This window comes from Streptomyces lichenis, from assembly GCF_023218175.1.
GTDB classification, from domain to species: domain Bacteria; phylum Actinomycetota; class Actinomycetes; order Streptomycetales; family Streptomycetaceae; genus Streptomyces; species Streptomyces lichenis.
Window position 1 is genome coordinate 1 of sequence record NZ_JALPTH010000021.1, and the last position, 57671, is coordinate 57671.

Sequence of the window (57671 nt, forward strand, 5' to 3'; positions counted from 1 at the left end):
CTCGCCGCGGTGCTCGGGCTGTCGGCCTCATCCCGCCACTCCCGCCGCCCTTGGTCCCATCCCCGCCATCCCCGCCGTCCATCGCTCGCGCTCCGCGCCCAGGTGTGCCCGCCATGGCAGCCAGTGTCGTCCCCCACCCCCCTCCCGTCCCTGACCCACACGCCCTCCGCCCGTGATCCACCGGCCACCGCCCTTACGATGGGAGGCATGACTGCAACGCCTGCCGGCCCGTCGAACGACAAGCGCGTCCTTCTCGCCGCACCGCGCGGCTACTGCGCGGGTGTGGACCGCGCCGTGATCGCCGTCGAGAAGGCTCTGGAGCAGTACGGCGCGCCGATCTACGTCCGGCACGAGATCGTCCACAACAAGTACGTCGTGCAGACCCTGGAGAAGAAGGGCGCCATCTTCGTCGACGCGACGGCCGAGGTGCCCGAGGGCTCCATCGTGATGTTCTCCGCCCACGGTGTGGCACCCACCGTCCACACCGAGGCGGCCGAGCGGAAGCTCGCCACCATCGACGCCACCTGCCCCCTGGTGACCAAGGTCCACAAGGAAGCCGTCCGGTTCGCCAAGGAGGACTACGACATCCTCCTGATCGGCCACGAGGGCCACGAGGAGGTCATCGGCACCTCCGGCGAGGCCCCCGAGCACATCACCCTGGTTGACGGGCCCGAGGACGTCGCCAACGTCACCGTCCGGGATGACTCCAAGGTCGTCTGGCTCTCCCAGACCACCCTGTCCGTGGACGAGACCATGGAGACGGTGGACGCGCTGAAGGAGAAGTTCCCCCAGCTCATCTCGCCGCCCAGCGACGACATCTGCTACGCCACCCAGAACCGCCAGATCGCGGTCAAGCAGATGGGCGCGGACGCGGACCTGGTCATCGTGGTCGGCTCCAGGAACTCCTCCAACTCCGTGCGCCTGGTCGAGGTCGCCCTCGGCGCCGGCGCCCGCGACGCCCATCTGGTGGACTTCGCCGAGGAGATCGACGAGGCCTGGCTGGAGGGCGTCTCCACGGTCGGCGTCACCTCCGGTGCTTCCGTCCCCGAAGTCCTGGTCGAGGGCGTCCTGGAGTGGCTCTCCCAGCGCGGCTTCGAGGACGTGGAGCTGGTGAAGGCCGCCGAGGAGTCCATCACCTTCTCCCTCCCCAAGGAGCTCCGCCGGGACCTGCGCGCCGAGGCCGCCGCCCTGGCCGCCGGAGCCCGCCCCACTCCCTGATCCGCCGCGGACCGCCCACCCCGCCCCGTAACGTTGTGTCCATGAACGTCTTCGGAGTGGACATCGGCGGCTCGGGCATCAAGGGTGCTCCCGTGGACCTGGAGCGCGGCGATCTCGCCGAGCCGCGGCACAAGGTACTGACCCCGCATCCGGCGGCGCCCGACGGCGTCGCCGACTGCGTCGCGGAGGTCGTCAACCATTTCGGCTGGTCCGGGCCGATCGGCGTCACCTTCCCGGGTGTCGTCACCGGCTCCACCATCCGTACCGCCGCCAACGTCGACAAGAGCTGGATCGGCGTGGACGCCGCCGCCCTGATCGGCGAGCGCCTCGGCGGGCAGCGGGTGACGGTCCTCAACGACGCCGACGCCGCCGGGGTGGCCGAGGTGAAGTTCGGCGCCGGCCGGGACCGCAAGGGCCTGGTCGCCGTGCTCACCTTCGGCACCGGTATCGGCAGCGCCCTGTTCACCGACGGCAAGCTGGTCCCCAACACCGAGCTGGGCCATCTGGAGCTGCACGGCCACGAGGCCGAGAAGCGCGCCTCCACCAAGGCCAAGGACGACAAGGAGCTCAGCTGGGAGGAGTGGGCGCACCGGGTGCAGAAGTACCTGGCCCATCTGGAGATGCTGTTCTCACCCGAGCTGTTCGTGATCGGCGGCGGGGTGAGCCGCAAGGCCGACAAGTTCGTCCCGCTGCTGAAGGGCATCCGCGCCGAGATCGTCCCGGCCCAGCTCCAGAACAACGCCGGCATCGTCGGCGCCGCGATGACCGCGGCGGCGGCAGGCCAGGTCTAGGCCCACTGTCAGCGCTGAGCGGCGCGAGTGGCGGTCCCGGTGGCCGTAGGGCCCGTGGTGGCCGCCCCGCGCTGCCGCCTGCCCATCTGCCGCACCTTCCGTACGGAGGTGATGACGCCCGCCACCAGCGTCCCCCCGTACAGCCACCCCGCGTGCACCGCCAGCGCGGTGATCACCGCCATCGCCCGCCCCCCGAAGCCCCCGCCACCGGCGATCGGCACCACCCCGACCACAAAGGCGATCGGTACCGCGATCGGGGCGGTGACCAGGTCCGCCGAGCGCACCCAGAGCGCGGTCAGCGCGCTCACCGGCAGGAACAGCAACCCGTACGCCACCGGGGAGCCGCCCAGCAGCAGCTGGTCCAGGCAGCCGAGCACGAACATCGCGCAGCAGGCGAAGAGCCCGGCGCCCAGTCCGGTCAGCCGGGGCGAGGGCAGCCGGCGCAGCGCGAGCAGCACCGGCGGTACGGACCGCCGTCCCGGTCGCCCGCCGGGCCGCCGCGGTCCGCCGCCCGGCTTGCCCACCGGCCCCGCGCCACCGGGCCGCCCACCTCCCGCCGCGGGCCGGGCGACGGGCTGCCGGGGCCGTGCGGGCCCGGCCGGGCGTACGGCCGTGCCGAGCGGCGCCCCGGACGGCTGCCGGCGGCGCTGGGGAGGGCGGTTCCTGGGCTGCTCCACCCGCACAACGTAGGTCGCCGAGGGCCGCCATACCGGGCTGGGACACGCCTTTGAGCCGACCTTGGTACTGCGTTCGAGCACCGGGCCCCGCCACCACCGCCGCCCCACACCGTCCAGGGCCACCGCGACACGCCCGTAAACTGGGCAGTCGTTCCACCGCCCGCACCGCTTCACTCCGAGGGAAGTCGCCACCGTGTCGCTCACGATCGGAATCGTCGGCCTGCCGAATGTCGGCAAGTCGACCCTGTTCAACGCCCTGACCAAGAACGACGTGCTGGCGGCCAACTACCCGTTCGCCACGATCGAGCCCAACGTCGGCGTCGTCGGCGTCCCCGACCCCCGCCTCACCACCCTGGCCGGAATCTTCTCCTCCCAGCGGGTGCTCCCCGCCACCGTCGACTTCGTGGACATCGCCGGCATCGTCCGCGGCGCCTCCGAGGGCGAGGGCCTCGGCAACAAGTTCCTGGCGAACATCCGCGAGTCGGACGCGATCTGCCAGGTCATCCGCGCCTTCCAGGACGAGAACGTCGTACACGTCGACGGCAAGGTCTCGCCCAAGGACGACATCGAGACGATCAACACCGAGCTGATCCTCGCCGACCTCCAGACCATCGAGAAGGTCCTGCCCCGCCTCCAGAAGGAGTCGCGGATCAAGAAGGACGTCGTCCCCAAGGTCGCCGCCGTCGAAGCCGCCAAGGAAATCCTGGAGCGGGGCGACACCCTCTTCTCCCAGGGCTACCTCCAGGGCACCGACAAGACCGAGCTCCTGCACGACCTCCACCTCCTCACCACCAAGCCCTTCCTCTACGTCTTCAACGTCGACGAGGACGAGCTGACCGACGAGGCCTTCAAGGACGCCCAGCGCGCCCTGGTCGCCCCGGCCGAGGCGATCTTCCTCAACGCCAAGCTGGAGGCCGACCTCGCCGAGCTGGACGAGGAGGACGCCATGGAGCTCCTCCAGTCCGTCGGCGCCGAGGAGCCCGGCCTCGCCACCCTGGCCCGCGTCGGCTTCGACACCCTCGGCCTGCAGACCTACCTCACGGCCGGCCCCAAGGAGTCCCGCGCCTGGACCATCAAGAAGGGCGCCACCGCCCCCGAGGCCGCCGGTGTCATCCACACCGACTTCCAGAAGGGCTTCATCAAGGCCGAGGTCATCTCCTTCGACGACCTCGTCACCACCGGCTCCGTAGCCGACGCCCGCGCCGCCGGCAAGGCCCGCATGGAGGGCAAGGAGTACGTGATGCAGGACGGCGACGTGGTGGAGTTCAGGTTCAACGTGTAGTGGGTCACGTGGCGCCACATCGTTGATCTGGCAGACATGCAAGTCAGGAGGGGCTCGACTTTTCGGAGTGGGGCCCCTTCGTGTCCCTGTGCCGGGATGCTGAGGAAAGGGCACCGCGCTGCCGCCGGGCAGACCACCGGCGGAGTGGCCGGTGTTCCACGGGTCGCGGACCGGCTGCCCGTCCCCGGCTCGGGCTCCTCGATGCGCACCTGGACGGCGTTCGGCCGCGCCTCGACGGCCCGTACGCGCTCGGCCGCGGCCCGGGCGGCCTCGGCGGCGATTCGCGTCACGCCGGGTGGGCGCCGGTGAGGGCCGCTCCGGCGGTGTGGCCGCCGCGCTCGGTGATCTCGCCCGCGACCCAGGCCTCGACGCCCCGGTCCGCCAGCGTGGTCAGCGCGACGCCGACCGATTCGGCCGGCACCACCGCGATCATGCCGACCCCCGTGTTCAGGGTCTTCTCCAGCTCCGGTCGCTCCACCCGCCCGGCCGTGCCGACCAGGTCGAACACCGCACCGGGCGCCCACGTCGTACGGTCCACCCGCGCGTGCAGCCCGTCCGGGACCACCCGGGCCAGGTTCGCCACCAGACCACCACCGGTGATGTGGCTGAACGCGTGCACCTCGACCGTCCGCGTCAGCGCCAGGCAGCCCGGCGAGTAGATCTTCGTCGGCTCCAGCAGCTCCTCGCCCAGCGTCCGCCCGAACTCCTCCACCCGCTGCTCCAGACGCCTCCCCGCCCGCTCCAGCAGCACGTGCCGCACCAGCGAGTATCCGTGGGAGTGCAGACCGGTGGCCGCCATCGCGATCAGCGCGTCCCCCGTACGGATGCGATCGGCGCCCAGCAGCCGGTCCGCCTCCACCACACCCGTGCCCGCACCGGCGACGTCGAAGCCGTCCGGCCCCAGCAGCCCCGGGTGCTCGGCTGTCTCCCCGCCCACCAGCGCGCAGCCGGCCGGCACACAGCCCTCCGCGATCTCACCCACTCCTTCATCAGTTCGACGGCGCGGTCGCCCGCTTCGATGTCGACGCCCGCGGCTGCGTAGCTCGCACCGGTGCCAGAGGTCACGGTCTTGCCTTTCGGAGGAGTGCGGGACGGCGGGTCACCACGCGCCGGCGCCATCGAAGGAGGTGGGCGCCGGGTCGAAGCCGAGGTCCCGGCGCGCGGCGACCAGGGCGAGGGTGCGTTCCACCGCGAGGTGGCTGATCGCGTAGCGGGTGAGCCGGGGCGGGCGGGGCCGCCGGGCGAGCCGCCACGCGGTCTCGGCTGCCACGGCGGCGGCGTCCGCGGCTCGGGCGGGCAGGCACCGCAGGCGTACCCGGACGCCGCGCGCGGCCAGCAGCTCGCGCAGCGCCTCCCCCACGGGTACCGGCTCGGCGTCGGCGACGTTGTAGGTGCCGGGCGGGGCAGCGGGGTCGCAGGCACGCAGCGCGGCGGCGGTGAGGTTGCCGATGTGCGTCAGGGACTGCGCGGCCGTGCCGTCGCCGGGCAGGAACAGGGAGCCGCCGCGCACGGCGCCGAGCACCCGGGGCAGCAGGGTCCGGTCGCCGGGGCCGTACACGGCGTGCGGGCGCAGCATCACGGTGTCGGGGCGCCCGTCGAGGGCGCGTTCGGCGGCGGCTTTGGACGCGGCGTACGGGGTGAGGTAGCGGCGTACGGGGGCCTCGGACTCGTCGGCGTGGACGGTCGGACGGAAGGGGTCGTACACGCTTGCGGTGGAGATGTGGACCAGCCGGGTGCCGGGGAAGGACGCGGCGACGTGCCGGGTGCCGGCGAGGTTGGCCATCCACACCGGGCCGGGGGCGCCCCAGTCGCTCACGGCAGCCGCCGCGTGCACCACCGCGTCGACCCGGGGGGCGCCGGCCCACCGGCCGGCGGTGAGGTCCCAGTCGGCGCGGGTGAGGGCGTGGACGGTCCAGCCGCGCTCGGCCGCCGCGCGGCAGACCGCGCCGCCGACGAAGCCGCGAGCGCCGGTGACGGCGATCCTCATCGCACCGGCTCCGTCCCCCGGGCGGCGCCGCCGCGCAGCCGGTCCCGGAGCGCGTCGCGGTCCGGTTTGCGGGAGCGGCCGGCGACGGGGACGCGGTCCAGGACCACCACGTCGTCGGGGAGCACGGCGGCGTCGAGCAGCGCGGGGAGCCGGCTGCGGACCCGGTCGGCGAGCGACTCCGGTGCGGTGCCCGGCCGTTCGGGGACGAGGACGAGGACGACGCGTTCGTCGCCGTAGTCGTCGGGGACACCGACGATGACCGCCTCGGCCACCCCGGGCAGGGCGGTGATGGCGGGTTCGTACAGGCCGGGGTAGATGTTGGTGCGGCCCCGGATGAGCATGTCCTTCTTGCGGCCGTGCAGGACCAGTCGGCCGTCCTCCAGCCGGGCGAGGTCACCGGTGGCGTGCCGGTCCATGGGGGGACGGCCAAGGTAGCCGCGGCACAGGTTCGGTCCGGACACCAGCAGTTCGCCGTCCGGGGCGGTGCGGACGGTCACCGAGGACAGCGGGGTGCCGAGCAGGTCACCGGGGCCGTCGTGGGCGAGCTTCTCCGCACCGGTGGCGACGGCGACGGGCAGGATCTCGGTCATCCCGTACACGGCGAGGACGGTGACGTCCGGCAGGGTGCGGGCGGCGCGGCGGAGCAGCCCGGGAAGGACCGGGGCGCCGCCGAGGACCAGGTACCGGAGGGTCGTGGGCACGGTCGCCTCGCCCCGCTCGACGGCGTCGAGGACGGTGGGCAGGTCGGCCGGTACGCAGAAGGTGTGGGTGGCGCCGCGCAGCCCGGCGGCGTACCGCACGGGGTCGGCGGCGGGCGCGAAGCCGTACGGGGGCATGGTCCAGTGGGCTCCGGTGATGAGGGCGGGGATGCCCAGCATCAGCTGGTCGGTGTGCACGGTGTCGCCGTCGCCCATCCGCAGGGCGTGTCCGCAGCCGGCCAGGCCGGCGCCGAGGGAACCGCGGGTGTGCACCACGGCCTTGGGGGCGCTGGTGGTGCCCGAGGTGAAGACGACCAGCGCCTCCTGGCCGGGCGCGGGTCGCGGCCGGAAGGACCCGGCCGGTCCGGTGGCGAGCCGCCGCGCGGAGAGCGCTCCGGCGGGCACGCCGGGCAGCCTGCGGCCGGCGTGGATGTGGCGCAGGCCGAGCCGGTGGTAGTCCGGCAGCAGCAGTCCCCGGCGGCGGGCCAGTGGGCGGCCGTAGCGGGCGGCGGCGTACAGCAGTGACTCGGCGGCGGCCCAGCGGGGGGCGGCCAGCTCCTTGCGGGCGGCGAACAGTTCGGGCCCGGCGCCCGGGTCGATGAAGACGACGGTGGCGCCCGCCGCGATGATGCCCAGGGCGAGGACGACGCCATCGGGACCGGGGCGTACGGAGAACAGCACCCGCTCTCCCGGTGCCATGCCCGCCTCGCGCAGCCCGTGCGCGGTGGCCAGCACGGCGTCGGCGAGCCGGCGGTGGCTGAGCGTGGGCCCGCCGGAGCCGGTGAGCGCCGGGGCGTCGCCGCGCCGGCGGGCGGTGTCCATCAACGCGGTGAGCACGTCGGTGGTGCCGGGTCCGGTGGCGTGCGGGGTGTCGGTCACGGCGCGCTCCGTCGGGTCAGGGTGAGCCGGGCGTATCCGGGGATCAGCACCCGGCGGGCGGTGCGGCGGCCGGCGACCACGACCGGCCCGGCGGCGAGGACCGCGTCCAGTACCGCGCGGATCTGCGCCATGGCCAGCGGCATGCCGATGCAGAAGTGGGGTCCGGCGCCGAACCACAGCCGGCGCAGCTCCGGCGGGTGGGGCCGGCCGGGGTCGAACCCGCCGTACGCGGCGGCGCACAGCAGAGTCGCGACGACGACCCGGTCGCCGGGGGCCACGGGCACTTCGCCGACCTCGGTGGCCCGGGCGACGCTGCGGAGCATCACAGGCGAGGGGACGGTGACCCGGAGGGCCTCCTCGATCACGGTGCCGGTGTCGGCCGTGCCGTCGCGGAGCCGGTCGAGGAGGCCGGTGTCATGGCAGATCGCGATGAGCCGGGGGATGAAGGACACCAGGGTCTCGGTGCCGGTGAGCAGGAACGCGCCGACCGCGCCGCGCGCCTCCTCCTCGGTGAGGCCGAGGCCGCGCAGCCGGCCGGGCAGGGTGTCGTCGCCCCCGCGCCGGTAGGCGTCCACGGCGGAGGCGGTGAGGCGCCCCAGCACCTCGCGGGCGTGCCGGATCCGCCGCGGGGGCAGGGAGTGCCGCCAGAGCCGTACCGCCTTGGTGACCTCCGAGGCGTCCGCGTGGGCGGCGGCGAACCGCTCCGGCTCGGCCGGCATGCCGGTGATCTCGCAGATGGCGGCGCCCGCGCAGGACTGGGCGACGGCGACGAGGTCGGCCTCCCCGCCCGCCGCGAGCCGCCGGGTGAGGCCGGCGAGCGGCTGGGCCAGCACCCGGTCGCAGAGCCCGGTGACGTACCCGGGGGTGAAGAGGCCCGAGAGGCGGCGGCGCAGCGCGGTGTGGTCGGGACCCTCCATGTTGAGCAGCACGGCGGGCCCGAGGACCGGGGTCCACAGGTCGGACGGGGAGCCGGGCCCGGTCTTGGTGAAGTGCGCGGTGTCGCAGAGGACGTCGCGCGCCAGGGCCGCGTCGCTGACGACGACGCCGACGCGCGGGACGCGCACCACCGGGCCGCGGGCCGCGATGGAGCGGAGCAGGCGGTAGGCGACCGGGTGGGCGGAGGTCTGCACCCGGTGCTCCCACCGCTGCCAGCCGGCGTCGGGGAGGGCGGCGGGCGTGGTCATCGGATGTCCACCACCTCGGGGCGGTAGCGGTGGTCCGCGTACCAGCCCAGGGTCCGGCGCAGGCCCCATTCGCGCACCCGGCGGGCGGAGCCCCGGACCCGTACGTCCCTGCGCAGGCCGTACGCCGTCGTCAGCAGCCGTACCGCGTTGACCAGGGCCCGGTCCTCGTGGACCTCCTCGATGGCGGTGCGGGGGAAGCCTCCGGCGCGGACGTACAGCCGGGCGGTGATCGCCATGTTGCAGCCGGGGGCCATGATGTACGGGCCGAGGTAGCGGGCGCCCCGGTTCCCGGGCCGGAACCGGCCGAACAGGGCGGCGACCTCGGTGGCGGCGACGAGCGCGGTGCGGCGCAGCGGGGGCAGTGGCGACTCGTCGGTGCGGGGCCTCAACCGCCCTGCGATCAGCTGCATTCCGGTGCCGAAGGCGACCCGGATGCGGGCGGTCCAGTCGGGCGCCGGGAGGCAGTCGGCGTCGGTGCGGGCGAGGTGAGTGGCGCCGTGGGCGATGGCGTACCGCATGCCGGTGTCGGCCGCGGCGCCGGTGCCTTTCCGGGTCTCGTGGACGACGTGCACGTCGCCGGGGAACGGGAAGGACCGGACGACATCGGCGGTGCCGTCCGTGGAGTCGTTGTCCACGACGACGAGGGAGAAGTCCTTGTCGGTCTGGGACGCGAGCGCGCGGAGCGTCGCCGTGATGCCGTGGGCCTCGTTGTACGCGGGGACCACCACCCAGAGATTCACAGCCGGATCACGCTCATTCCCATGCTGATGCCGCCGGCCAGACCCACCAGGGCGACCAGGTCGCCGGGGGCGGCCCGGCCGCTCTCGCGCGCCCGCAGCAGCTGGAGGGGCAGGCTCGCGGAGGCGGCGTTGCCGTGCTCGGTGATGGTGACGGGGACCTTGTCGAGGGGCAGGCCGAACCGGTCGGCGAGCTGTACGAGGTACGGCTCGGACACCTGGTGGACGCAGATGGCGGCCATGTCGTGCCAGCCGAGACCGAGCCGCTCCAGGGTGTCGTCGAGAACCTGGGAGCCGAGCCGTTCGAAGGCGCGGCGCAGGCCCACGCCGTCGAGGCGGAAGTAGGTGTGCTCCTCGCCGCGCGGGTGGGCGGAGCCCCCGCAGGGCAGGGTGCCGACGCTCCAGGAGGCGGAGTCGGCGGCGAACCCGCTGCCGATGATGCCCGGTTCGGAGGACGCCTCGACGAGGAGGGCGGCGCCCGCGTCGGACAGGGTGTAGCCCGGTATCGAGGTGAGGTAGGTGCGCAGGTCGGGCACCGACCAGCGCACCGCCCGGGAGGGGGACTCGCCGCAGGCGATGAGGATGCGGCGGTAGCGGCCCTGGGCGATGAGCGCGTGCGCGGTCTCCAGGGCGTTGAGCACACTGTTGCAGGCGTTCTTGACGTCGAAGGCGGGGCAGCGCAAGCCGAGGCGGTCGGCGGTCATGTGCGAGGTGGCGGGCTCGATCATGTCCTGGCTGGCCGCGGCGAACAGGAGCAGGTCGATGTCGCCGGGGTCGGTGCCGGTGTCGGCGAACAGCTTGCGCGCGGCGGCGGCGGCGACGTCGGACGCCTGCCAGTCGTCGGGCATGACATGGGTCTGCCGTACGCCGGTCAGCCGGGTGACGAGGCCGGGCGGCGGGCGGAAGCCGGTGGAGGCGGCGGCGACGAGGCTCTCGGTGCCGGCCGCGGTGCGCAGGGTCTCCGGCAGGTGTACGGCGACTCCGGCGAGCCGGGCGTGGGGTGCGGGCATGGACTGGTCTCCCGTCAGACGAGTGTCACGGTGAGCCGCTCGTACGTGGGGATGACCACGCGGCGGCTGTAGCGTCGCTCGACGATCCGCCAGGGACGGCCGACGCCGGCGAGGGTCTCCAGCGTCCGGCCGATCTCCGCCTGGGCGATCGCGGAGCCGAGGCAGCGGTGCCGTCCGGCGCCGAACCACAGCTCCCGGTTGGCCGGCTCCGGTGGCCGGCCGAGCCGGAAGCCTCCGGTGAGGCTGTTGGCGGTGTAGTTGAGCAGGGTGATGCGTTCTCCGGCCCGGAGCGTGCGGCCGGCGAGGCGGACGTCGCCGCGTACGGTTCTGCCGATGACGGGAGCGGGGGCCGTCACGCGCAGTCCTTCGCGGACCGCGTCGGGGACGAGTTCGGGTGAGGCGAGCAGACGGTGCTGGTCGCCGGTGTCGTGCAGCAGGGCGACGGTGCGGGTGATGGCGCTGGCCGCCGTCTCGGTCGCGGCGACCCCGACGAGGGCGGCCATCCCGGCGGTCTGGTGGGCGTCCAGGCCGGCTTCGCGGCAGCGGCCGACGAGGTGCTCGGTGGAGCCTGTGCGCCACTCGTCCTCGATGTGCCCGGTGAGGCGGGCGACGACGCGGCGGCCCCGGGCGACGGTCCCGTCGGTGAGGCCGGCACCGCCGGCGGCCTCCAGGGAGATGGCGGCGAGTTCGCGGGCGGTGGCGAAGACCTCCTCGTACGCGGCGTCGTCGGTGCCGACCACGGGGACCCGCAGCAGCTCGGTGACGATGCGGCCGACGAGCGTACGGCCCAGGGCGGCGACGTCGACCGGGCGGCCGGAGGCGAGCCGGACGCGGGTCTCGGCGAGCCTGGCTCCGATGACGCGGTCCACCAGGGCGCGGGCGGTCGTCTCGCCGAAGAGGTCGCGGGTGGCGGTGCGCAGGGCACGGTGCCCTTCGCCGTCGAAGAGGTCGTCGACCCAGTCGCCGAGGAGCTGGGCCCACAGCCGGCCGACGCCGCCGCGGTCCAGGACGGTGAAGTGCTCGGGGTCGGTGAGGACGGACCGCGCCGTCGCCGCGTCGGCGGTCACCCAGCCGATGCGCGGGATGTGCTTCAGGGGGCGGGCCATTCGGCCGGCGTGCAGCAGCAGGGGCAGTGCGGGACGGCTGGCTGCCAGCACGCGCAGTTCGTGGAATTCGGCGCGGTTCATGGTGATCCATCTCGTCGTTGCGCGGGGCGGCGGACACGGCGAAGGGCCTGCCGGCCTCCTCCGGGGCCCGGGGGAGGGGCGCGTGGAGGAGGTCCGGCAGGAGATCGGGCCCCCGGGGCCGGGGAGTCCTGGCGGTACGGGGAGGTCGGGCGGCCCGGGTGGAGGGCCGGGTGAAGACCGGGTGGGCCGGGCGCGGCGGTCCGGGTGGTCGGGCGTGCCGGGCGCGGCGGCTCGGGCGCGGCGGCTCCGGTGCGGCCGGGCGGCGCGGGGGCGCGTGGGCGGGTCCCCCGGGCCCGGCCCCGGGGCGGGGGCGTGGCGCGTGGGCGCCCGCCCCGGGGCGGGTGTGCGGCCTGGTTCAGCCGGTCTGCGGCGGGAAGAGCGCGGCCATGCCGTCGATGGACTCCGGTCCGTACCCGACCGAACCGATCGGGATCCGGGACTTGGTGGCCTCGATGACCTTGGCCGTCCACACCGGCCCGAAGCCACCGCACAGCTCGATGAGCTGAATGCCCTCGTCCACCAGCGCGGCCGCGACCTCGGGCCCCTGTGCCGGGTCGGCCATACCGACGATCACGGCACGGAACCCGTCCCGCTCGATCACCGTGCGGTCGCGGTCCGGGTCGAGCCCGCGTCCGGTGAAGAGGAACCCGAATGCGTCGAGTGCCATGGTGTCAATTCCTTTCGGGAAGCGGTCGCAGCAGGGCCACGACCTCGTCTGCCACTTCGGTCAGGGTCAGGCTGCCCAGTGCGCCGGCGCTCTCCAACTGTGCGCCGCACCACTTCTCCACGCCGGAGACGAGGACGGAGCTGGTCATGGAGTCGATGCCGAAGGCGCTCAGAGGCACCTCGTCGTCGAGGTCCGAGGGCTCCATCTCCAGCAGTTCGCCCAGCAGTTGCCTCAGCCGCTCCGTCACGGCCTCCCGGGTGAAGTCCTCCCGCGCGGTGCTCTCCACGGCGCTCACGCGGCACCGCCCGTGCGCCGGCTGGACCACTGGGCCAGGGGCTGGAGGCGGCCGGACGCCACCTGCTCGGCGCAGGCCCGCCGGCGGATCTTGCCGCTGGTGGTGCGGGGCACCTTGTTGCGCGGTACGGCGTAGACGCTGACCGCGGTGGGCAGGACCTTCGCCACGGCGATGCCGGCCGCTCGTACGGCGACGGCCAGGGCCTCCGGGTCGCGCTCGACGGTCTCCACGACCACCGCCACGCCCTTGTCGTCCTCGCTCAACGGCCAGGCGGCGGCCCGCTGCTGGGCGAAGGCGGGGTGCGCGTCCAGCGCGACGGCCTCGGCGTCCTGCGGGAAGTAGTTCTCGCCGCCGATGATCAGCACGTCCTTGATCCGGCCGGTGATGAACAGCTCGCCGCCGTCGAGGAACCCGAGGTCGCCGGTGCGGACGTAGGTCCGGCCGGGCTCTTCACCGTCCGTACCGGCGAGGCGGGCGGCGAAGATGCCCGCCGACTCCTCCTCGCGGCGCCAGTAGCCGCCGCAGTTGCCCGGGGAGTCCACCCAGATCTCGCCGACGACCCGGTCGGCCAGCGGCCGGTGCGTCTCCGGGTCCGCGATGGCGACGCGCACGTCGTCCACCACCGTCCCGCAGCCGACGAGCTCGATGCCCTCGTCCGCGACGGTGGTCACCACCGCCTTGCCCTCGGCCAGCGCCTCGCGGTCGTAGAGGCCCACGACGGTCGGGACCAGCGAGGGCGTCAGGCTCACCGCGAGAGTGCACTCGGCGAGGCCGAAGCCGGGCGAGAAGACCTCCTCGCGGAAGAAGCTCGGCCGGAACGCCTCGGCGAACCGGCGCTGGGTGGCGGCGCGCACGGGCTCGGAGCCGTTGACGGCGACCCGCCAGGTCGACAGATCGATCGCGGCGCGCTCCTCCGCCGGTATCCGGTTGACGCAGATGTCGTACGCGAAGTCGGGCGCGGCGGTGAAGACGTCGTCCTCGGCGGAGATGGCGCGCAGCCACACCCGGGGGTCGCGCACGAAGGTGGCCGGCTCCATGGTGACGGTGGCGGCACCGGACACCAGCGGCAGGACGACCGCCGTGCACAGGCCCATATCGTGGAAGAACGGCAGCCAGCTGACGATGGTGGTGGTGGGCTCCACCTCGCAGCGGTCGCGCATGGCGGCCTGGTTCGCCACCAGGTTGCCGTGACCGACGACGACACCGCGCGGGTCGCCGGTGGATCCGGAGGTGTACTGGAGGAGCGCGGTGGCCGCCGGGTCGAGCGCCGGCGGGTCGGGCAGGGCGGCGGTGTCACCCGGCTCGCCCTCCGGGCGGCGCACGGCGACCCACTCCACGCCGGGCGCCAGATCGCCGCCGGCGTCCTCGGCGTCCTGCTGGGTGGAGACGAGCACCGCGCACGGAGTGCAGTCGCCGCAGATCGCGGAGAGCCGCTCGGCGCGGGAGGTGGTGCCGGTCCGGGCCGCGGCGCGGAAGGCGGGCACCGGTACGGCGATCATGCCGGCGTACAGGCAGCCCAGGAAGCCGATATGGAAGTCGAGCCCCGGCAGGGCGGGGACGATCACCCGGTCGCCGGGGCGGCCGGTCCGGCGCAGTGCGGCGGCGAGCGCGCGGGCGTGCCGGTCGAGTTCGACGGGGGTCAGGGTCTCGATCACCTCGCCGGCCGCGTCCAGGGCGGTGACCAGGGCGCGGTCGGCGTCCGGGCCCTGGGCGCGGGCGATGAGGGCTTCGACGATGGTGCGGGCATCCCGGCCGGTGTGCGCCTCGGCCGGCGCGCGAGTGGCGGTCGCCTCGGTGGGCGTGTTCACTGCTGGGGTTCTCCTCATTCGGCGGTGCCTTGGGACGCAAGGGCGGTGGCGCAGGCCGGCGCGGGGAAGGCCCCGGCGGGGGTGGCGGTCGGGTAGCGGCCGGTCAGGCAGGCGGTGCAGTAGCCGGAGCGGTCGCCCCCGGCGGCTTCGAGCAACCGGTCCAGCGACAGGAACGCCACGCTGTCGCAGTCCAGTTGTCCGGCCAGCTCCGTCATCGACAGCCGGGCGGCGAGCAGTTCCTCCGGGCGCCCGGTGTCGATGCCGTAGAAGCAGGGCCAGCGGTACGGCGGCGAGGCGACGCGCAGATGGACCTCCAGCGCCCCGGCGTCGCGGAGCATCCGCGCCACGGTGCGCATGGTGGTGCCGCGCACCAGTGAGTCGTCCACCAGGACCACCCGGCGGCCGGCGACCGCCGCCGGGACAGGGCTGAGCTTCCGCCGTACGGCGTGGTGGCGGGCCTCCTGGTCCCGGGCGAGGAAGCTGCGCCCGCCCTGGCCGGGCCGTAACAGCCCCTGGACGACGGTCAGTCCGGCGCGCTCGGCGTACCCGTCGGCCGCGACGCGCGCGGTCTCCGGGGTGGCCACGACCACCGGCCGCGGCGAGCCGTCCACCGGGGCGTGGTCCGCGAGCGCCTGGCCGGCCCGGAAGCGCGCCTGGTAGACGCTGCGCCCGGACAGGTGGGAGTCGGCGCGGGCGAAGTACACGTACTCGAAGAGGCAGGCGGCGGTCTTGGCGTCGGGCACCTCGAGCCGGCTGCTCGCCGTGCCCTGCGGGCCGATCGACAGCACCTCGCCGGGCTCCAGTTCCCGCACCACGTCGCCGCCGACGGCGGTGATCGCGGCGGTCTCCGAGGCCAGCAGCCAGGTGTCGCCCCGCCGGCCCACCGCGAGCGGCCGGAAGCCGTGCGGGTCGCGGACGCCGTACAGCCGGTGCCCGTCGGACACCACCAGGGCGTAGGCGCCCTTCAGCCCGGGGAGCACCGCGTGGAGCGCGGCCGCGGTGTCGAGGCCCTTCTCCGCGCGGGCGGCCAGCAGCAGGCGGGTCAGCAGCTCGCTGTCGGTGAACCACTCGCCCGGCTCGACGGCGTCCGCCCCCGGCGCGGTGTGCGGGTCGACGAGCGTGCCGTTGTGGGCGAGGGCCAGCGGCGGCCGGTCGAGCACGACCGGCTGCGCCCCGGCCAGCGCGTCGCGCGTGCCGTGGGTGGCGTACCGGACGTGGCCGACCGCCACCGGGCCGAGGGGCAGCCCCTCCAGGTCCGGCAGGGCCTCGGCGACGGTCCCGGCGCCGTGCCGGGCGACCAGGGCGTCCCCGGTGCCGACGGCGATGCCCGCGCTCTCCTGCCCGCGATGCTGGAGCGCGACGAGCATCTCCCGCACCACGGCGGCGTGGTGGCCCGCGGGGCCCCAGACGCCCGCGACACCGCAGGCTTCCCTGGGCTTGTCCGCGTCCACCGGGTCGCCGTTCACGACGTGTCCCCGCCCGTGTCGAGCCAGTCGGTGAAGGCGTCCAGATCCGGCAGGATGACCGTCGAGCAGGAGAGCACCGCCAGGTTCTGGCGCATGTCGGTGATCGAGACGACCGTGCGCCCGGCGCGGTAGGCCGACAGCATCTCGGCCGCGGTGCCCATGCTGGCCTCGTGGCCCGGCAGCCACGCCACGCACACGTCGCTGGCGGCGGCCAGCTCGGTGAGCCGGTGGAACAGCACGGTCAGCTCGCGCAGTTCGGGGGCGAGCCGGTCGTGGTGCAGCACCGCGCGGTCCGCGAGCGCCGCGTGTGCGGGGCGGGCGCCGGGGTGGGCGGCCAGCCACTCGGCCATCACCACACCCGGGTCGTTGACGACGGCTCCGGGCCGGCGGGCCAGCAGGGCCGCGGTCAGCCGCTCGCGGTAGGTCTGGTCGACGAGGTCCGATCCGGTGCGGGCGCCCTGCATGGTGCCCGCGAGGAAGTACGAGCGGGTCAGCGGGGGTGCGCCCGGCGCTTCGAGGGCGGTCACTCGTCCTCCAGGGAGTACGGGGCCAGGGCGAGCCCGGCGGGGGCGGCGGCGCGGTGGATGGCCGCCGCCTCCAGCAGGAAGGCGACCACGTCGTCGGTGGAGGCCGCGACGGCGTCCGCGACGACCTCCAGGTCGCGCTGGAAGCGGGCGTCGCCGTGGATGGCGACGGCACCCTGGTTGTCCTTGGTCAGCATCAGGCCGCTGGACTCGGCGACGCCCTCGGGGCGTCCCGCCAGCGGGAGGATCAGCTCGGCCATCCCGCGGGTGACCGGGTGCAGGACCCGGATGGAGACGCTGTGCTGCTCCGGGTGGACCAGCAGCCGCCGTACGAAGTCGGCCGCCGGCGGCACCGTGTCGAGCCGGGACTCGGGGCGCAGCAGGAAGGACCGGGAGGCCGTGTTGTGGCCGCGGCTCGGGCTGTACCGCAGGTAGTCGAGGCGGATGGAGTCGTCGGCCAGGTCCCAGGTGGCCCGCACCCGGCTCGGCGCGGGGGTGCCGTCCGCCTTCACCCGGAAGGGGTAGGCGTCGACCGTGGTCCGTACGCTGCCGTCGACGGCCGCGCCCCGGTCGAGCCGCAGCGGTTCGCCGTGCAGCAGGTAGGGGTCGAGGATGACCAGGCCGTCCGGCGTGCGGTAGACGGCGGCCACATGGCGGCCGTCGATCAGGTACTCGGCGGTGATGCCGGAGCGCTCCATGACCATGCGTCCGGCCATGAAGGACTGCCAGGCGCAGGACAGGCCGAAGCGCGGCGGGGCGGCCTTGGTGCCGAAGTACTCGTGGAACTGGGAGGCGCTGTTGTAGGGGACGCCCACGAGGACCTCGTCGAGGACCTCCTTCTGCACGTCGCTCAGCAGCGCCGCACCGACGGTGTTCACTTGCGACCTCCCTGGAGGAGCCCGGCCGCCTGCTGGAGGAGCGAGGGCCGCCGTGCGTACGTGGTGTCCTGGCCACCCAGCACCGCCAGGTGGTCGCGCAGGATGCGCAGATACGTGGTGAGTTCGAACTGGGTGAGGTTGCGCCGGGAGTCGAGGAAGTTGATGCCGCCGGTGATGTCCACGCTCCGGCTGCGCTTCAGGTCGTCGAACCGGCGGGCCGCCTCGGGGTCCCGCCTCCGTGCCGCCAGATATCCGGCGATCACGCGCGACTGAAGTTCCACGGTGGGGAAATGACCTCCCGTACCGTCGGTCATACCGGCGATGAACAGGTCGTCGTAGCGCGGGGAGAAGGCCAGGAGGTAGAAGTCCGGACGCCCCTTGACCCAGTCGAGGTGTTCCTCGCCGACGAACGGAATGTGAATCCGGAAACCGGTGGCGAGAATGACGGTGTCATATTCCTCCGAGGTCCCGTCGGAGAATTCGACGAACTTCCCGTCGAAACGCACGGGCGCCTTGCGGACCTTCACCCGGCCGTGCGCGCAGTAGTACGGCAGCAGCGAGTTGACGATCGGCGGCGATTCCAGCGGCTCGTGGTCGGGCTTCGGCAGCCCGAACTGCTCCGGGCGCCCGATGCTCAGCTTGAGCATGGTGCGGTACGCCGCGCGCGCCACCGGGGGCGGCAGGCGCAGGTGCTGGCTCGACTCGGAGACCTGGTCCGCCGGCTTTCCGAAGATGAACTTGGGGAAGAAGTGGTAGCCGCGACGCATGCTGATGGCGACGTGGTCCGCGACCCCGGCGGCCTCGACGGCGATGTCGCAACCGGAGTTGCCGGCGCCGACGACCAGCACGCGCTTGCCGGTGAGCGCCGCCGCGTTGGTGTAGTCGCGGCTGTGCAGGAGCTCCCCGTCGAACTTCCCCGGGAAGGCGGGGAGATAGGGGTGCCAGTTGTGGCCGTTGGCGATGATCAGCGCGCTGTGCTCGTGCTCCTCGCCGTCGCCGGTCGTGACCCGCCAGCCGTCGGTGAGCCGCTCGACGCCGGTGACGTCGGAGTTGAACCGGATCAGCTTCAGCAGGTCGAACCGCTCCGCGTACCGGCGGAGGTACCCGAGCACCTGATCGTGGCGCGGATACGCCGGGAGCGCCCGGTCCATCGGGAGGTCCGCGTACCCGGTCACCTCCCGGGACGTGATGGTGTGCGTGTTCTGGTACACGGAGCTTCGCGCGTTGCCGATGTCCCAGATGCCGCCGACACCGGAGTGGGACTCGTAGGCCACGCAGGAAATGCCGAGATCGGTGAGGCTCTTCAGCGAGGCCAGACCGGAAGGCCCTGCTCCGATCACTGCGACCGGACGCGGATCGTTCTGTGGTTCCGCCATGTGCGTCAATTCCCCCATTGATTTCATGACCTACGCCACGCACACCGTGCGACGTCGGATGCGTGAAGCGTGCCGCACGGCTCCGGCCCGACTCCAGTGACTTTCAAGGACTTTGAAGCGAGGGGCGAGTATCCGGCAGAAGCTTGACTTCCCGGCGCCGGCCTCCGTCCAATGGCTACCTCCAGGCCTCGGTGAAGAGTGAATCGCATCACTTTCCCTCTTCCGAATGAACCTGCTGAAGACCCTCGCGTTAGGAGTGCCAGTGGCACGCGTCGTAGTCGACGTCATGCTCAAGCCGGAGATCCTCGACCCGCAGGGACAGGCGGTGCAGCGTGCGCTGCCCCGTCTCGGTTTCGACGGGATCGCCGATGTCCGCCAGGGGAAGCGCTTCGAACTGGATGTGGAGGGGCCGGTCGACGAGGCCGCCCTCGCCCGCATCCACGAGATGGCCGAGACCTTCCTTGCCAACACCGTCATCGAGGACTTCGTCGTGAAGGTGGAGTCGTGACCTCGCGTATCGGCGTCGTCACGTTCCCCGGCACCCTGGACGACCGGGACGCGCTGCGGGCCGCCCGGCTCGCGGGCGCCGAGCCCGTACCGCTGTGGCACCGCGACAAGGACCTGCACCAGGTCGACGCGGTGGTGCTGGCGGGTGGCTTCTCCTACGGCGACTATGTGCGGGCCGGCGCGATCTCCAGGTTCTCGCCGGTGATGGAGACGGTCATCACGCAGGCGCGGGCCGACCTGGGATGGTGCCCTCGTGTGCGGTGCGCAGCTCGGTCAGAGTGACGGCGAACTGGCCCTGCACATCCAGCTCTTCGCCGTCCACCACACCGATCCGGACGGCCGGCAGGCCGCGGGCGCCGCGGTCACAGCCCGGGCACCGCTCAGGGGATGAGGACCCTGCGTCCTACCAGGCGGTGTCCGTGCCGGGCGAGGCGTCCGACGGCATCGACCAGCAGTGCGCGTTCGACTTCCTTGATCCGCTCGTGCAGGAGGGCCTCGTCGTCCTCGTCCCGGACGTCGACCACACCCTGGGCGATGACGGGGCCGGTGTCGACGCCCTCGTCCACGAAGTGGACAGTGCAGCCGGTGACCTTGACGCCGTACGCGAGCGCGTCGCGCACTCCATGGGCGCCCGGGAAGCTCGGCAGCAGGGTGGGATGGGTGTTGACGACCCGGCCGCCGAACCGGGTCAGGAACTCCTTTCCGAGGATCTTCATAAAGCCGGCCGACACGACGAGATGGGGCTCGTACGCGGCGACTCGGTCGGCGAGCGCGGCGTCCCACGCCTCCCGGGAGGTGTGGTCCCGCACCTGGCACACGAAGGTCGGTACTCCGGCCCGTTCGGCACGCTCCAAGCCGGCGACACCGGGCCGGTCGGCGCCGACGGCGACGACGGTCGCGCCGAACTCCTTCGGGTCGCGGGCCGAGGCGTCGAGGAGGGCTTGCAGATTCGTACCGCCGCCGGAGACGAGGACGACCAGGCGGGTGGCATGGTGAGGCGTCATGACAGGGCGTCCACCAGTGCGTCTCCGCGCAGGGTGCGGCAGATCCGCACCTCGCGTCCCTGCCGCTCGCGACAGAGCAGCCCGGCCTGCTCCAGCTGCCGGCAGTGGTACGTCACCGTGCCGGCGGTGCAGTGCAGCAGGTCGGCGAGCGTCCCCATGGACATGGACTGGGTGCCCTTGCGGAGGATGACGGCTCGTAGTTCACCGAGCGTCAGGGCCAGCGGGTCGGACGGGGTGCGCTCCTCGTCGCCGGTCCCCCGGAGCAGCCTGGCCAGACCGGCCAGCGGGTATCCGATATGGGCGTGGCCGTCCGCGTCGACACGGGCGACGCAGGCGCGGGTACCCGAGACGACGGGCGTGAGCGTCAGGCGCCGGAGTGCGACGGGCGCGGCCAACGGCGTATTGGCGGGGAGGACGAGGTTCCCGTCCACGAAGGAGATCCTGGGGCTGAGATCGCCCAGAACGGATGCCATGGCTCCGGTGACGGATGCCACACCGATGCGCCCGATCTCTCTTTCGAGGAGTGGTCTGCTCCGTTGCCAGGTCCCGGACAGCTGCTCCCACACCGCGCGGGCCATGGCGGCGTAAGCGAGGAGGAATGTGGAGGGACTGTCGACGACCTTTCGCCAGACAAGTGGCACCTTTCCGCCGTACATTCCGCCGATGTCGGCCAACAGCGCCTGCGGCGCCGTTTCTGCGATTCGCTGCGTTTCCTGGCGAATGCTTTCGCCGCCCGCGTCCCCACGCATCCAGAGCAGGGACGGGATGTGGAAGGGACCCGTCGAAGTGAGGGTTCCCGCCGCGTCGGACAGGTAGCCCGGGCTCACCGCCCTGAGCGACCTGCGCAGGCTCACCGGCACACCCTGGGGCATCCCGAAGGCGTCTGCCAGCACTGAGATGACAGACATGCCCGGCTGCACGGAAACCGATACTGGTATGTCCACATTTGTTCCTACCTGAAGTCGGACGATATCGCCCACTTCGCTCCCCCGTTGTTCAGATTTCAGCGGCGAACCGCATACGAGCCGCCCGCCGGGGAAGCGCCCCGGCGTGCCATCTGTCGAAGATCGGCGGCCGGTTGCGGCGGCCACCCGCGGGTGCGCTCCCGCTGTCAGGGCGATCCGGCGACCGGTACGTCAACACGGCGCCAGGTGTGGCCGGAAGAAGATGTGCGCATGGAGCCACCTGCCCTGCCGAGGTGAACGTGAATCGGTGCACAAATCAGGCGAGGGTATGGCAAGACGACCCCGTCCCCCCGCACGGCGATCCTCGGTCCCCATCCTTACCCGACCGCCATGTGCAAGGCTATCGAGAGCAGTTGCCTGATGTTACATTTCACATCTGTGAAGCGGCATCAAAAATGCGAGACAGCCCCTACCTGCGGCGAAGTCAATCCTCAGGCGCCCTGCGATTGGGCCAGGGAGCTGTACCGGCAAGCGGTAGTTGAAAAGGATAACTTCATTGACGCCGTACCCGATTGCCTGCGAAAGCTTCACCTGCTCATAACGTCGGGGCAGGAGGGCGGCCCGGCGTACGCGGTTCCGCCGCCGGTCGCCGCCGAGGCGGCCCTCCGGCCGGTGGAGGAGGAGATGTCCCGGCTGCGGCGCGAGGCGGCACGCATCCGCGCGGCCATGGTGTCCTGCGACGCGGTCTACTCCGAGGCCCGGAGCCGGGGCGAGGAGACCCTCACCGTCATCTACGGCGAACGCGCCATTCACCACGCGCTCCAGGCCGCCGTGAAGACCTGCGCCGAGGAGCTGCTCGTCTCCCAGCCGGGCGGCGGCCTGCCGGTCCGGCTGCTGCACAGGGGCCTCGGGCTGAGCCTGCCGCTGCTCGACCGGGGCGTGCGTCAGCGCACGCTGTACCAGCACTCGGCGCGGAGCCACAAACCGACGCTGGCCCACATCGAACGGCTCCTCGGCCACGGCGCAGAGGTCCGCACCCTGGCGGAGACGCCCGACCAGCTGCTCGTCTGCGACCGGGACGTGGCGTTCCTCCCGGCCGGGGAGGACGGGGGGCACGCGATGATGATCGCCAAACACCCGGACCTGGTGCGGTACCTCAGGGCGATGTTCGAACGCTCCTGGGCGCGGGCCGAACCGGTGGTGCCGCCGGCATCCCGCCAGGAGGACCGCCCGTTCCTCGACGACCTCCAGCGGACGATCCTGCGGGCCATGGTGGAGGGGGAGACCGACGAGCGCATCGCCCGCCGGATCGGTCTGAGCCGCCGTACGGTCGTGTCCTACATCCGCAAGGTGGCGGAGCGGTTCGGCAGCAACAGCCGTGCGCAGCTGGGCTACTTACTCGCCGGCTCGGGCCTGCTCGCCGAGGAGGGCGGCGACGCGCGGGGCCCCGGGGCCCCGCCGTCCCGGGAGAGTCCGCCCCCGGCGCCGTAACCCCCGGGGCCCCGGGGGCCGTTCCCGTCCGGCTGACACCAGGCACGCCCGGGCCCGCCTCCAGTCGGGCGGACCCGCCTCCCTCGTCCGCTCGACGATCCGTGGCCGACCGGGGCGGCCGGACCGGCTTCGGCGAGGCCCCTCCGGGCCGGTCACCCGTAGTTACTTGGTGACGTACAGAGAGGCCATCATCCTCGCGGCTCGACATCACTACTGACCGCCTGAGCTGGGAGTGTACGGGGAGGAGCGCATCCGACGGACCCTTCGGCCCTTTCCGTGCCGGGACGGCGACACGATGAACCCCAGCTCCCCCGGCGGCCGGAAAGGCACCCGGCAGGCCCCCTTCGTACCTCCCTCCCCGTTTCTCTTCCTCCCTGCCCCCTCCCGCCCGAATTCCGGGCGCGCATTCCGGACGTCCGGTGCGGAAAAGCCGAGTTGGCCGATTCGGGCGGTGCGCGGGGCCTCGCCGACCGGGCTGAATGGACAGCGTCCATGAGAAACCCGCACAGGAGCGAGGAGGATCATGACGGAGAACTCCGGAGAACCCGGAAAGGAACAGGTCCAGGCGAGAGCCGAGAAGATCCGGGAGGTCTTCGCCCGCAAACAGGCGGAGAGCAGGGGACTGGAGGCCGACCTCGATCTGGAGGCGTCGGTGCGCCGGGCCCTGGAGGCGAGGGCACTTCCGGCCGTCGTCCCGGACGAGGCGATACAGGCCGGGCTGCGTGCGGCTGACCCGCAGATCCTCGACGACAGCGGTCCGAACGTCTGGTGCGAGCTCTACGGGTTCCTGGACCTGGGATACAAGATCCACCTGAACCCCTATGCCGTCGCGATGGTCACGAGCGCGGCCTCGGCTCTGGAAAAGGTTCTGGGAGACGCCGTCGAGGACTTCCCGGAACTGGAGGCGATGTTCGTCCCGCTGCTCGCCGCCATTTACGCCGAGGGTTCGGCCATCGGCACCGTCAGCCAGATCAACGGCTCGGTCGTGCTGATCGGGGTCATCCCCGATCCGCTCCCCGTCCCCTTCCCCGACGACTGACTCCACCCGGTGATTCTTTCCGGGCCGGCTCGACCCGGCGGCCGGCCCGGAACGTCCGCCATGCGGCTCGAACATCTTCCCCAAGCGCGACCTGCCGCCCTCGGAGGCGGACAACCGACGGCTCCTCGCGATGCCGGCGTACCTGGGGTGAGGGGCTGCCCGGGTCAGGTGCCGTACACGGTGGAGCGGTGTCCGACGTGGACGACCCAGACGACCAGCTCTCCGTCGTCGATCGTGTAGACGACGCGGTAGTCGCCGACTCGCAGGCGGCGGCGTTCGGGCTGGGACACGAGTGCGGTCGTGTGGAAACCGAGAGGATCGCTCTCCAGCTCGGTCAGCTTCGCAAGGATGCGGAGCGCCATGTCGCGCGGGATCTTGCGGAGTTCGGCCTGCGCCTCGGGCCGGAAGACCGTGCGGTACTCACTCACTGCGCGCCCGTGTCTCCCTGATGATGTCCTCGATCGGGACGCCGGGTGCCGGGTTGGCCATCCGCTCGTCGATGATCCGGTTGATCTCGCGCTCTTCCCACTCCTGGTACTTGCGCAGCACCTCGATGGAGACGACGGCGGCTACTTCCTTGCCTCGGCGCGTGATCACCGTCGGCACGTCGTCGCGGTCGGCGCGCTCCACGACCTCGGCCAGGTGTGCGCGTACGTCTCGGATGGACTCTATGGGCAACGGCTGCGTCATGGACTTGAGTGTACCGATTGGCTCTTGTGTACACCACGCGAATGGGCGGCGGGCCGCCCCCGTCACGCCCCCGCCCCACGCGGGCTGACGTGAAAGGCGAAGGGGACGGTTCCGGGGTCCAGGGTGGTGGCGCCGCCGTCCACGGTGAGGGCCGCGCCGTTGACGAAGGAGGCGGCGGGGGAGAGCAGCCAGGTGATCGCCTCGGCGACCTCGCGGGGCTCTGCCGGGCGGCGCGCGGGCAGCAGGCGGGTCGCCTCCTCGTAGGCCGCGTCGAGATCGCCCGGGCCCAGGCCGGCCTCCTCGGCGAAGCGGGCCATCCGGCGGTCGGCCATCTCCGTGCGCACCCAACTGGGGCACACGGTGTTGGCGCGTACCCCGCGGGGCCCGTAGTCGGCCGCCACCGAGTGGCACAGCTGGAGCAGGGCCGCTTTGGAGGTGGCGTAGGCGGCGTTGCCGACGCCGTTGCGCAGCGCGGAGACGGAGGCGACCGCGACGATCGAACCCCGGGCCTGGAGGAGGTGGGGGAGAGCGGCCCGCATGAGGAGGAAGGGGCCGGTGAGGTTGGTACGCAGCACCAGCTCCCAGTCCTCGTCGGAGAGTTCGCCCACCCCGCCACCGCGCCCGACTCCCGCGTTGAGCACCAGCCCGTCGAGGCGGCCGTACCGCTCCACCGCGGTCTCGACGAGACGGCGTATGGCGTCCGGGTCGGTGGTGTCGGCCGGGCAGGCCAGGGCCCCGGTCTCCTCGGCGATCCGCCGCAGAGGCTCGGGTCGCCGCCCCGAGACGACGACCTGGTGCCCGGCGTCCCGCAGCAGCCGCGCGGTGGCCGCGCCGATCCCGGTCCCGCCGCCCGTGACCACCACCACACGCTGATCCTTCATGGGGCTGAGGCAACCTGGCGATGCCGACGGCTGGGGGATCATCATGGCTCGGCCGGCCCGGCATGGCCGCCCACCGCGAGCTCAGGGGCCTGCCGCCCGACTGAGGGCCCCGCCCGTGCGTGATCCGCGCCACAATGGCCCGGGTCCTGTCACAGACGGCCGCCGACCGGAGTCCTGGTGTCGAGCACCCGGCAACGGAGGAGGACACCGTGGCAGAGAAGACCGAGGTCGTCGTGGTCGGCGGCGGCTACGCCGGAGTCATGGCGGCCAACCGCCTGGCGCGGCGCGACGAGGTGGCCGTGACGCTGGTCAACCCGCGCCGGACGTTCGTGGAGCGGATCCGGCTGCACCAGCTGGCGGGTGGGACGGACGACGCGGTGGTGGAGTACCGGAGGGTGCTGGCCGGGCGGGTGCGGCTGGAGGTGGACACGGTGACCAGGATCGACGCGGCCGGCAGGCGCCTGGAGACGGCGTCCGGCGGCACGGTCGGCTACGACTACCTGGTCTACGCGGTGGGCAGCGGCAGCGCCGACCTTCGGGTGCCCGGGGCGGCGGAGTTCGCGTACCCGATCGCCACTCTGGAGGAGGCCGAGCGGCTGCGACCGGCCCTCGACGCCCTGCCCGCGCGGGCGCCCGTGACGGTGGTGGGGGCCGGGCCGACCGGTATCGAGACCGCAGCCGAGCTGGCGGAGGCGGGCCGTGCGGTGACCCTGGTCTGCGGCGGGGTGCTCGGCCCGTATCTGCACCCCCGGGGACGGCGCGCGGTCGCCAGGCGGCTGGCTCGGCTCGGTGTCACCGTGCTCGCGGGCCCCGGTACCGAGGTGACGGCTGTCACCCCCGAAGCCGTACGGCTCGGTGACGGCCGCGAGCTGCCCAGCCGGGTGACCGTCTGGAGCGCCGGGTTCGGTGTCCCGGACCTGGCCGCGCGTAGTGGGCTGAGCACCGACGCCCTGGGCCGGCTGCGCACCGACACCACGCTGACCAGCGTGGACGACCCGCGGATCGTCGCGGCCGGGGACGCCGCGGCACCGGCCGGCCTCACCTTCCGGATGAGCTGCCAGGCCGCGGTGCAGCTGGGCCCGGCGGCCGCCGATACGGTGCTCAGCCGCATCGCGGGCAGCCCGCCCGCGACCGTCGACGTGCTGTTCACCGGCCAGTGCCTCAGCCTGGGGCGCCGTGGCGGCGTCATCCAGACCGCCCGCCGGGACGACACCGTGAGGGGCCTCCACCTCGCCGCCCGCCCGGGCGCCACGCTCAAGGAGCTGGTCTGCCGGGGCACCCTGTGGCGGCTGGCCTACGAGGCCCGGGGTGTGGGGCGTGGAGAAAGGGGCGAGCAGCGGAGGGCCGAGCCGGTCTCCTGAGACGTTGTCGTGGTCGGCGTTCGCCATGGCCCCGGCCCGCTGCCTTACGCCGCCAGTCCGGTCTTGGCGCCCGCGCCGCACAGGGGGACGACCGTGCTGCCGGGGCGGGGGTGGGTGGTGGTGGCGGCCCAGCAGGCGGCGGCGGTGGATTCGACGAACAGGCCGCGGGCCGCCAGGTCGCGCTGGGCGGTGCGGAGTTCGTCCTCGGTGACCGTGGCGAAGGTGCCGCCCGAGGCGCGTACGGCGGCCAGGATCTGGCGGGCGCGGGGCGGGCGGGTGATGGCGATGCCCTCGGCGAGGGTGGGTGCTGAGGCGGGGGCCTCCGGGGGCAGGTCCTCGGCGCCGGCGTGGAAGGCGGTGGCGAGCGGGGAGACGGCGGCGGCCTGGACGGCGAGCAGGGCGGGGCGGCGCTCGATCAGACCGTTTCCGGCCAGCTCCTCGACCGCCAGGGCCGCGCCGAGCAGCAGGGTGCCGTTGCCGACCGGGAGGGTGAGGGTGTCGGGCAGCCGGCCGCCGAGGTCCTCCCACAGCTCGTAGACGTAGGTCTTGGTGCCGTGCTGGAAGTACGGGTTGAAGACATGGGAGAAGTAGAAGACGCCGGGCTCGTCGGCGGCGGCGCGGGCGGCCAGGGCGGTGGCCTCCCGGTCGCCGGGGACGCGTTCCAGCCGGGCCCCGTGCGCCCGGATCTGCTCCAGCTTCTTCGGTGAGGTCGACTCGGGGACGTAGACGGCGCACTCCAGCCCGGCCCGGGCGCAGTACGCGGCGGCGGCCGTGCCCGCGTTGCCGCTGCTGTCGGCGACCACCCGGCGCGGGCCGAGCCGCCGGGCGAGTTCGGCGAGCATCACCGCCCCGCGGTCCTTGAACGACAGGGTCGGCATCAGGAAGTCGAGTTTGGCCGAAACAGTGTCGGTGAGCGGGACGAGCGGGGTGCGGCCCTCGCCCAGGGAGCAGCCGGGCCCGGCGAGTGGCAGCGCCTCCTCGTACCGCCACAGCGAGCCGGCCCGCCCGGCCAGTTCCGCCCGGTCGACCGGGCCCGCGGTGAAGTCCAGGTCCCAGGGGCCGCGGCAGCGCGGGCAGCACCAGGGGGCGGTGGAGACGGGGTGGACGAGCGAGCAGCGGGAGCACCGGTAGTCGGCCAAGATCGTCATGGCGACCAGGATGTCACCGGTGTGGCGGTCCTGTTACCGAGGCGTCAGCACCCTTGTGGGTTGCCCAAAGTTCGGTCAATCTTTCGCTCGGCGGCCGAGCGGGCCGGGCTTCCGGACAACCGGATGACCCGGATGAGGGAAGCGCCGTGCACCCCTGGCGTCACTTGTCATGCTCGCGTCATATGCGGGTCTCCGTTCGGCCGCCGTGACCCCCACAGCAGCGCACCACCCGACGAGGAGGAACCCTCACCATGTCCGTGATGCGTACCCCGCGGCGAAGAATGGCCGCAGCCGGCGCCACCGTCGTCGCCGCCCTCGCGCTCGGCACCCTGTCCGCCCTTCCGGCGGGCGCCGCCCCCGCCGCAGCCGAAGGCGTCATCCTGAACGCCGGAGCACCGGACGCCGTCCAGGGCAGCTACATCGTCACCCTGGACGAGTCCGCCGCCGCCGAGTCCACGGCGGGCAAGGCCGTCGCCGCCCGGTACGGCGCCAAGATCGAGAAGACCTACACCGCGGCCCTCAACGGCTACGCCGTGGAGCTCTCCGAGGCCCAGGCGAAGAAGCTCGCCGCGGACCCCGCCGTCCGGTCGGTGGCGCAGAACCGGATCTTCACGATCGACGGCACCCAGCCCTCGCCGCCCTCCTGGGGCCTGGACCGGATCGACCAGCGCGCCCTGCCGCTCAACCAGAGCTACACCTACCCCGAGCCGGCCGGCCAGGGCGTCAGCGCCTACATCATCGACACCGGCGTGCGCATCTCGCACAGCGACTTCGGCGGCCGGGCCGTCAACGGCTACGACGCCATCGACAACGACAACGTGGCCCAGGACGGCAACGGCCACGGCACCCATGTCGCCGGCACGGTCGGCGGCACCGCGTACGGAGTCGCCAAGAAGGCGCGGATCGTCGGCGTCCGGGTGCTCAACAACCAGGGCTCCGGCACCACCGCGCAGGTGGTCGCCGGCATCGACTGGGTCACCCGCAACGCGGTCAAGCCGGCCGTCGCCAACATGAGCCTCGGCGGCGGGGTGGACACCACCCTGGACAACGCCGTCCGCAACTCCATCGCCGCCGGCATCACCTACGCGGTCGCCGCAGGCAACAGCAACGCCAACGCGGTCAACTACTCGCCGGCCCGGGTCACCGAGGCGATCACCGTCGGCTCCACCACCAACACCGACGCGCGCTCCAGCTTCTCCAACTACGGCACCCCGCTGGACCTCTTCGCCCCGGGCTCCAACATCACCTCGTCGTGGAACACCGGGGACACCGCCACCAACACCATCTCCGGCACCTCCATGGCCACCCCGCACGTGGCCGGCGCCGCCGCCCTCTACCTGGACGGCAACCCCACCGCCACCCCCGCCCAGGTCTCCTCGGCCCTCACCGCCGCCGCCACCCCGAACGTCGTCGGTAACCCGGGCACCGGCTCGCCCAACCGCCTGCTGTACGTGGGTGACGGCGGCACCGACCCCAACCCGCCCGGCAAGCGGTTCGAGAACGCCACCGACGTCGCCATCGCCGACAACGCCACCGTCGAGTCCCCGGTGACCGTCAGCGGGGTCAGCGGCAACGCGCCCGCCGCGCTCCAGGTGCCGGTCAGCATCGTCCACACCTACGTCGGCGACCTCCGGGTCCAGCTCGTCGCCCCTGACGGCACCGTGTACACCCTCAGGGACCGCACCGGCGGCAGCGCCGACAACATCAACCAGACCTTCACCGTGGACGCCTCCTCCGAGGTGGCCAACGGCACCTGGAAGCTGCGGGTCAGCGACCTCGCCAGCGCCGACACGGGGAAGATCGACTCCTGGGCCCTGCAGTTCTGACCCGGGGGGTGTGACCATCACCGTCGGGTGAGGGGCGGCCGCCATGGCGGCCGCCCCTTTCGGCGTTCCTGCCTCCGCCGTAGGCCGTCCAAACCGTGCTTCATCACTTTGAGTGAAACGCTGGCCCATGCTTGCGGGTCTCAACCGAACGTTGCGACGCTGTTGCTGTCCGTCAAGCTGAGGGGAGTGGCCTGTGGCGTTCGGTGAGCAGCCCGCCTATCTGCGGGTGGCGAGCGATCTCCGGAGGAAGATCGTCGACGGTTCGCTCCCGCCGCACGCCCGGTTGCCCTCGCAGGCCCGGATCCGTGCGGAGTACGGGGTCTCGGACACCGTCGCGCTGGAGGCCCGCAAGGTGCTGATGGCGGAGGGGCTGGTCGAGGGGCGCTCCGGCTCCGGCACCTATGTCCGCGAGCAGCCGGTGCCGCGCGGCATCGCCCGTTCCGGGTACGGGCTGGCCACCGGCGCCACCCCGTTCCGCCAGGAGCAGGCCGCCGAGGGCACCCGGGGCACCTGGGAGTCCCGCAGCGAGCGCGAGCGGGCCGGCGTCTCGGTGGCCGGGCGGCTGGGCATCGAGCCCGGTGAGCCGGTCATGCGCACCGCGTACGTGTTCCGGGACGCGGGTGAACCGATGATGCTCTCCACCTCCTGGGAGCCGCTGGGCCTGACCGGGCGCAGTCCGGTGATGCTCCCCGAGGAGGGGCCGCTCGGCGGCTGCGGGGTGGTCGAGCGGATGGCGGCCCTCGACCTGGTGGTGGACAACGTCCTGGAGGAGGTCGGGGCCAGACCCGGGCTCGCGGAGGAGCTGGCCGCCCTGGGCGGGGTGCCGGGCCATGTGGTGATGGTGGTCCAGCGGACGTACTACGCCTCCGGCCGGGCGGTGGAGACCGCCGATGTGGTGGTCCCGGCCGACCGCTACCGGCTCACCTACCACCTGCCCGTGCGCTGAGCCCGGAGCGGTACGTGCGAGGGGGCGCATCCGGCCGGATGCGCCCCCTCGTGCCGTCCACGCGCTGGCCGGATGTCTCTCTCTTCGTTCCCGAACGTATCCGCTGCGTGAAGGTCAGGGATACGCTCGGGCATATGCGGCGGGCGGTTTCGTAGGGACCCTCGCGCGCGTGCGGGCCTGCGGAGGGAGATGCGGTGAGCGAAGGCAGCACGATTCTTCCCTGGCTGGTGATCCGCCAGGACGGCAACGGCAACCACTACCGGGTGGGCCGCTGCGCCACTCGTGACGAGGCGCAGAAGCTGGCCGACAGCCTGGCCGACACCGGTCAGGACCGGCGGTACTGCGTCGAGCGGATCGGCCGGCCGGTGGGCTGACGGACGTCGGTGGCGTGGGCGGGGCCGAGGGGGCGCCCGGGGCGGAAGTGCTCCGGAGCGGCACCGGAGGCCCCGCCTTTCGCGCGGGCGTACGCGGTCCGGGATCCCCCTTCCGCTTCGTCCCGTCCGTGCGGCCCGGTAAGGTCCCCTGCCGAGCGGGGCCGGGTGCGACCGGCTACTCGGACGAGAGCGGGCGGGACGGGTGCGGTGCTGATCGACACGGTGGCATGGGTACGGATCGAGGGCGGCCGGATCCTCTGCGCCCGCCCGCGCGGCAAGGAGGTCTTCTACATCCCGGGTGGCAAGCGGGAGGGCGCCGAGACCGACCGGGAGACCCTGCTCCGCGAGGTCGGCGAGGAACTGGCGGTCGCCCTCGACCCGGAGAGCGTCGCCCATGTCGGCACCTACGAGGCCGGGGCCCCGGACTTGCCCGAGGGCACCGTGGTCCGGATGAGCTGCTACACCGGCGACTACCGGGGCACCCTCACCCCCAGCGCCGAGATCGACGAGATGGCCTGGTTCTCCTACGCGGACCGCCCGCTGGTGCCGCCCGTCGACCAACTGCTCTTCGACGATCTGAAGGCCGCCGGCTCGCTGTCGTAGCCCCGGGTGCACGAGGCCCCGCCGCTGCCGGAGGCGCGAGGCCCCGGCCGCCCCGGGCGGGACCCCGCCGCCGAGTCGCCGGAAACCGGTCGAATCCGGGTGGCCGGAAGGCGGCCGTGCGCCCTGCACGCCACGGTGCGCCCCCATGCGGTACTCCGCCCGTTTTTGCGGGTATGTCCTGATTAACCCGCTGAAACCGGACGGGGTTCGGCTGCTGACTTGGGGAAGTGGACGGTGTGATCGACACCGATGGCGTCCACGCCGAGTGGAGCTTCCCCGCGGAGCTCGGCGCCGTGCGCGCCGCCCGCCACTCGGTCGGTGACGCCCTGCGCGAGTGGCGGCTGGACGGCGAGGTCCGGGACACGGCGATGCTGCTGGTCAGTGAGCTGGTCACCAACTCCCTGCGGTACGCCTCCGGGCCCATCGGCGTCCGGTTGACCCGGCTCCCCGGCGGCGGCGACCCCGTCCACGACGGTGCCGGCACCTCCTCGGCCCCGGGTCCCGCGCTGCTCGTGGAGGTCACCGATCCGCTGCCCGACCCCCCGCTGGCACGGCCCGCCGGACCCGACGACGAGAGCGGCAGGGGCCTTCAACTGGTGGCCTGTTCCGCTCGCCGATGGGGTACCAGGAAGGGCAGGACCGGCAAGTCCGTGTGGTTCGAGCTGCCCCTGCCTGGTTAGAAGACTGAAGGGACAACGATCAACCAAGGGGCGGCTGGAAAGGAACGAGACCACCCTGTGATCGTGAACGGCGTGCCGCCGGGGGCCGTAGTGCTGAATACTGCGGGAATGGCCGGTCCGGTGCGGTGAGCTGGAGGGGACGGTCGCGTGAGCGAGATACCTGAGTCGGCGAGCGGCGTCATGTGGCAGAGCAGCCCGCCTGGCTCGATCTATGACTACATACGAGTCGCCTCATTCTCGATAGGCCCCGACGGCCTGGTCGACCAGTGGAGTCTGCGTGCCGCCGAACTCTTCGGCGTGGGCGCCGAGGAGGTGCGGGGCAAGGACCCGGTCGAGGCCTTCCTGCCGCCTGAGCTGCGCACCCGCGGCCGCGGCAGGGTCGCGGAGATCCTGGACGGCAAGGAGTGGACCGGACTGGTCCCGTTCCGGGTGCCGGGGGAGAGCCACGGCCGCGGCCTCGCCGAGGTGTATGTGATGCCCAGTGAGACCGAGCACGGCGAACGCGGCGCGCTCTGCGTCGTGGTGGATGTCCGCGCCCTGCGGCGGATCGAGACGGACCTCGCCGCCTCAGAGGCGATTTTCGGCCAATCCCCCTTCGGCTTCCTGCTCTTCGGTGTCGATCTGACGGTCAAGCGGGTCAACCAGCGGTTCGCCACCGTCTTCGGCGGCTACGCGGACGAGCACCGCGGCCGCACGGTCCACGACTACCTGGCCCGCCCGGAGGCCGAACGGCTGGACGCGGCGCTGCGCCGGGTCCTGGAGACCGGCGAGTCGGTGACCGACCTCCAGCTCTCCGGCGCGGTCCCGGGCACTGCGGCCACCGCCACCGGCCCCGGTGCCGGAGGCGGGGAGCGCCGCCACTGGTCGGTCAACCTCTACCGGGTGCACAGCGGTTCCGGGCGCCCGGTCGGGGTGGCCGGGCTCGGCATCGACGTCACCCGCCGCCAGATGGCCGCCCGCGAGGCGGCCAGCGCCCGGCGCAACCTCGCCCTGCTGAACGAGGCGAGCGCCCGCATCGGCAACTCGCTCGACCTGGAGACCACCGCCCGGGAGCTCCTCGACGTGGCCGTCCCCGGCTTCTGCGACACCGCCTCGGTCGACCTCTACCAGGCGCTGCTCACCGGCGACGAGGCCCCGCCCGGCCGGGCCGACGGCCACAGCGCCGAACTGCGCAGGGTCGCCGCCGCCAGCGCGGTGTCCGACGCCCCGCTGCTCAATCCGGCGAACCCGCAGGGCTGTTGCGCCGCCGCGCCGATCGACGTCGGGGCGGTGCACAGCTACCCGTTCCACTCGCCCTGCGCCACCGCGCTGCGCACCGGCCGCCCCCGGACGGTGCCCGGCGCCGACGGGGACCTGGTGCACTCCACCCTGGTCGTGCCGATGACCGCGCACGACACCGTGGTGGGCCTGGTGCAGTTCTCCCGCACCAAGGGCAGCGAGCCGTTCGGCGAGCGCGACCGGGCGCTCGCCGTGGAGCTGGCCGCCCGGGCCGCCGTCTGCATCGACAACGCCCGGCTCTACCGCCGCGAGCACGAGCGGGCGCTGATCCTCCAGCGCAGCCTGCTGCCGCCCGGCGACCCGGAGGCGGCCGGCCTGGACATCGCCTGCCGCTATCTGCCCGGCAACACCGCCACCGAGGTCGGCGGCGACTGGTTCGACGTGATCCAGCTGCCCGGCCACCGCACCGCCCTGGTCGTCGGCGACGTGATGGGCCGCGGGCTGCGGGCCGCCGTCGCCATGGGCGAACTGCGCACCGCCGTACGGACCCTGGCCCAGCTCGACCTGGAGCCGGCCGAGGTGCTGTCCCATCTGGACGAGATCGCCCGCGGCCTCGGCAGTCCGGCCGCCGGACACGGGGCGGCGGCCCGCGCCGCCGGGGGCCGCGGCCCCGAGCTGGCCGAGGTCTACCTGGCCACCTGCGTCTACGCGGTCTACGACTCCGTCACCCGCCGCATCACCTTCGCCAACGCCGGCCATCTGCCGCCGGTGCTGGTCGAGCCGGGCGAGAAGGCGCTGATGCTGGACGTCCCGCCGGGGATGCCGCTGGGCGTGGGCGGCGAGCCGTTCGAGGAGGTGGAGGTCGACCTGCCGGAGGGGGCGCTGCTGGCGCTCTACACCGACGGGCTGGTCGAGTCCCGCGACCACCCCCTGGACGAGGGCATGCAGGCCTTCCGCTCGGCCCTCACCGACCCGGCCCAGCCGCTGGAGGACGTCTGCGACCACGTCCTGGGCACCCTGGACACCCGGCACGGCGAGGACGACATCGCCCTGCTGCTGGCCCGGGTGCAGGGGCTGCCGGCCGAGGCCGTCGGCGACTGGCGGCTGCCGCGCGAGCCCCGCTCGGTCGGCCGCGCCCGGGACCTGGCCCGCGCCCAGCTCACCGCCTGGGACCTGGAACCGCTGGTGGACACCGTCGAACTGCTCGTCAGCGAGCTGGTGACCAACGCGCTGCGGTACGGCGAGGGGGAGATACGGCTCCGGCTGCTGCGGGACCGCACCCTGGTCTGCGAGGTCTGGGACGCCGGACTGGTCCAGCCGCGCCGCCGCCGGGCCCGCGACACCGACGAGGGCGGCCGCGGGCTCCAGCTGGTCGGGCTGCTCAGCGCCGGCTGGGGCTCCCGCCGCACCCCGCGCGGCAAGACGGTCTGGTTCGAGCTGGCCCTCCCGGACGGCGAGGGCCTCGCCGAGCCGACGGTCGACCAGCTGCTCAGTATGTTCTGACGGCGGCCCGGCCGGATACGGGGCGCCCTCGCCGCTACGAGGTGTGCTCGCGCCGGATACGAGGCGCCCTCGCCGCATACGAGGTGTGCCCGTGCCGGATACGGGGCGCCTTCGCCGCGTACGAGGCGGGCCGCCGCCGCGTACCAGGCGCCCCCGCCGCAGACGAGCCGCACCCGAGGCACCCCCGCGACCGCGGGGGTGCCTCGCCGGTGTGTGGGCAGTCCGGGTGGCCCGCCGTACGCCGCACGGGTGGAGTTGCGCACGGAGGGCGCTGTGTCGCGTGCGGTTCGCCCCGCGGGTCCTTTTCATGGGACGGGTCGTTGGTGTGATCATCACCAAAGCCCACAAAGCATGCCGAACCGGTATGCATCGCATCCGAGAACAGGACGAAGAGGTGGCAGACATGTCCCACGACGGCGCCCTTCGGGGCAGGACATGCTCCCGGGGCATCCGCCCCCGCTCGCGGGCCCGGCGCCCGGCCGTCCTGTTCACCGCCGGGGTGCTCACCCTGGCCTCGCTCGCCGGGCTGACCGGCTGCGGCTCCGGCGACGAGGAGCAGGGTCCGGCCCGCCCCGTACCGCGGGACATCGCCGCCGCCGGGCGCGCCGGGGTCGGCGACGGCGGCTCGCTGCGCTGGGCCGTGGACTCGGTGCCCAGCACCCTCAACGCCTTCCAGGCCGACGCCGACGCCACCACCGGGCGGGTCGCCCAGGCCGTACTGCCCTCGATGTTCACCCTGGACGAGCGCGGTCGCCCGCAGGCCAACCCCGCCTATCTGGAGTCCGCCGAGGTCGTCGAGCGCGAGCCCAAGCAGGTCGTCCTCTACAAGCTGCACCAGCAGGCGGTGTGGAGCGACGGCCGCGAGATCGGCGCCCCCGACTTCGTCGCCCAGTGGCGCGCCCTGGCCGGCAAGGACTCGAAGTACTGGACCGCCCGCAACGCCGGGTACGAGCGGATCGAGAAGATCGAGCGCGGTGACGGCGACCTCCAGGTCCGGGTCACCTTCGCCAAGCCGTACGCCGACTGGCGCGCCCTGTTCTCGCCGCTCTACCCCAAGGACGTCACCGGGACGCCGGACGCCTTCAACGAGGGCGCCCGCACCCAGCTGAAGAACACCGCCGGGCCGTTCCGGGTGAAGTCGGTGGACGCCAAGAGCGCCGCGGTCACCCTGGAGCGCAACCCCCGCTGGTGGGGCAGCCCCGCCAAGCTGGACACCCTGGTGCTGAGCGCCGTACCGCGCGGCAGGCGGCCCGCCGCGCTCGCCGCCGGCACCCTCGACCTGGCCGAGGTCGACGCGGCCGGCGCCCAGCGGATCACCCGGGCCCACCAGGACGCCGGGACCGCGGGCGGCCAGCCGCTCACCCACGGCCCCGGCGCCGGCACCACCCCCTCCGCCGCCCTGAAGTCCTGGGCGCTGGCGTACGGCTCCGACGAGGAGCAGGCCGAGGTCCACCAGGCCGCCCGGCTGCGCGCCCGGCAGGCGGTCACCGCGTACGCGGCCCAGCAGAAGGCCCTGCGCGGCTTCGCGGTCCGCAAGAGCCTGGAACCGGCGTACACCCAGCTCGCCATGAACGGCGAGAGCGGTCCGCTCGCCGACGAGCGGGTACGCCGGGCGGTGGCCCGCGCCCTGGACCGCCGGGAACTCGCCGAGACGGTGCTGAAGCCGCTCGGACTGCCCGCCCACCCGGTCGGCAGCCACCTCGCCCTCGCCGGGCAGGGCGCCTACGCGGACGGCAGCGGCGCCCTCGGCGGCCAGGACACCGAGGAGGCGCTCGGACTGCTCGCCGACGCGGGCTGGACCCGGGGCGGCGCCCGCAAGCCCGCCGCTCCCAAGGACGCGGCCGGGCAGCCCGCGGAGAAGGAGAACGGCAAGGAGAAGAAGAGCGAGGGGGAGGAGAGCAAGGACGCGGCCAAGGCCGGGACCGGCGGCGTGAACGGAGCCGCGTCCCCCGAGGCCGCCGGCAGGACCCCGGCTGAGAAGTCCGCGGCCGACGAGCCGTCGAACGAGGGCCTCTACATCGTCGGCGACGACAAGCCCGCCGCCGAGGCCGGCGGCGGCGCCGACGGCACCCGGGTCCTCGCCCCCGCCGCCCACGGGATCAAGCTGCCCGCCGACGCCGAGAAGGCCGCCCCCGAGAAGGCCGTGCCCGGTGCCTACGCCCCGATGGGCACCGCCGCCCCGGCCGCCAAGGGCTCCGCCTCCCCGGCCGCGGGCGCCTCCGCGGCGGCCCCGGCCTCCGGACCGCTCGCCAAGGACGGCCGTGCGCTCACCCTGCGCTTCGTCCTCCCGGCCGGGCCCGGCTCCGAGGCGCTGCGCACCGTCGGCGAGAAGATCGTCCGGATGCTCGACAAGGTCGGCATCACCACCGAGATCACCAAGGTGCCGGACGAGAGCTACTTCAAGGACCACATCGCCGCCGGCGACTACGACCTGGCGCTCTACTCCTGGCCCGGCACCGCCTACCCGGCCACCGACGGCCGGCCCATCTACGCCAAGCCACGGCCCGCCGCCGACGGCTCGCTGCTGGTGGAGCAGAACTACACCCGGGTCGGCACCGACCACATCGACCAGCTCTTCGACCAGGCCGCCGCCGAACTCGACGAGAAGGCCGGCAACGAGCTGGTCAGGCAGGCCGACGCCCGGATCTGGGCCACCGCCGGCTCCATCCCGCTCTACCAGCGGCCCCAGCTGGTCGCCGCCCGGGCGAACGTGGCCAACGCCGGGGCCTTCGGCTTCGCCACCCCCCGCTTCGAGGACATCGGCTTCAGCGGCAAGGGGTCCAGGTAACCCCGGATAACCCCAGCTCAACCGGCCCGTCCGCCGCACCCCGGCGGGCGGGCCGCCGCCTGTCCGGGGCCGCCGGGGAGGCCGGCCGGGGCGGGCGGGGGAGGCCGCCCGCGCGGCGGGCCCGTACCATGGACACAGCCGTGGCGCGTCCGCCCGGCGGGCGTACGAGCACCAGATGCGCCGACAGACGCCGAATCCCACGATCCGAGAGAAGCGCCAGCCACTCATGCCCACGCGCCACGACATCCGCAACGTCGCCATCGTCGCCCACGTCGACCACGGTAAGACCACCATCGTCGACGCCATGCTGAAGCAGGCGGGAGCGTTCGCCGCGCACCAGCTCGACTCCGTCGACGACCGGGTCATGGACTCCAACGACCTGGAGCGTGAGAAGGGCATCACGATCCTCGCCAAGAACACGGCGGTGAAGTACCACCCCAAGGACGGCGGGGCCCCGATCACCATCAACATCATCGACACCCCCGGCCACGCCGACTTCGGCGGCGAGGTCGAGCGCGGGCTGTCGATGGTGGACGGCGTGGTGCTGCTGGTGGACGCCTCCGAGGGCCCGCTCCCGCAGACCCGCTTCGTGCTCCGCAAGGCCCTCCAGGCCCGGATGCCGGTCATCCTCTGCATCAACAAGACCGACCGGCCCGACTCCCGGATCGACGAGGTCGTCAACGAGACCTACGACCTCTTCCTCGACCTGGACGCCGACGAGGAGCAGATCGAGTTCCCGATCGTCTACGCCTGCGGCCGCGACGGCATCGCCTCGCTGACCAAGCCGGAGGACGGCACCGTCCCGGGCGACTCCACCAGCCTGGAGCCGTTCTTCTCCACCATCCTGGAGCACATCCCGGCCCCCACCTACGAGGAGGAGGCCCCGCTCCAGGCGCACGTCACCAACCTGGACGCGGACAACTTCCTCGGCCGTATCGCGCTGCTCCGGGTCGAGCAGGGCGAGCTGCGCAAGGGCCAGACCGTGGCCTGGATCAAGCGCGACGGCTCCACCTCCAACGTGCGCATCTCCGAGCTGATGATGACCGAGGCGCTCACCCGCAAGCCGGCCGAGGTGGCGGGCCCCGGTGACATCTGCGCCGTGGCCGGCATCCCGGACATCATGATCGGCGAGACCCTGGCCGACCCGGAGAACCCGATCGCGCTGCCGCTGATCACGGTGGACGAGCCGGCCATCTCCATGGTCATCGGCACCAACACCTCGCCGCTGGTGGGCCGGGGCGCCACCGGCAAGGGCGCCGACAACAAGGGGGCCGTGAAGGACCGCAAGGTCACCGCCCGCCAGGTGAAGGACCGCCTCGACCGCGAGCTGGTCGGCAACGTCTCGCTGCGCGTCCTGGACACCGAGCGTCCCGACGCCTGGGAGGTGCAGGGCCGCGGCGAGCTGGCGCTGGCCATCCTGGTCGAGCAGATGCGCCGCGAGGGCTTCGAGCTGACCATCGGCAAGCCCCAGGTGGTCACCAAGGACGTCGAGGGCAAGGTCCACGAGCCGGTCGAGCGGATGACCATCGACGTGCCCGAGGAGCACATGGGCGCGGTCACCCAGCTCATGGGCGTGCGCAAGGGCCGGATGGACAACATGTCCAACCACGGCTCGGGCTGGGTGCGCATGGAGTTCGTGGTGCCCTCCCGCGGCCTGATCGGCTTCCGCACCGAGTTCCTGACGCAGACCCGCGGCACCGGTATCGCGCACTCCATCCACGAGGGCCACGAGCCCTGGTTCGGCGCGCTGCAGACCCGTAACAACGGCTCCCTGGTCGCCGACCGCTCCGGCGCGGTCACCGCCTTCGCGATGACCAACCTCCAGGAGCGCGGCGTGCTCTTCATCGAGCCCGGCACCGAGGTGTACGAGGGCATGATCGTCGGCGAGAACTCCCGCTCCGACGACATGGACGTCAACATCACCAAGGAGAAGAAGCTCACCAACATGCGGTCCTCGTCGGCCGACTCCTTCGAGGCGATCGTCCCGCCGCGCAAGCTCTCCCTGGAGCAGTCCCTGGAGTTCTGCCGCGACGACGAGTGCGTGGAGGTCACCCCGGAGGCGGTCCGCATCCGCAAGGTGAACCTGGACGCCCGCGAGCGCGCCCGCGCCGCCTCCCGCGCCAAGCACGGCTGATCCACCGGGACCCCCGCCACGGCCGTGTGGCGGGGATACCTCCGAAACGGCCCGTACGCGCCCTCAGGGGCGCGTACGGGCCGTTTCGCGTCCCCGGGGCTCGCCCGGCCGCCGGTCCCGCGCCCCCGGCCCCCGGTGCGCCCCCGCGCGACCGCCCGTGCGAAGTGGCCGACATGTGCGCCTGGCAACCGATTTCCCGGGCGGGGTGTCCGGTTTCCGGACGTCGCTCGGCGTCGATCTGTATGAACAGTCCGTTTCAGGGGTGTCTGTCTGGGATCGGTTTGTCCAAATTCTGGTCACTCGTGCGGAGTGATGTTGCCAAACCGAGATGCTTTAAGTGTGGTTTAGGGCGTGAACTTACCCAATAGTTGGCACCACTGAGCTCGGGTCAAAAGGTTCAGCGCTGTGGGGAGCGCCGGCCGAACGAGCACACGGGGGCACGGATCTTCGCCGTCAGGGGTGTCGGCGGGGTCTCTTGTGCCCACTCTTGTAGTGAACACGTGGACTCATGAGGAGGAACCCATGCGTGGTGCCACGAGCGCCCTTGGGGTCGGGTCGTCGCGAACGGTTCGTACGGTCGTAGGCCGGTGCGCGTCCGTCCGTCAGGACGTAGACGGCGCCCGCCGAATCTGAGGCCACGTCAACCGCTCGGCTCGCGTTCCTGGGGTGTCATCCACCCCGCTTCCGTCCCTCTCGTACCCGGAACTCCCCGGCCCACACGCCGGATGACCGGGCGAACCGCCGCACCCGCAACCGGGGGGTGCGACGGGTCGGGGGACCGTCGTGCGGCCACATCCACCTCCCGAGACTCGTCTCGGCGGGGTACTGCGGCGCACAGGACCGCGGGTCATCAGACACCCGTGAAATGGACACACCATGACCAGTCCAATCGAGACCGAGACAGCCGCCGCTGTGCCCTCTGTCGACTTGGACGACAAGACCGCAGCCACGACCAAGGCTCCGGAGAAGGCGCCCACCGGCCGCTCCCCCCGGGAGCTGATGTGGGCGCGCTTCAAGCGCGACCGCACCGGTGTGATCTCCGCGTGCGTGGTGATCTTCTTCTTCGTGATCTCCGCGCTCGCGCCCGTCATCGCCTCCCTCTACGGCAAGGACCCGTACACCCTGTACGGGCAGAGCCAGGATCCGGACGCCCCGGCCCTGCTGGACGACTTCGGCCTTCCGCTGGGGTACTTCGGCGGTGTCTCCGGCGACCACTGGTTCGGCGTGGAGCCGCAGTTCGGCCGTGACCTGTTCACCATGCTGCTGTACGGCATGCGCACCTCGCTGTACATGGCGCTGGGCGTGACGGTCCTGGTGACCCTCACGGGTGTGCTGATCGGCCTGGTCGGCGGCTACCTCGGCGGCCGTGCCGACTACATGATCGGCCGGGTCACCGACTTCTTCCTGTCCTTCCCGAGCCAGCTGTTCTTCATCGCCTTCATGCCGGTGGTGACGGCGATGTTCGTGGACCCGCGGGAGGAGACGCCGACCTACTTCCGGGCCCTGGCCATCCTCATCGTGCTGTGGGTGCTGGGCTGGATGGGCATGTCCCGACTGGTCCGGTCGACCACCCTCTCCCTGCGGGAGCGGGAGTTCGTGGAGGCCGCCAAGGTCGCCGGCGCCTCCCCCTGGCGGATCGTCCGCAAGGAGATCCTGCCGAACGTCGCCACCCCGATCCTCGTGCAGTTCACCTACATGCTGCCGAGCACCATCCTGACGATCGCCTTCCTGTCCTTCGCGGGTGTGGGCTTCGTCGAGCCCACCCCGGACTGGGGACGGCTGTTCGCGGTCGGCGCCAAGGTCGCCGAGCAGGACCCGGCCTTCATGTTCTTCCCGGGTGTCGCGATGGTCGTCTTCTTCCTCTGCTTCAACCTCCTCGGCGACTCCGTACGAGACGCCTTCGACCCGAAGACCGGGCGGTAACCGTCCATTTCGGTGGGGGGTGACTGCCGCCCCCACGTCGGCCTGCCGACCGTGCCAGGCAGTACTCAATGGATACAAACCGACAGGTAGGTGCATAAAGCATCATGAAGACCCTCAACACCCGTACCGCGCGCGCCATAGTCGTGGCGCTCGCGGCCGGCTCCCTGGCGCTGACCGGGTGCTCGAAGAACACCGGTGGGGACTCCGACGCCAAGGAGAAGGCGAAGAAGGACCAGAAGAACGCGGCCGCCCAGTCCGCCGCGGTCAACTACGGCGACGCCGCGGCCTCCACCGGCCCGGCCGCCGAGGTCCCCGGCGCCCGCCCCGGCGGCACCGTCACCGTGTACCAGGAGTCGGGCATCAGCCACCTGGACCCGGGCCAGGTCTACGTCTCGGACGCCGGCCAGCTCTCCAACCTGATCTTCCGCGGGCTGACCAACTTCTCCGAGGACGGCAAGGGCGGTGTCTCGGTCGTCGGCGACCTCGCCACCGACTCCGGCAAGTCCACCGAGGGCGGCAAGGTCTGGACGTTCACGCTGAAGGACGGCGTGAAGGACCAGAACGGCAACGTCATCACCTCCAAGGACGTCCGCCACACGATCGAGCGCACCTACGCGAAGTTCCTCTTCGACGGCCCGACCTACATCCAGAACTGGCTGAGCGGCGCCAAGTACCGCGACGCCCTGCCGGACGGCGGCTACGGCGACAAGCACCTGCCGGACAGCGTCCTGGCCACCCCGGACGACAAGACCATCGTCTTCAAGTTCGACAAGCCGCGCCCCGACCTGCCGCAGACGCTGGCGATGCCGGGCTACTCCATCGTGCCGGAGAAGACCGACACCAAGGAGAAGTACGACAAGGCCCCGGTGGCCCTCGGCCCGTACAAGATCTCCGAGAACAAGACCGGCAAGTCCCTCAAGCTGGTGAAGAACACCAACTGGGACCCGAAGACCGACTCCGTCCGCCACCAGTACGTGGACGGCTTCAACTTCCAGTTCGGCGTCACCGAGTCCACCCAGACCAAGCGGCTCATCGCCGACCAGGGCGGGGACAAGAGCGCCATGCAGTTCACCGGCTCGGTGGACTCCACCCAGATCCAGGACGTCGTCGGCGACGCCAAGGTCAACGCCCGCACCATCAAGGGCTACCAGCCCTACGTGCAGGTGCTCTCCTTCAACCTGGACCGGGTCAAGAACAAGAAGGTCCGCGACGCGATCACCTACGCGGCCAACAGCTCCTCGCTGATCGCCGGTGAGGGCGGCCAGTACGGCGGCGACGTGGCGGCGAACCTGTTCGCGCCCACCCTGCCGGGCTACGAGGCCGACTACGACCCCTACGGCCGTCTGAAGACCCCCAAGGGCAACCTGGCCAAGGCCAAGGAGCTGCTGAAGGACGTCCCGGCCGCCGAGAAGAAGCTGGTCTTCGCCTACGCCAACAGCGAGTCGGGCCAGAAGCGCAAGGTCGCCATCGAGGACGCCCTGGGCGCGGCCGGCATCGACGTCGTGGCCAAGGAGATCGACGCCGCCAGCTACTACCAGACCATCGGCAAGCTGGACAACCCGTACGACATCTACATCAGCGGCTGGGGCCAGGACTGGCCGTCCCCGGCCACCGTGGTGACCCCGATCTACGACGGTGACCAGGTCGCCGACGGTTCGGCGAACTACTCGCACATCAAGGACCCGAAGGTCCAGGAGCTGATCGCCAAGGCCCTCACCCAGGAGCCGACCGAGGCCGCCGCCACCTGGCGCGAGGCGCACCACTACATCCTGGAGAAGGTCAACCCCTCCGCCCCGCTGTGGTACACCAAGCAGATCCAGCTGTTCGGTTCGAACATCGGCGGTGCCCGCTACAGCACGGAGTCGAGCTACCTCGACATCACCCGTGTGTTCCTGAAGCAGCCGTAACTCTCTCCGGCTGACCGCGGGGGTCGCGCACCAGGCGGAGCGCGCCCCCGCGGTTCAGAGAACCAACCCCCCATCGTCTCCGCAGAGAGCAGCCTCCCGCCATGCTTCAGTTCATCATCCGACGCCTCCTCGGCGCCGCCCTCACCTTGTTCCTGATCGGGGCGGTCACGTTCTTCCTCTTCGTCGCCGGCCCTTCCGACTACGCCTCGCTGGCGTGCGGCAAGGACTGCTCGCCGACCCGGATCGGGGAGATCCGTGAGGCGCTCGGACTCAACCTCCCCATCGCGAGCCAGTTCTGGCAGTTCATGTCGGGCATCGTGATGGGACGCGACTACCCGACCGGCCACTGCGACGCCCCGTGCCTGGGTGTGTCCTTCTACTCCGGTGACCTGGTCTGGGACACGATCATGGACCGCTTCCCGCTGACCCTGTCGCTGACCATCGGCGGTCTGGCGATCTTCCTGGTCGTGGGTCTCGGTACGGGTCTGCTCGCCGCGTGGAAGCGCGGCACCGCGGTGGACAAGATCGCTTCCGGCGCCTCCATGGTGCTCAGCTCCTTCCAGATCTACTTCCTCGGGCCGATCGTGCTGACGATCTTCGTCTACAGCACCGGCTGGATGGAGAACCCCAAGTACGTCCCGTTCACCGAGGACCCGGTCGGGTGGCTGGTGGGGCTTTCCCTGCCGATGATCGTCATGGCCACCATCTTCACCGCCCAGTACACCCGTATGGCCCGCTCGTCGATGATCGAACAGCTCCAGGAGGAGCATGTGCGCACCGCGCGCGCCAAGGGCCTGTCGCAGAGGTACGTGTTCTTCCGCTACGCCTGGCGCGGCTCGCTCATCCCGATCGTCACCATCATCGGCATCGACATCAGCGCCCTGCTGGGCGGCGGTGTCGTCACCGAGCTGACCTTCTCGCTGCAGGGCATCGGACAGCTCGCCGTCATGGGTGCCACCCAGAAGGACCTGCCGCTCACCATGGGTGTGATGCTGTTCGGCGCCTTCTTCATCCTGCTGGTGAACATCCTCACGGACATCGTGTACGCCTACATCGACCCGCGTGTCCGGCTCTCCTAGGAAGACCCACCAACCGTGAGCACTCTCACCAAGACCGAAGACACCCCGGCTGCCACCGCCCCGGAGGCCTTTCTCTCGGTCCGCGACCTGCGGGTGCGGTTCTCCACCGAGGACGGCATCGTCAAGGCGGTCGACGGGCTCTCCTTCGACGTCGAGCGCGGCAAGACCCTCGGCATCGTGGGCGAGTCGGGCTCGGGCAAGTCCGTCACCAACCTGACGGTCCTGGGCCTGCACAACCGCAAGACCACCGACATCCAGGGCGAGATCATCCTGGACGGCCAGGAGCTCAACTCCGCCCCGGAGCGGGAGATGGAGAAGCTCCGCGGCAACAAGGCCGCGATGATCTTCCAGGACCCGCTGACCGCGCTCTCGCCGTACTACACGGTGGGCCGGCAGCTCTCCGAGCCGTTCATGAAGCACCGCGGCGCCTCCAAGAAGGAGGCGAGGGACCGCGCGATCGAGATGCTGACCAAGGTCGGCATCCCGCAGCCGCAGACCCGCTTCGACGACTACCCGCACCAGTTCTCCGGCGGTATGCGCCAGCGCGCCATGATCGCCATGGCCCTGATGTGCGACCCCGAGCTGCTGATCGCCGACGAGCCGACCACCGCGCTGGACGTCACCGTGCAGGCGCAGATCCTCGACCTGCTCAAGGACCTCCAGCAGGAGTTCGGCTCCGCGATCATCTTCATCACCCACGACCTGGGCGTCATCGCCAACATGGCGGACGACCTGCTGGTGATGTACGCGGGCCGGGCCGTGGAGCGGGGCACTGTCCGCGAGGTCCTGCAGACCCCTTCGCACCCCTACACCTGGGGCCTGCTGAGCTCGATGCCGCGGCTGACCGGCGACATCGACGAGGAACTGGTGCCGATCCCGGGCTCGCCGCCCAGCCTGCTCAACCCGCCCTCGGGCTGCCCGTTCAATCCGCGGTGCGCGTACTCCGGCCATGTCGCCGACTCGCTGTGCACCACCGAGCGCCCGCCGCTCGCCCCCGGGCGCGCGGCCGCCTGCCACCTGACGGCCGGGCAGAAGCAGACGATCTTCGTCAACGAGATCAAGCCCAGGCTGGGCTAGGAAGACGCAGGGACATGAGTAACAACGTCACTCTGCCGGAGCAGCAGGGCCCGGAGGCCGGCACCGCCGCCACCCGTGAGCCGCTGCTGGCGGTCGAGAACATGAAGATGCACTTCCCGATCTACGGCGGCTTCCCGATCAAGCGCAAGGTCGGGGCGGTGCGGGCGGTCGACGGGGTCGACTTCCAGGTCTTCCCCGGCGAGAGCCTGGGTCTGGTGGGCGAGTCCGGCTGCGGCAAGTCCACCACCGGGCGGATGGTCACCCGGCTCCTGGAGCCGACCGCCGGGAAGATCACCTACTCCGGGCGGGACATCACCCACGCCAAGCGCCGGGAACTGGCGCCGATCCGGTCCGAGATCCAGATGATCTTCCAGGACCCCTACTCCTCGCTCAACCCGCGCCAGACCGTCGGCACGATCATCAAGTCGCCGATGGAGATCAACGGGATCAACCCGCCCGGCGGGCGCGAGAAGAAGGTCCGCGAGCTGCTGGAGCTGGTCGGCCTCAACCCCGAGCACTACAACCGCTTCCCGCACGAGTTCTCCGGCGGCCAGCGCCAGCGCATCGGGGTGGCCCGGGCGCTCGCCCTGGAGCCGAAGCTGATCGTCGCCGACGAGCCGGTCTCCGCGCTCGACGTCTCGATCCAGGCGCAGGTGGTCAACCTGCTGCAGAAGGTGCAGGACGAGCTGGGCATCGCCTTCCTCTTCATCGCCCACGACCTGGCCATCGTGCGGCACTTCTCGCACCGGGTCGCGGTGATGTACCTGGGCAAGATCGTGGAGGTCGCGGACCGGGAGTCGCTCTACACCCGGCCCCGCCACCCGTACACCCACGCGCTGCTCTCCGCGGTGCCCGAGGTGGACCTGGACACCGAGCACAAGGAGCGCATCCGCCTCGCCGGCGACGTGCCCTCCCCGATCTCCCCGCCGTCCGGCTGCCGCTTCCGCACCCGCTGCTGGAAGGCGCAGGACAAGTGCGCCACCGACGAACCGCCGCTGGTGCAGATCTCCGGGAACAAGGAGGGCCACCTGACGGCCTGCCACTTCCCCGAGGCACCCTCCATCGAGGCCCGCGTCGAGGACGTGGTGATGGACCCGGCCCTCGCGGCGCTGGAGAAGGACCACACCGAGGGCTGACCCCCGCTCCGGCGGGGCCCCCACCCGCCAGGGCCGCTCACGCCCGCGCCCCGGCCGTCGGTGACGGCCGGGGCGCGCGGCGTTGTCAGCGGCCGGGACGGCGGGGACGGCGAAAGGGGGCGGGCCGCCCCGGTGCCCGGCACCGGGGCGGCCCGCCCCTTCCCTCGCGGTCCCGAGGGGTCAGGAGTACTGCAGACCCCAGAGGTTGCTGTTCTTCTTGACCGGGTAGGTGCCCGGCTTCTTGTAGACCGTCGTCAGCTTGCACGCGCCGCCGGCGCCCGTGTAGACCCGGTACTTGTGCGCGGTGAAGCTCCTCGCCTCGTGGTACATCATCAGCCGGCCCTTGGACTTGCCCGCCTTGCGCTGGACGGTGGCGGCGTAGGACCAGCGGTCGGACTTGGTCCAGGACTTGCCGATGGTCGCCGAGAAGGACGCGCTGGCCTTGGTGAAGATCACACCCGCCTCGGCGCCGACGGTGGCCGTGCCCTCGGCCTTCCAGGTGCCTTCCTTGCTCTTGGCGTAGGTGATCGTCACACCGGGGCGCGCCCAGTCGCTGTGGACGTTGGTCGGCTTCCACACCGTCTTCTTGTTGATGATGGCGATGTAGGTGCCGCGGTCGGCGCAGGCCGCCTGCGCCGGGGAGGCGGTGGCGATGATCGCCCCACCGCTCGCGAGCGCGGTGGCCAGCACGACATTCAGTGCACGTCTCAAGACAAGGTCCTCTTCTCCCGTTGCCGGTCCGGCCGGCGGGCCGTCCCGATGGGGAAGAGACTGCCGTGACTTTGATCGTGAACACAGCGAGTTGAGCAAGATCTGAGCTGGGGAATCGGCCGAAAACAAGCGGAGTTCGGGATTCCTGGCGGTCCGTCCGGACATGTCCGTGGCGTGCCGGGCGGAGGAGCCTCGTCCGCCTCACCCGTACGGCCCATCACCCCGCCCGCACGGACGCGCCCGGGGTGCCCCTCACGCCCGCCGGGGCGATGGTCGGGTTCCGACGCCGTGGCGCCCGCACGGCGTGAGCCCGCCGAGCGCCCGGGAGGACCCATGCGGAAAGCCGCCCCCGCCGCCTGGGCCGCCTGCGCGGTGGCCGCCGTGCTCGCCCTGGCCTCCTGCACCGGGCCGCCGGCCGCGGCGGGCGGGCCCGACGGGATCCTGACCTCCTCCTGGGGCGACCCGCAGAACCCCATCGAGCCGGCCAACACCAACGAGGTCCAGGGCGGCAAGGTCCTCGACATGGTCTTCCGCGGCCTCAAGCGCTACGACCCGAGGACCGGTGAGGCCCAGGACATGGTGGCCCAGTCCATCACCACCGCCGACGCCCGCACCTTCACCGTCACCCTCAAGCCCGGCTGGGCCTTCTCCGACGGCGAACCGGTCACCGCCCGCTCGTTCACCGACGCCTGGAACTACGGCGCCCATGTGGACAACACCCAGAACAACGCCCCGTTCTTCGCCGACATCGAGGGCTACGACCAGGTCCACCCCGAGTCCGGCAAGCCCACCGCCAAGACCATGCGGGGCCTGAGGGTCACCGGGGAGCGCACCTTCACCGCCACCCTGACCGCCCCCTACCCGGCCTGGCCGGACACCCTGGGCTACCAGGCCTTCCTGCCGCTGCCCCGGGCGTTCTTCACCGACCACGACGGCTGGCTGGACAAGCCGGTCGGCAACGGCCCGTACCGGATCGAGTCCTACGCCAAGGGCAGCGGGATGAAGCTGCGCCGCTGGGACGGCTACCGGGGCCCCGACCAGGCCCGCAACGGCGGCGTGGACCTGGTCGTCTACACCGACAGCAACACCGCGTACACCGATCTGATGGCCGGCAACCTCGACCTGGTGGACGACATCCCCGCCACCCAGCTGAAGTTCGTCAAGAGCGACCTGGGCGACCGGTACACCAACCAGCCGGCCCTGATCATCCAGACCCTGGTCTTCCCGATGTACCGCAAGGAATGGGCCCGCCCCGGGATGGAGAAGGTGCGCCGGGGGCTGTCCATGGCCATCGACCGCGAGCAGATCACCCGCCGCATCTACCAGCGCACCCGCACCCCGGCCGACGACTGGACCTCGCCCGCGCTGGGCGACGGCGGCGGCTACCGGGCGCTGTGCGGGGACGCCTGCCGCTACGACCCGGCCGCCGCCCGCCGGCTGATCGCCGAGGGCGGCGGACTGCCCGGCGGGAGGCTGACGCTCACCTCCAACGTGGACACCGGCTCCCACCGGGCCTGGATGGACGCCGTCTGCAACAGCGTCAACAACGCGCTCGGCAAGCGCACCGCCTGCACCGTGGACCCGATCGGCACCTTCGCCGACTTCCGCAACCGGATCACCTCCTACCGGATGAGCGGACCGTTCCGCTCCGGCTGGCAGGCCGACTACCCGCTGATCCAGAACTTCCTGGAGCCGCTCTACCGCTCGGGCGGCTCCTCCAACCACGGCAAGTTCAGCGACCAGGCCTTCGACACGCTCGTGGACACCGCCAACGCCCGCCCCGACCCGGCCGACGCGGTCGGCGACTTCCAGGCCGCCGAACGCGTCCTCGCCGCGCAGATGCCGGCCATCCCGCTCTGGTACCAGAACGGCAGCGCCGGCTGGTCGAAGCGGCTCACCGGGGTGGCCCTCAACCAGTTCAGCGTCCCCGTCTACGACCGGATCACGGTCGTCTGAACCGCAGGGAGGACCGATGGGCCGGTATGTGATCCGGCGGGCGCTGCAGATGGTGCCCGTCTTCCTCGGCAGCACCCTGCTGATCTTCGTCATGGTGTACGCGCTCGGCGACCCGGTCGCCGCGCTCTTCGGCGACAAGGCCCCCGACCCCGCCACCGCCGCCCGGATCCGCCACGACCTCTACCTCGACCAGCCGCTGTGGCGGCAGTACCTGCACTACATGGGGCAGATCCTGCACGGCGACTTCGGCTCCGCCTTCAACGGCCAGCCGGTCACCGAGCTGATGGCCGCCGCCTTCCCGGTCACCCTCAAGCTCACCCTGGTCGCCGTCGTCCTGGAGGCCGTCTTCGGCATCGCCCTCGGGGTGGCCAGCGGACTGCGCCGGGGGCGCCCGCTGGACACCGGACTGCTGGCACTCACCCTGATCGTCATCTCGGTGCCCACCTTCGTCTCCGGCTACCTCCTCCAGCTGGTCTTCGGGGTCAAGCTCGGCTGGACCCGGCCCTCGGTCTCACCCGCCGCCCGCCTGGACGAACTGCTGCTCCCCGGCCTCGTGCTGGCGCTGGTCTCGCTCGCCTACGTCACCCGGCTCAGCCGCACCTCGGTCGCCGAGAACGCCCGCGCCGACTACGTCCGCACTGCCGTCGCCAAGGGACTGCCCCGCCACCGGGTGGTCAGCCGCCATCTGCTGCGCAACTCGCTGATCCCGGTGGTCACCTTCATCGGCGCCGACATCGGGGCGCTGATGGGCGGCGCCATCGTCACCGAGCGGATCTTCAACATCCACGGCGTCGGCTACCAGCTCTACCAGGGCATCCTGCGCAACAACGCCCCCACCGTGGTCGGCTTCGTCACCGTCCTGGTCATCGTCTTCCTGCTGGCCAACCTGCTCGTGGACCTGCTCTACGCGGTCCTGGACCCGAGGATCCGGCATGCCTGACACCCGCGACCCGGCCGCGGACCCGGACGACGCCCGCTCCCCGTACGGCAATCCGCACGAAGCCGTCGCCCCCACCGGCGGCGGGGGAGCGCTGGACCTGGCCGCCGGCGAGGCGGGCACCCTGGGCGCGCCCGAGCGGCCCCGGAGCCTCTGGTCCGACGCCCGCCACCAGCTCGCCCGCGACCCGGTCTTCCTGCTCTCCGCCCTGCTCATCGCCTTCCTGCTGTTCATCGCCGCCTGGCCCGGGGCACTCGCGAGCGGCGACCCGCTCTCCTGCGACCTGGCGCTCTCCCAGGAGGGCTCCCGGCCCGGCGCGCCCTTCGGCTACGACACCCAGGGCTGCGACGTCTTCACCCGCACCGTGTACGGGGCCCGGGCCTCCATCACCGTCGGGGTCTGCGCCACCCTGGGCACCGCCCTGCTCGGCGGGGTGCTCGGCGCGCTGGCCGGGTTCTTCGGCGGCTGGTGGGACGCCCTGCTCTCCCGGCTGGCCGACGTCTTCTTCGGCATCCCGGTGATCCTCGGCGGGCTGGTGCTGCTCTCGGTGGTGACCAGCTCCACGGTCTGGCCGGTGGTCGGCTTCATCGTGCTGCTCGGCTGGCCCCAGGTGGCCCGGATCGCCCGCGGCGCCGTCCTCGCCACCGCCCAGGCCGACTACGTCCAGGCGGCCCGGGCGCTGGGCGCCGGCCGGGGCCGCACCCTGCTGCGCCATGTCGCGCCCAACGCCGTCGCCCCGGTCATCGTGGTCGCCACCATCGCGCTCGGCACCTATATCGCCCTGGAGGCCACCCTCTCCTTCCTCGGCGTCGGACTGCGCCCGCCCACCGTCTCCTGGGGCATCGACATCTCCAACGCCGCCCCGCAGATCCGCAACGCCCCGCACATGCTGCTCTGGCCCGCCGGGGCGCTCAGCCTCACCGTCCTCGCCTTCATCCTGCTCGGCGACGCCGTCCGCGACGCCCTCGACCCCAAGCTGCGCTGAACCCCGTACGCCACCGGTACGACAGCGAGGAGCCGCCGTGTCCGACACCCTGCGCCCGACGACCCCGGCGCCCGCCGCCACCGCCGCACCCGCACCGGACGGGCCGCCGCCGGCCGCCCCGCTGCTCGACGTCCAGGGCCTGCGGGTGGAGTTCCGCACCCGGGACGGGGTGGCCCGCGCGGTCAACGGGGTCAGCTACCAGGTCCACCCCGGTGAGACCCTGGCCGTGCTCGGCGAGTCCGGCTCCGGCAAGTCCGTCACCGCCCAGGCCGTGATGGGCATCCTGGACACCCCGCCCGGCAAGGTCACCGGCGGCCGGGTCCTCTTCCACGGCCGCGATCTGCTCACCCTCCCCGAGGACGAGCGCCGCAGGCTGCGCGGGGCGCGGATGGCGATGGTCTTCCAGGACGCGCTCTCCGCGCTCAACCCGGTGATGACCGTCGGCGACCAGCTCGCCGAGATGTTCACCGTGCACCGCGGCGCCTCCCGGCGGGACGCCCGGGCCCGGGCGGTGGAGCTGATGGACCGGGTCCGCATCCCGGCCGCCCGGGAGCGGGCCCGCGACTACCCGCACCAGTTCTCCGGCGGGATGCGCCAGCGGATCATGATCGCCATGGCCATCGCGCTCGAACCCGAGCTGCTGATCGCCGACGAACCCACCACCGCCCTGGACGTCACCGTCCAGGCCCAGGTGATGGACCTGCTCGCCGAGCTCCGCCGCGACCTGGGCACCGCCCTGGTGCTGATCACCCATGACCTCGGGGTGGTCGCCGAGGTCGCCGACCGGATCGCCGTGATGTACGCGGGCCGGATCGTGGAGACCGCCCCGGTGCACGCCCTCTACGAGCGCCCGGCCCACCCCTACACCCGGGGCCTGCTGGACTCCGTGCCGCGGCTGGACCGGCGGGACGGGGAGCTGTACGCGATCCAGGGGATGCCGCCGAGCCTCACCCGGGTGCCGCCCGGCTGCGCCTTCCATCCCCGCTGCCCGCGCGCCCGGGAGGTCTGCCGCACCGAGGAACCGCCCTCGCATCCGGTCGCCGACGGCCGCGCCAGCGCCTGCCACTTCTGGAAGGAGACCCTCGATGACCTCCGCTGAGGCCGCCCCGCGTCCGGTCACCGGGAGCGGCGGCGCCGAACCGCTCCTGGAGGTCACCGACCTGGTCCGGCACTACCCGCTCACCCGGGGTGTGCTGCTGCGCCGCCAGGTCGGGGCGGTACGGGCCGTGGACGGCGTCTCCTTCACCCTGGCCGCCGGCCGCACCCTCGGCGTGGTCGGCGAGTCCGGCTGCGGCAAGTCCACCCTGGCCCGGCTGCTGGTCGGGCTGGAACGCCCCACCTCCGGGCTGGTCCGCTACCGGGGCGAGGACATCACCCGGCTGTCCGGGCGCGCCCTGAGGGCGGTGCGCCGCAACATCCAGATGGTCTTCCAGGACCCGTACACCTCGCTCAACCCCCGGATGACGGTCGGCGACATCATCGGCGAGCCCTTCGAGATCCACCCTGAGGCCGCCCCGCGGGGCGACCGCCGCGGCCGGGTGCGGGAGCTGCTGGAGCTGGTCGGGCTGGACCCCGAGCACGCGAGCCGCTATCCGCACCAGTTCTCCGGCGGCCAGCGCCAGCGCGTCGGCATCGCCCGGGCGCTGGCCCTGCGCCCCGAGGTGGTGGTCGCCGACGAACCGGTCTCCGCCCTCGACGTCTCCGTCCAGGCCCAGGTGGTCAACCTGATGCGCCGCCTCCAGGACGAACTGGGCCTCGCCTATGTGGTCATCGCCCACGACCTCTCGGTGGTGCGGCACATCTCCGACCAGGTCGCCGTGATGTACCTGGGCCGGATCGCCGAGTACGGCACCGGGGAGCAGATCCACGACCACGCCACCCACCCGTACACCCAGGCGCTGCTCTCCGCGGTGCCGGTGCCCGACCCGCGGCTGCGCGACCGGGGCGGCCGCATCCTGCTCACCGGGGACGTGCCCTCCCCGGCCGACCCGCCCTCCGGCTGCCGCTTCCGCACCCGCTGCTGGAAGGCCACCGGGCGCTGCGCCGAGCAGGCCCCGCCGCTCGCGGTGCCCGCCGCCCTCGCCGACGACCCCACCCCGGCCCGCCACCCCTCGGCCTGCCACTACGCGCAGACCCGCGCCCCGGACGCGTAGCCGACCCCGTAACATCCCCGCAACTCCGGTGACCCGCCTCCGATATACGGACGCGTCAGGCTGGACGCAGTACGGCCGTGCGGGTGCCGTCGGACCGGCCGGGGCGGGCTGCCGCCCCGGCCGGTCCTCCTTGCTCCCGGCTACTTCAGGCCCAGCGACCGCTTCAGGAAGTCCACCTGGAGCAGCAGCAGGTTCTCCGCCACCTGCTCCTGCGGGGTCATATGGGTCACCCCGCTCAGCGGCAGCACCTCATGCGGACGGCCCGCCGCCAGCAGCGCCGAGGACAGCCGCAGGGTGTGCGCCACCACCACGTTGTCGTCCGCGAGGCCGTGCACGATCATCATCGGCCGGGCCGGGCTCGAAGGCGCCGACAGCCCGTCGTCGGTGACCAGCGAGGCGTCCGCGTACACCTCGGGCGCCTCGGCCGGATGCCCCAGCACCCGCTCCACGTAGTGGGTGTCGTACAGCCGCTGGTCGCTCACCGGAGCGCCCACCACGGCCGCGTGGAAGACATCCGGCCGCCGCAGCACCGCGAGCCCGGCCAGCCAGCCGCCGAACGACCAGCCCCGGATCGCCACCCGGTCCAGGTCCAGCGGGAAGCGGCCGGCCAGCCCGTGCAGGGCCGCCACCTGGTCGTCCAGGGTCAGGGTCAGCCGGCTCCTGATCGCCTTCTCCCAGGCCGGCGAGCGCCCCGGGGTGCCCCGGCCGTCCGCCACCACCACGGCGAACCCCTGGTCGGCGAACCACTGCGAGGTGAGATACGGGTTGTGCGCGGCCACCACCCGCTGGCCGTGCGGCCCGCCGTACGGGTCCATCAGCACCGGCAGCGGCCCGTCGCCCTCCCGGTGGTCCCGGGGCAGCAGCACCGCGCACGGGATCTCGTCCGGGCCCGCCCCGGTGAGCACCACCCGCGGCGAGAACACCGGCCGCTCCGCGTACGAGACCACCTCCGCGACCTGCTTGCCGGCCCGCAGCACCCGCACCGCCGCGCCCGGCTCCTCCGGCCGGGCCGAGGCCAGCACGGTCACCTCGCCGCGGCGCACCGCGGTGTGCACCCCCGGCCCCTCCGAGAGGCGCTCCACGCCCGAGCCGTCCACCCGGTACACATGAATCTGGCCAATTTCCGGATCCTCGGCCGCCGCCCCCGCCGAGGCCGTCACCAGCACGTCCTCCGCGCCCACGTCCAGCACCGCCCGCAGATGCAGCCGGGCGTCGGTCAGCTCCCGCTCACCCACCGCCAGCGCCCGCGCCCCGCCCTCGTCGGTGATCCGCACCAGCTCCCCGCCCGGCGTCCACCCCGGCACCCCCGGGTTCAGCTCCAGCCAGTCCGGGTCCTCCTCCGCCCGCACCAGGGAGGTGGCGCCGGTCGCGGTGTCCACCGCCAGCTGGTGCTGGAGGCGCTGGTCGCGGGCCTGCACCAGCAGCAGCGGCGCCCCGCCCGAGGACCAGTGCACCCGGGCCAGATAGGGGAACGCCGTCCGGTCCCACACCACCTCGGTGCGCGCCCCGTCCAGCCCCACCAGGAACAGCCGCACCTCGGCGTTGTCCGTGCCCGCCGCCGGGTACGGCACCGCCGCCGGCTCCCGGTCCGGGTGCGCCGGGTCGGAGATCCACCAGCGCCGCACCGGGGCGTCGTCGGCCCGCGCCACCAGCAGCCGGTCCGATTCCGGCGACCACCAGAAGCCCCGGTGGCGCCCCATCTCCTCGGCCGCGATGAACTCCGCCAACCCGTAGGTGACCGTCGCCGCCTCCGGCTCGGCCAGCGCCCGGTCACCGCCGCCGTCCGCGCCCACCACCCGCAGCGCCCCGCCCGCCGTGTACGCCACCAGCCGGCCGTCCGGCGAGGGCCGAGGGTCGATCACCGGCCCGGGCACCGCCAGTTCCCGGGCCGTCCCGGCCCGCAACTCGGCCGTGAACAACCGCCCCGACAGGGTGAAAGCGGCCAACTCCACGGCCCCGTCCACCGCGTAGCCCACGATGCCGCCGCCGCCCTCCCGGCTGCGCTCCCGGCGGGCCCGCTCCTCCGCCGACAACTCCTCCTCCGCGCCGCCCAGCAGCGCCGACGGGTCGGCCGCCACCCGCTCGCGGACCTCGCCGTCGAGGTCCAGCACCCACAGGCTGCCGGCTCTGTCCGTCCCCGAGGGGGAGCGCAGGAACGCCACCCGGGAGCCGTCCGGCGCGATGGTGAACGCCCTTGGCGCGCCGAGGGTGTAGCGCTGCGTCCGGGCGAACTGGCGGGGAAAGGAGAGCCGTTTGGTCGAGGTCTCGTGATGGGAGGTCATACGACCGAAACTAGCGGTCGTGCGCCCCCGTGTGCTGCCGTGCACCGAACGATGCGTGGAAACGGATAGTTATGATCCGTAGCGCCAGGTGGGTATGCACCCTCCGGCACATGCACGCTGACCGGTCCCGACCGCATATGTATGGAGGTGAACCGCCGTGGCACTCTCGATTTCGGCGGTGGTGCTGCTGGCGATCATCGTCTTCATCCTGATCCGGAAATCCGGACTGAAGACGGTCCACGCGCTGGTCTGCGCGCTGCTCGGCTTCTACCTGGCCAGCTCCTCGATCGCCCCGACCATCAGTGAGCTCACCACCAACGTCGCGGGCATGATCGGCGGCTTCAAGTTCTGACCGGTACGGCACCCGGGGGGTTCTAAGGTGGGTCGTATGACCCACCTGCCCGCCCGTCGTCTGCTCCTGGTGCACGCGCACCCGGACGACGAGTCGATCAACAACGGCGCCACCATGGCGAAGTACGCCGCCGAGGGCGCCCAGGTCACCCTGGTGACCTGCACCCGCGGCGAGGAGGGCGAGGTCATCCCGCCCGGCCTCGCCCATCTCGCGCCCGACCGCGAGGACGCGCTCGGCCCCTACCGGGTCGGCGAGCTGGCCGCCGCCATGAAGGAACTGGGCGTCACCGACCACCGCTTCCTCGGCGGCCCCGGCCGCTACCGGGACTCCGGGATGATGGGCACCGAGCAGAACCGCCGCCCCGGCGCCTTCTGGAGCGCCGACGTGGACGAGGCCGCCGCCCACCTCGTGGAGGTGGTCCGCGAGGTCCGGCCGCAGGTGCTGGTCACCTACGACCCGGACGGCGGGTACGGCCACCCCGACCACATCCAGGCCCACCGGGTCGCCATGCGCGCCGCCGACCTGGCCGCCGAACGCGCCTACCGCCGCGACCTGGGCGCCCCGCACGAGATCGCCAAGGTCTACTGGAACCGCGTCCCCCGCGCGTACGCCGAGGAGGGCTTCGCCCGGCTGCGGGACGCCGGCGCCTTCCCCCGTACCGCCGCCGTCGAGGACGTGCCCGGCCTCACCGCCGACGAGTCCCTGCTCACCGCCGAGATCGACGGCGCTGCCTTCGCCGGCCGCAAGACCGCCGCGATGAGCGCCCACGCCACCCAGATCGACGTCCAGGGCGGCTTCTTCGCCCTCTCCAACCACCTCGGCCAGCCCGTGCTGACCACCGAGCACTACCAGTTGGCCCGCGGCACCTCCGGCGCCCCGGCCGGCACCCTGGAGCGCGACCTGTTCGCGGGGGTGGGCGCATGACCGCCTCCCGGGCCGCCTCCTGGGGCCTGCTCGCCGGACTGGTGGTGCTCGGCGCCGTCGTCGGCACCGCCGGCTCACTGGTCCAAGGGCTCTGGTTCCCGGGCGGGTTGCTGCTCGCCCTGGCCGGCTGCGCCGGGCTCTTCTACGGCGGGCTGCGCGCGTACGGCTCGCAGGCGGGGGTGCTCGCCCCCGGCGCCGGCTGGCTCCTCGCGGTGATCCTGCTCAGCTTCGGCCGCCCGGAGGGCGACGGGCTCTTCTTCGGCTCGCTGTCCGAACTCGTCTACGTACTCGGCGGCATGATCATGGCTGTGATCTGCGCCACCCTCACCCGGCTGCCGCCCGGGGAGCGGAGGACCGGCGCGCTCGGGGTGTGACCTGCCCCGACTTGTGCCCGAATGACCGGACCGGTTCTCCCGGTCGGGCGATGCGGAACGGCGTCGGCCAGTATGGTGGTGCGCGCCGCCGGGCGCCCGTACGTGTAAGAGCG

Annotated in this window: 50 protein-coding genes and 2 pseudogenes; 29 read left to right on the forward strand and 23 right to left on the reverse strand. The window is 72.5% G+C overall.

All coding sequences use genetic code 11. The features are described from left to right. The first annotated feature begins 198 nt into the window (after window positions 1-198). Both M1O15_RS20755 and ppgK read left to right on the forward strand, forming a co-directional pair. The gene (locus M1O15_RS20755) at window positions 199-1218 is read left to right on the forward strand and encodes a 4-hydroxy-3-methylbut-2-enyl diphosphate reductase (protein WP_372499524.1); all 1020 of its coding nucleotides are present in this window, start codon (window positions 199-201) and stop codon (window positions 1216-1218) included. Between the two features lie 41 nt (window positions 1219-1259). Continuing rightward, complete coding sequence (ppgK, locus tag M1O15_RS20760; protein WP_248635599.1) at window positions 1260-2009, forward strand: polyphosphate--glucose phosphotransferase; 750 nt, start codon at window positions 1260-1262, stop codon at window positions 2007-2009. An 8-nt stretch (window positions 2010-2017) separates the two neighbouring features. Here ppgK and M1O15_RS20765 read toward each other — a convergent pair whose 3' ends face one another. Continuing rightward, window positions 2018-2686, reverse strand: a complete 669-nt coding sequence (locus M1O15_RS20765) for a DUF6542 domain-containing protein (RefSeq protein ID WP_248635600.1) — start codon at window positions 2684-2686, stop codon at window positions 2018-2020. A 193-nt stretch (window positions 2687-2879) separates the two neighbouring features. Between M1O15_RS20765 and ychF the strand changes: the two genes are divergently transcribed. Then, entirely contained in the window at window positions 2880-3968 is a 1089-nt protein-coding gene (gene ychF, locus M1O15_RS20770) for a redox-regulated ATPase YchF (RefSeq protein WP_248635601.1), read from the forward strand. Between the two features lie 286 nt (window positions 3969-4254). Here ychF and M1O15_RS20775 read toward each other — a convergent pair. The 14 genes and pseudogenes from M1O15_RS20775 to M1O15_RS20840 all read right to left on the reverse strand — a co-directional run bounded on the left by M1O15_RS20775 (window position 4255) and on the right by M1O15_RS20840 (window position 18664). Next, window positions 4255-5033, reverse strand: a pseudogene (locus tag M1O15_RS20775) (phosphoribosylformylglycinamidine cyclo-ligase). Window positions 5034-5067: 34 nt separating this feature from the next. Continuing rightward, window positions 5068-5955 carry an NAD-dependent epimerase/dehydratase family protein gene (locus M1O15_RS20780; RefSeq protein WP_248635602.1) on the reverse strand — a complete coding sequence of 296 codons (888 nt, stop codon included), beginning with the start codon at window positions 5953-5955 and terminating at the stop codon, window positions 5068-5070. Further along, window positions 5952-7532, reverse strand: coding sequence for a class I adenylate-forming enzyme family protein (locus M1O15_RS20785; RefSeq protein WP_248635603.1), 1581 nt, complete (start codon window positions 7530-7532; stop codon window positions 5952-5954). The genes M1O15_RS20780 and M1O15_RS20785 overlap by 4 nt, the downstream gene beginning before the upstream one ends. Next, window positions 7529-8716: a cytochrome P450 gene (locus M1O15_RS20790; RefSeq protein ID WP_248635604.1), complete on the reverse strand. Its 1188-nt coding sequence runs from the start codon at window positions 8714-8716 to the stop codon at window positions 7529-7531. Before M1O15_RS20790 ends, M1O15_RS20785 begins: the two co-directional genes overlap by 4 nt. Further along, a complete protein-coding gene (locus M1O15_RS20795) occupies window positions 8713-9456 on the reverse strand; it encodes a glycosyltransferase (protein WP_248635605.1) in 744 nt (247 codons plus the stop codon). Before M1O15_RS20795 ends, M1O15_RS20790 begins: the two co-directional genes overlap by 4 nt. Continuing rightward, window positions 9453-10463: a 3-oxoacyl-ACP synthase III family protein gene (locus tag M1O15_RS20800; protein WP_248635606.1), complete on the reverse strand. Its 1011-nt coding sequence runs from the start codon at window positions 10461-10463 to the stop codon at window positions 9453-9455. Before M1O15_RS20800 ends, M1O15_RS20795 begins: the two co-directional genes overlap by 4 nt. Window positions 10464-10477: 14 nt before the next feature. Then, on the reverse strand, window positions 10478-11650 hold the full coding sequence (locus M1O15_RS20805) for a cytochrome P450 (protein ID WP_248635607.1): 1173 nt from the start codon (window positions 11648-11650) through the stop codon (window positions 10478-10480). A gap of 355 nt (window positions 11651-12005) precedes the next feature. Further along, entirely contained in the window at window positions 12006-12317 is a 312-nt protein-coding gene (locus M1O15_RS20810) for a DUF6506 family protein (RefSeq protein WP_248635608.1), read from the reverse strand. Window positions 12318-12321: 4 nt separating this feature from the next. Then, on the reverse strand, window positions 12322-12612 hold the full coding sequence (locus M1O15_RS20815; protein ID WP_248635609.1) for an acyl carrier protein: 291 nt from the start codon (window positions 12610-12612) through the stop codon (window positions 12322-12324). Beyond that, a complete protein-coding gene (locus M1O15_RS20820) occupies window positions 12609-14420 on the reverse strand; it encodes a fatty acyl-AMP ligase (protein WP_248635610.1) in 1812 nt (603 codons plus the stop codon). Before M1O15_RS20820 ends, M1O15_RS20815 begins: the two co-directional genes overlap by 4 nt. A 14-nt stretch (window positions 14421-14434) precedes the next feature. Further along, window positions 14435-15886, reverse strand: a complete 1452-nt coding sequence (gene purF, locus M1O15_RS20825) for an amidophosphoribosyltransferase (protein WP_308282375.1) — start codon at window positions 15884-15886, stop codon at window positions 14435-14437. Next, entirely contained in the window at window positions 15883-16413 is a 531-nt protein-coding gene (locus M1O15_RS20830) for a hypothetical protein (RefSeq protein ID WP_248635611.1), read from the reverse strand. Before M1O15_RS20830 ends, purF begins: the two co-directional genes overlap by 4 nt. Beyond that, the gene (locus tag M1O15_RS20835) at window positions 16410-17288 is read right to left on the reverse strand and encodes a hypothetical protein (protein ID WP_248635612.1); all 879 of its coding nucleotides are present in this window, start codon (window positions 17286-17288) and stop codon (window positions 16410-16412) included. Before M1O15_RS20835 ends, M1O15_RS20830 begins: the two co-directional genes overlap by 4 nt. Then, window positions 17285-18664, reverse strand: coding sequence for a flavin-containing monooxygenase (locus tag M1O15_RS20840; protein ID WP_248635613.1), 1380 nt, complete (start codon window positions 18662-18664; stop codon window positions 17285-17287). Before M1O15_RS20840 ends, M1O15_RS20835 begins: the two co-directional genes overlap by 4 nt. A 262-nt stretch (window positions 18665-18926) precedes the next feature. Between M1O15_RS20840 and purS the strand changes: the two genes are divergently transcribed. Both purS and M1O15_RS20850 read left to right on the forward strand, forming a co-directional pair. Continuing rightward, window positions 18927-19172, forward strand: a complete 246-nt coding sequence (purS, locus tag M1O15_RS20845; RefSeq protein WP_248631629.1) for a phosphoribosylformylglycinamidine synthase subunit PurS — start codon at window positions 18927-18929, stop codon at window positions 19170-19172. Beyond that, a pseudogene (locus tag M1O15_RS20850) lies at window positions 19169-19411 on the forward strand (phosphoribosylformylglycinamidine synthase subunit PurQ); the annotation flags it as partial. The gene purS and the pseudogene M1O15_RS20850, both read left to right, overlap by 4 nt. 140 nt (window positions 19412-19551) lie before the next feature. On the opposite strand, the gene purN reads toward M1O15_RS20850, so the two are convergent. Together purN and M1O15_RS20860 are read right to left on the reverse strand one after the other, a co-directional pair. Next, window positions 19552-20175, reverse strand: coding sequence for a phosphoribosylglycinamide formyltransferase (gene purN / locus M1O15_RS20855; protein WP_248635614.1), 624 nt, complete (start codon window positions 20173-20175; stop codon window positions 19552-19554). Continuing rightward, window positions 20172-20648, reverse strand: coding sequence for a MarR family transcriptional regulator (locus M1O15_RS20860; RefSeq protein ID WP_248635615.1), 477 nt, complete (start codon window positions 20646-20648; stop codon window positions 20172-20174). The genes purN and M1O15_RS20860 overlap by 4 nt, the downstream gene beginning before the upstream one ends. Window positions 20649-21752: 1104 nt before the next feature. On the opposite strand from M1O15_RS20860, the gene M1O15_RS31695 reads away from it, so the two are divergent. Continuing rightward, on the forward strand, window positions 21753-22571 hold the full coding sequence (locus tag M1O15_RS31695; RefSeq protein ID WP_248635616.1) for a LuxR C-terminal-related transcriptional regulator: 819 nt from the start codon (window positions 21753-21755) through the stop codon (window positions 22569-22571). A gap of 523 nt (window positions 22572-23094) precedes the next feature. Continuing rightward, window positions 23095-23610 (forward strand): hypothetical protein, encoded by a 516-nt coding sequence (locus tag M1O15_RS20870; protein WP_248635617.1) that lies wholly within the window; start codon window positions 23095-23097, stop codon window positions 23608-23610. Between the two features lie 164 nt (window positions 23611-23774). Here M1O15_RS20870 and M1O15_RS20875 read toward each other — a convergent pair whose 3' ends face one another. From M1O15_RS20875 to M1O15_RS20885, 3 genes are all read right to left on the reverse strand, one after another. After that, complete coding sequence (locus tag M1O15_RS20875) at window positions 23775-24038, reverse strand: type II toxin-antitoxin system RelE family toxin (protein WP_248635618.1); 264 nt, start codon at window positions 24036-24038, stop codon at window positions 23775-23777. Next, a complete protein-coding gene (locus M1O15_RS20880; RefSeq protein WP_248635619.1) occupies window positions 24031-24300 on the reverse strand; it encodes a type II toxin-antitoxin system Phd/YefM family antitoxin in 270 nt (89 codons plus the stop codon). The genes M1O15_RS20875 and M1O15_RS20880 overlap by 8 nt, the downstream gene beginning before the upstream one ends. Before the next feature lie 62 nt (window positions 24301-24362). After that, entirely contained in the window at window positions 24363-25181 is an 819-nt protein-coding gene (locus tag M1O15_RS20885; protein WP_248635620.1) for an SDR family NAD(P)-dependent oxidoreductase, read from the reverse strand. A gap of 209 nt (window positions 25182-25390) precedes the next feature. Here M1O15_RS20885 and M1O15_RS20890 point away from each other — a divergent pair, with 209 nt between their 5' ends. After that, the gene (locus tag M1O15_RS20890) at window positions 25391-26542 is read left to right on the forward strand and encodes an NAD(P)/FAD-dependent oxidoreductase (protein WP_248635621.1); all 1152 of its coding nucleotides are present in this window, start codon (window positions 25391-25393) and stop codon (window positions 26540-26542) included. A 44-nt stretch (window positions 26543-26586) separates the two neighbouring features. Here the strand turns inward: M1O15_RS20890 and M1O15_RS20895 are convergent, their stop codons facing one another. Further along, on the reverse strand, window positions 26587-27690 hold the full coding sequence (locus M1O15_RS20895) for a pyridoxal-phosphate dependent enzyme (RefSeq protein ID WP_248635622.1): 1104 nt from the start codon (window positions 27688-27690) through the stop codon (window positions 26587-26589). A 251-nt stretch (window positions 27691-27941) separates the two neighbouring features. Between M1O15_RS20895 and M1O15_RS20900 the strand changes: the two genes are divergently transcribed. The 13 genes from M1O15_RS20900 to M1O15_RS20960 all read left to right on the forward strand — a co-directional run bounded on the left by M1O15_RS20900 (window position 27942) and on the right by M1O15_RS20960 (window position 46884). Beyond that, entirely contained in the window at window positions 27942-29516 is a 1575-nt protein-coding gene (locus M1O15_RS20900; protein WP_248635623.1) for a S8 family peptidase, read from the forward strand. A gap of 193 nt (window positions 29517-29709) precedes the next feature. Then, a complete protein-coding gene (locus tag M1O15_RS20905) occupies window positions 29710-30462 on the forward strand; it encodes a GntR family transcriptional regulator (protein WP_248635624.1) in 753 nt (250 codons plus the stop codon). 194 nt (window positions 30463-30656) lie between these two features. Further along, window positions 30657-30836, forward strand: coding sequence for an SPOR domain-containing protein (locus tag M1O15_RS20910; RefSeq protein WP_248635625.1), 180 nt, complete (start codon window positions 30657-30659; stop codon window positions 30834-30836). 207 nt (window positions 30837-31043) lie between these two features. Next, window positions 31044-31439: an NUDIX hydrolase gene (locus M1O15_RS20915; protein ID WP_248635626.1), complete on the forward strand. Its 396-nt coding sequence runs from the start codon at window positions 31044-31046 to the stop codon at window positions 31437-31439. Window positions 31440-31666: 227 nt separating this feature from the next. Next, a complete protein-coding gene (locus tag M1O15_RS20920; RefSeq protein WP_248635627.1) occupies window positions 31667-32119 on the forward strand; it encodes an ATP-binding protein in 453 nt (150 codons plus the stop codon). A 180-nt stretch (window positions 32120-32299) separates the two neighbouring features. Further along, a complete protein-coding gene (locus M1O15_RS20925) occupies window positions 32300-34840 on the forward strand; it encodes a SpoIIE family protein phosphatase (protein WP_248635717.1) in 2541 nt (846 codons plus the stop codon). A gap of 403 nt (window positions 34841-35243) precedes the next feature. Beyond that, the gene (locus M1O15_RS20930) at window positions 35244-37628 is read left to right on the forward strand and encodes an ABC transporter family substrate-binding protein (RefSeq protein WP_248635628.1); all 2385 of its coding nucleotides are present in this window, start codon (window positions 35244-35246) and stop codon (window positions 37626-37628) included. A 226-nt stretch (window positions 37629-37854) separates the two neighbouring features. Continuing rightward, complete coding sequence (gene typA / locus M1O15_RS20935) at window positions 37855-39762, forward strand: translational GTPase TypA (RefSeq protein ID WP_248635629.1); 1908 nt, start codon at window positions 37855-37857, stop codon at window positions 39760-39762. An 876-nt stretch (window positions 39763-40638) separates the two neighbouring features. Next, a complete protein-coding gene (locus tag M1O15_RS20940; protein ID WP_248635630.1) occupies window positions 40639-41685 on the forward strand; it encodes an ABC transporter permease in 1047 nt (348 codons plus the stop codon). A 104-nt stretch (window positions 41686-41789) separates the two neighbouring features. Beyond that, window positions 41790-43592: an ABC transporter substrate-binding protein gene (locus M1O15_RS20945; protein ID WP_248635631.1), complete on the forward strand. Its 1803-nt coding sequence runs from the start codon at window positions 41790-41792 to the stop codon at window positions 43590-43592. Window positions 43593-43693: 101 nt separating this feature from the next. Further along, entirely contained in the window at window positions 43694-44671 is a 978-nt protein-coding gene (locus tag M1O15_RS20950) for an ABC transporter permease (protein WP_248635632.1), read from the forward strand. 15 nt (window positions 44672-44686) lie between these two features. Continuing rightward, window positions 44687-45748, forward strand: a complete 1062-nt coding sequence (locus M1O15_RS20955; RefSeq protein WP_248635633.1) for an ABC transporter ATP-binding protein — start codon at window positions 44687-44689, stop codon at window positions 45746-45748. 14 nt (window positions 45749-45762) lie between these two features. Then, window positions 45763-46884, forward strand: a complete 1122-nt coding sequence (locus M1O15_RS20960) for an ABC transporter ATP-binding protein (RefSeq protein WP_248635634.1) — start codon at window positions 45763-45765, stop codon at window positions 46882-46884. 180 nt (window positions 46885-47064) lie between these two features. On the opposite strand, the gene M1O15_RS20965 is transcribed toward M1O15_RS20960, so the two are convergent. Then, complete coding sequence (locus M1O15_RS20965; protein WP_248635635.1) at window positions 47065-47595, reverse strand: hypothetical protein; 531 nt, start codon at window positions 47593-47595, stop codon at window positions 47065-47067. 333 nt (window positions 47596-47928) lie between these two features. Between M1O15_RS20965 and M1O15_RS20970 the strand changes: the two genes are divergently transcribed. From M1O15_RS20970 to M1O15_RS20990, 5 genes are read left to right on the forward strand one after another with little or no spacing between them, the layout of a single operon-like run. Further along, complete coding sequence (locus M1O15_RS20970) at window positions 47929-49551, forward strand: peptide ABC transporter substrate-binding protein (RefSeq protein WP_248635636.1); 1623 nt, start codon at window positions 47929-47931, stop codon at window positions 49549-49551. Between the two features lie 16 nt (window positions 49552-49567). Further along, window positions 49568-50491: an ABC transporter permease gene (locus tag M1O15_RS20975; RefSeq protein ID WP_248635637.1), complete on the forward strand. Its 924-nt coding sequence runs from the start codon at window positions 49568-49570 to the stop codon at window positions 50489-50491. Continuing rightward, window positions 50484-51473: an ABC transporter permease gene (locus M1O15_RS20980; protein WP_248635638.1), complete on the forward strand. Its 990-nt coding sequence runs from the start codon at window positions 50484-50486 to the stop codon at window positions 51471-51473. Before M1O15_RS20975 ends, M1O15_RS20980 begins: the two co-directional genes overlap by 8 nt. Window positions 51474-51510: 37 nt before the next feature. Further along, window positions 51511-52572 carry an ABC transporter ATP-binding protein gene (locus M1O15_RS20985; protein ID WP_372499525.1) on the forward strand — a complete coding sequence of 354 codons (1062 nt, stop codon included), beginning with the start codon at window positions 51511-51513 and terminating at the stop codon, window positions 52570-52572. Beyond that, window positions 52559-53626 (forward strand): ABC transporter ATP-binding protein, encoded by a 1068-nt coding sequence (locus tag M1O15_RS20990; protein ID WP_248635639.1) that lies wholly within the window; start codon window positions 52559-52561, stop codon window positions 53624-53626. The genes M1O15_RS20985 and M1O15_RS20990 overlap by 14 nt, the downstream gene beginning before the upstream one ends. Before the next feature lie 140 nt (window positions 53627-53766). On the opposite strand, the gene M1O15_RS20995 is transcribed toward M1O15_RS20990, so the two are convergent. Next, complete coding sequence (locus M1O15_RS20995) at window positions 53767-55908, reverse strand: prolyl oligopeptidase family serine peptidase (RefSeq protein ID WP_248635640.1); 2142 nt, start codon at window positions 55906-55908, stop codon at window positions 53767-53769. 157 nt (window positions 55909-56065) lie between these two features. Here M1O15_RS20995 and M1O15_RS21000 point away from each other — a divergent pair, with 157 nt between their 5' ends. The 3 genes from M1O15_RS21000 to M1O15_RS21010 are packed head-to-tail and all read left to right on the forward strand — an operon-like array spanning window position 56066 to window position 57558. After that, window positions 56066-56260, forward strand: a complete 195-nt coding sequence (locus M1O15_RS21000) for a hypothetical protein (protein ID WP_248635641.1) — start codon at window positions 56066-56068, stop codon at window positions 56258-56260. 36 nt (window positions 56261-56296) lie between these two features. Next, window positions 56297-57184: an N-acetyl-1-D-myo-inositol-2-amino-2-deoxy-alpha-D-glucopyranoside deacetylase gene (mshB, locus tag M1O15_RS21005; RefSeq protein WP_248635642.1), complete on the forward strand. Its 888-nt coding sequence runs from the start codon at window positions 56297-56299 to the stop codon at window positions 57182-57184. Further along, a complete protein-coding gene (locus M1O15_RS21010) occupies window positions 57181-57558 on the forward strand; it encodes a DUF6113 family protein (RefSeq protein ID WP_248635643.1) in 378 nt (125 codons plus the stop codon). The genes mshB and M1O15_RS21010 overlap by 4 nt, the downstream gene beginning before the upstream one ends. The last annotated feature ends 113 nt before the right edge of the window (window positions 57559-57671 follow it).

Coding starts and splice junctions, on each gene's coding strand:
- M1O15_RS20950 (WP_248635632.1), top strand. CDS start 43,694: ATGCTTCAGTTCATCATCCGACGCCTCCTCGGCGCCGCCCTCACCTTG.
- M1O15_RS20880 (WP_248635619.1), bottom strand. CDS start 24,300: ATGACGCAGCCGTTGCCCATAGAGTCCATCCGAGACGTACGCGCACAC.
- M1O15_RS20900 (WP_248635623.1), top strand. CDS start 27,942: ATGTCCGTGATGCGTACCCCGCGGCGAAGAATGGCCGCAGCCGGCGCC.
- M1O15_RS20930 (WP_248635628.1), top strand. CDS start 35,244: ATGTCCCACGACGGCGCCCTTCGGGGCAGGACATGCTCCCGGGGCATC.
- M1O15_RS20925 (WP_248635717.1), top strand. CDS start 32,300: ATGTGGCAGAGCAGCCCGCCTGGCTCGATCTATGACTACATACGAGTC.
- M1O15_RS20975 (WP_248635637.1), top strand. CDS start 49,568: ATGGGCCGGTATGTGATCCGGCGGGCGCTGCAGATGGTGCCCGTCTTC.
- M1O15_RS20790 (WP_248635604.1), bottom strand. CDS start 8,716: ATGACCACGCCCGCCGCCCTCCCCGACGCCGGCTGGCAGCGGTGGGAG.
- M1O15_RS20945 (WP_248635631.1), top strand. CDS start 41,790: ATGAAGACCCTCAACACCCGTACCGCGCGCGCCATAGTCGTGGCGCTC.
- M1O15_RS20860 (WP_248635615.1), bottom strand. CDS start 20,648: ATGGCATCCGTTCTGGGCGATCTCAGCCCCAGGATCTCCTTCGTGGAC.
- M1O15_RS20870 (WP_248635617.1), top strand. CDS start 23,095: ATGACGGAGAACTCCGGAGAACCCGGAAAGGAACAGGTCCAGGCGAGA.
- M1O15_RS20970 (WP_248635636.1), top strand. CDS start 47,929: ATGCGGAAAGCCGCCCCCGCCGCCTGGGCCGCCTGCGCGGTGGCCGCC.
- M1O15_RS21010 (WP_248635643.1), top strand. CDS start 57,181: ATGACCGCCTCCCGGGCCGCCTCCTGGGGCCTGCTCGCCGGACTGGTG.
- M1O15_RS20840 (WP_248635613.1), bottom strand. CDS start 18,664: ATGGCGGAACCACAGAACGATCCGCGTCCGGTCGCAGTGATCGGAGCA.
- M1O15_RS20810 (WP_248635608.1), bottom strand. CDS start 12,317: ATGGCACTCGACGCATTCGGGTTCCTCTTCACCGGACGCGGGCTCGAC.
- M1O15_RS20895 (WP_248635622.1), bottom strand. CDS start 27,690: ATGACGATCTTGGCCGACTACCGGTGCTCCCGCTGCTCGCTCGTCCAC.
- typA (WP_248635629.1), top strand. CDS start 37,855: ATGCCCACGCGCCACGACATCCGCAACGTCGCCATCGTCGCCCACGTC.
- M1O15_RS20980 (WP_248635638.1), top strand. CDS start 50,484: ATGCCTGACACCCGCGACCCGGCCGCGGACCCGGACGACGCCCGCTCC.
- M1O15_RS20995 (WP_248635640.1), bottom strand. CDS start 55,908: ATGACCTCCCATCACGAGACCTCGACCAAACGGCTCTCCTTTCCCCGC.
- M1O15_RS20755 (WP_372499524.1), top strand. CDS start 199: ATGGGAGGCATGACTGCAACGCCTGCCGGCCCGTCGAACGACAAGCGC.
- M1O15_RS20780 (WP_248635602.1), bottom strand. CDS start 5,955: ATGAGGATCGCCGTCACCGGCGCTCGCGGCTTCGTCGGCGGCGCGGTC.
- M1O15_RS20885 (WP_248635620.1), bottom strand. CDS start 25,181: ATGAAGGATCAGCGTGTGGTGGTGGTCACGGGCGGCGGGACCGGGATC.
- purN (WP_248635614.1), bottom strand. CDS start 20,175: ATGACGCCTCACCATGCCACCCGCCTGGTCGTCCTCGTCTCCGGCGGC.
- M1O15_RS20960 (WP_248635634.1), top strand. CDS start 45,763: ATGAGTAACAACGTCACTCTGCCGGAGCAGCAGGGCCCGGAGGCCGGC.
- M1O15_RS20940 (WP_248635630.1), top strand. CDS start 40,639: ATGACCAGTCCAATCGAGACCGAGACAGCCGCCGCTGTGCCCTCTGTC.
- mshB (WP_248635642.1), top strand. CDS start 56,297: ATGACCCACCTGCCCGCCCGTCGTCTGCTCCTGGTGCACGCGCACCCG.
- M1O15_RS20805 (WP_248635607.1), bottom strand. CDS start 11,650: ATGAACCGCGCCGAATTCCACGAACTGCGCGTGCTGGCAGCCAGCCGT.
- M1O15_RS20800 (WP_248635606.1), bottom strand. CDS start 10,463: ATGCCCGCACCCCACGCCCGGCTCGCCGGAGTCGCCGTACACCTGCCG.
- ppgK (WP_248635599.1), top strand. CDS start 1,260: ATGAACGTCTTCGGAGTGGACATCGGCGGCTCGGGCATCAAGGGTGCT.
- M1O15_RS20990 (WP_248635639.1), top strand. CDS start 52,559: ATGACCTCCGCTGAGGCCGCCCCGCGTCCGGTCACCGGGAGCGGCGGC.